At 71.0% G+C, this 56,641-nt stretch carries 54 protein-coding genes and 2 pseudogenes (1 of these 56 cut by a window edge); 34 read left to right on the top strand and 22 right to left on the bottom strand.

The window, feature by feature from the left end; translation table 11 throughout:
• The 3 genes in view from ABZ464_RS10445 to ABZ464_RS10435 are tightly spaced (at most 54 nt apart) and all read right to left on the bottom strand, a layout consistent with a single transcriptional unit that may run on beyond the window.
• Positions 1–1,003: the 5' portion of a hypothetical protein gene (locus tag ABZ464_RS10445; RefSeq protein WP_359273825.1), read on the bottom strand. The gene continues 119 nt to the left of window position 1, outside the view; the window shows 1,003 of its 1,122 coding nt (coding positions 1–1,003); the start codon lies at positions 1,001–1,003; its stop codon lies beyond the left edge, outside the window.
• A 2-nt stretch (positions 1,004–1,005) separates the two neighbouring features.
• A complete protein-coding gene (locus ABZ464_RS10440; protein ID WP_359273822.1) occupies positions 1,006–1,260 on the bottom strand; it encodes a MoaD/ThiS family protein in 255 nt (84 codons plus the stop codon).
• Between the two features lie 54 nt (positions 1,261–1,314).
• Positions 1,315–2,151: an alpha/beta fold hydrolase gene (locus ABZ464_RS10435; RefSeq protein ID WP_359273819.1), complete on the bottom strand. Its 837-nt coding sequence runs from the start codon at positions 2,149–2,151 to the stop codon at positions 1,315–1,317.
• A 183-nt stretch (positions 2,152–2,334) separates the two neighbouring features.
• Between ABZ464_RS10435 and ABZ464_RS10430 the strand changes: the two genes are divergently transcribed.
• From ABZ464_RS10430 to ABZ464_RS10395, 8 genes are all read left to right on the top strand, one after another.
• A complete protein-coding gene (locus ABZ464_RS10430; protein WP_359273816.1) occupies positions 2,335–3,114 on the top strand; it encodes a response regulator transcription factor in 780 nt (259 codons plus the stop codon).
• Positions 3,115–3,240: 126 nt separating this feature from the next.
• Positions 3,241–4,263, top strand: coding sequence for a LacI family DNA-binding transcriptional regulator (locus ABZ464_RS10425; protein ID WP_359273814.1), 1,023 nt, complete (start codon positions 3,241–3,243; stop codon positions 4,261–4,263).
• Between the two features lie 143 nt (positions 4,264–4,406).
• On the top strand, positions 4,407–5,585 hold the full coding sequence (locus ABZ464_RS10420; RefSeq protein ID WP_359273811.1) for a trypsin-like peptidase domain-containing protein: 1,179 nt from the start codon (positions 4,407–4,409) through the stop codon (positions 5,583–5,585).
• A gap of 38 nt (positions 5,586–5,623) precedes the next feature.
• Positions 5,624–5,839 (top strand): hypothetical protein, encoded by a 216-nt coding sequence (locus tag ABZ464_RS10415; protein ID WP_359273808.1) that lies wholly within the window; start codon positions 5,624–5,626, stop codon positions 5,837–5,839.
• Between the two features lie 97 nt (positions 5,840–5,936).
• Positions 5,937–6,674 carry a response regulator transcription factor gene (locus ABZ464_RS10410; protein WP_359273806.1) on the top strand — a complete coding sequence of 246 codons (738 nt, stop codon included), beginning with the start codon at positions 5,937–5,939 and terminating at the stop codon, positions 6,672–6,674.
• On the top strand, positions 6,671–8,125 hold the full coding sequence (locus ABZ464_RS10405) for a HAMP domain-containing sensor histidine kinase (protein WP_359273804.1): 1,455 nt from the start codon (positions 6,671–6,673) through the stop codon (positions 8,123–8,125). The genes ABZ464_RS10410 and ABZ464_RS10405 overlap by 4 nt, the downstream gene beginning before the upstream one ends.
• Before the next feature lie 136 nt (positions 8,126–8,261).
• The gene (locus tag ABZ464_RS10400) at positions 8,262–10,361 is read left to right on the top strand and encodes a pectinesterase family protein (RefSeq protein ID WP_359273801.1); all 2,100 of its coding nucleotides are present in this window, start codon (positions 8,262–8,264) and stop codon (positions 10,359–10,361) included.
• A gap of 76 nt (positions 10,362–10,437) precedes the next feature.
• The gene (locus tag ABZ464_RS10395; protein WP_359273798.1) at positions 10,438–11,178 is read left to right on the top strand and encodes a response regulator transcription factor; all 741 of its coding nucleotides are present in this window, start codon (positions 10,438–10,440) and stop codon (positions 11,176–11,178) included.
• Positions 11,179–11,279: 101 nt separating this feature from the next.
• Here the strand turns inward: ABZ464_RS10395 and ABZ464_RS10390 are convergent, their stop codons facing one another.
• The 4 genes from ABZ464_RS10390 to ABZ464_RS10375 all read right to left on the bottom strand — a co-directional run bounded on the left by ABZ464_RS10390 (position 11,280) and on the right by ABZ464_RS10375 (position 15,552).
• Positions 11,280–13,064: an ABC transporter ATP-binding protein gene (locus ABZ464_RS10390; RefSeq protein WP_359273795.1), complete on the bottom strand. Its 1,785-nt coding sequence runs from the start codon at positions 13,062–13,064 to the stop codon at positions 11,280–11,282.
• A 66-nt stretch (positions 13,065–13,130) separates the two neighbouring features.
• Positions 13,131–13,271: a hypothetical protein gene (locus ABZ464_RS10385; protein ID WP_359273792.1), complete on the bottom strand. Its 141-nt coding sequence runs from the start codon at positions 13,269–13,271 to the stop codon at positions 13,131–13,133.
• A 79-nt stretch (positions 13,272–13,350) separates the two neighbouring features.
• Complete coding sequence (locus tag ABZ464_RS10380; protein ID WP_359273790.1) at positions 13,351–13,485, bottom strand: hypothetical protein; 135 nt, start codon at positions 13,483–13,485, stop codon at positions 13,351–13,353.
• 264 nt (positions 13,486–13,749) lie between these two features.
• Positions 13,750–15,552: a bifunctional metallophosphatase/5'-nucleotidase gene (locus ABZ464_RS10375; protein WP_359273787.1), complete on the bottom strand. Its 1,803-nt coding sequence runs from the start codon at positions 15,550–15,552 to the stop codon at positions 13,750–13,752.
• A 156-nt stretch (positions 15,553–15,708) separates the two neighbouring features.
• On the opposite strand from ABZ464_RS10375, the gene mshD reads away from it, so the two are divergent.
• A complete protein-coding gene (gene mshD, locus ABZ464_RS10370) occupies positions 15,709–16,635 on the top strand; it encodes a mycothiol synthase (RefSeq protein WP_359273784.1) in 927 nt (308 codons plus the stop codon).
• 71 nt (positions 16,636–16,706) lie between these two features.
• On the opposite strand, the gene ABZ464_RS10365 is transcribed toward mshD, so the two are convergent.
• The 6 genes from ABZ464_RS10365 to ABZ464_RS10340 form a co-directional block, all read right to left on the bottom strand.
• Positions 16,707–17,441 (bottom strand): ABC transporter, encoded by a 735-nt coding sequence (locus ABZ464_RS10365; RefSeq protein WP_359273781.1) that lies wholly within the window; start codon positions 17,439–17,441, stop codon positions 16,707–16,709.
• Positions 17,429–19,027: an ABC transporter permease gene (locus tag ABZ464_RS10360; protein ID WP_359273778.1), complete on the bottom strand. Its 1,599-nt coding sequence runs from the start codon at positions 19,025–19,027 to the stop codon at positions 17,429–17,431. Before ABZ464_RS10360 ends, ABZ464_RS10365 begins: the two co-directional genes overlap by 13 nt.
• On the bottom strand, positions 19,024–19,905 hold the full coding sequence (locus ABZ464_RS10355; protein WP_359273775.1) for an ABC transporter ATP-binding protein: 882 nt from the start codon (positions 19,903–19,905) through the stop codon (positions 19,024–19,026). Before ABZ464_RS10355 ends, ABZ464_RS10360 begins: the two co-directional genes overlap by 4 nt.
• A 133-nt stretch (positions 19,906–20,038) precedes the next feature.
• Positions 20,039–20,881 (bottom strand): zf-HC2 domain-containing protein, encoded by an 843-nt coding sequence (locus tag ABZ464_RS10350; protein ID WP_359273772.1) that lies wholly within the window; start codon positions 20,879–20,881, stop codon positions 20,039–20,041.
• Positions 20,882–20,898: 17 nt separating this feature from the next.
• Positions 20,899–21,270, bottom strand: coding sequence for a hypothetical protein (locus ABZ464_RS10345; protein WP_359273770.1), 372 nt, complete (start codon positions 21,268–21,270; stop codon positions 20,899–20,901).
• Entirely contained in the window at positions 21,267–21,809 is a 543-nt protein-coding gene (locus ABZ464_RS10340) for an RNA polymerase sigma factor (protein ID WP_359273767.1), read from the bottom strand. Before ABZ464_RS10340 ends, ABZ464_RS10345 begins: the two co-directional genes overlap by 4 nt.
• A gap of 243 nt (positions 21,810–22,052) precedes the next feature.
• On the opposite strand from ABZ464_RS10340, the pseudogene ABZ464_RS10335 reads away from it, so the two are divergent.
• From ABZ464_RS10335 to pstB, 11 genes and pseudogenes are all read left to right on the top strand, one after another.
• A pseudogene (locus ABZ464_RS10335) lies at positions 22,053–22,421 on the top strand (GntR family transcriptional regulator); the annotation flags it as partial.
• 197 nt (positions 22,422–22,618) lie between these two features.
• Positions 22,619–23,521 carry an ABC transporter ATP-binding protein gene (locus ABZ464_RS10330; RefSeq protein ID WP_359274364.1) on the top strand — a complete coding sequence of 301 codons (903 nt, stop codon included), beginning with the start codon at positions 22,619–22,621 and terminating at the stop codon, positions 23,519–23,521.
• Complete coding sequence (locus ABZ464_RS10325) at positions 23,518–23,832, top strand: hypothetical protein (protein ID WP_359273765.1); 315 nt, start codon at positions 23,518–23,520, stop codon at positions 23,830–23,832. Before ABZ464_RS10330 ends, ABZ464_RS10325 begins: the two co-directional genes overlap by 4 nt.
• Positions 23,829–24,839, top strand: coding sequence for a hypothetical protein (locus ABZ464_RS10320; protein ID WP_359273762.1), 1,011 nt, complete (start codon positions 23,829–23,831; stop codon positions 24,837–24,839). The genes ABZ464_RS10325 and ABZ464_RS10320 overlap by 4 nt, the downstream gene beginning before the upstream one ends.
• A gap of 379 nt (positions 24,840–25,218) precedes the next feature.
• Positions 25,219–27,579: an RNA degradosome polyphosphate kinase gene (locus tag ABZ464_RS10315; protein ID WP_359273759.1), complete on the top strand. Its 2,361-nt coding sequence runs from the start codon at positions 25,219–25,221 to the stop codon at positions 27,577–27,579.
• Positions 27,560–28,747 carry a CHAD domain-containing protein gene (locus ABZ464_RS10310; protein WP_359273757.1) on the top strand — a complete coding sequence of 396 codons (1,188 nt, stop codon included), beginning with the start codon at positions 27,560–27,562 and terminating at the stop codon, positions 28,745–28,747. Before ABZ464_RS10315 ends, ABZ464_RS10310 begins: the two co-directional genes overlap by 20 nt.
• 140 nt (positions 28,748–28,887) lie before the next feature.
• On the top strand, positions 28,888–29,322 hold the full coding sequence (locus ABZ464_RS10305; protein ID WP_359273753.1) for an NUDIX hydrolase: 435 nt from the start codon (positions 28,888–28,890) through the stop codon (positions 29,320–29,322).
• A 224-nt stretch (positions 29,323–29,546) separates the two neighbouring features.
• Entirely contained in the window at positions 29,547–30,680 is a 1,134-nt protein-coding gene (pstS, locus tag ABZ464_RS10300; RefSeq protein WP_359274362.1) for a phosphate ABC transporter substrate-binding protein PstS, read from the top strand.
• Positions 30,681–30,817: 137 nt separating this feature from the next.
• Positions 30,818–31,849 carry a phosphate ABC transporter permease subunit PstC gene (gene pstC / locus ABZ464_RS10295; protein ID WP_359273750.1) on the top strand — a complete coding sequence of 344 codons (1,032 nt, stop codon included), beginning with the start codon at positions 30,818–30,820 and terminating at the stop codon, positions 31,847–31,849.
• Positions 31,846–32,910 carry a phosphate ABC transporter permease PstA gene (gene pstA, locus ABZ464_RS10290; protein ID WP_359273747.1) on the top strand — a complete coding sequence of 355 codons (1,065 nt, stop codon included), beginning with the start codon at positions 31,846–31,848 and terminating at the stop codon, positions 32,908–32,910. Before pstC ends, pstA begins: the two co-directional genes overlap by 4 nt.
• Before the next feature lie 46 nt (positions 32,911–32,956).
• On the top strand, positions 32,957–33,733 hold the full coding sequence (gene pstB / locus ABZ464_RS10285; RefSeq protein WP_359273744.1) for a phosphate ABC transporter ATP-binding protein PstB: 777 nt from the start codon (positions 32,957–32,959) through the stop codon (positions 33,731–33,733).
• Between the two features lie 561 nt (positions 33,734–34,294).
• Here pstB and ABZ464_RS10280 read toward each other — a convergent pair.
• Together ABZ464_RS10280 and ABZ464_RS10275 are read right to left on the bottom strand one after the other, a co-directional pair.
• Positions 34,295–35,293, bottom strand: coding sequence for an inorganic phosphate transporter (locus ABZ464_RS10280; protein WP_359273741.1), 999 nt, complete (start codon positions 35,291–35,293; stop codon positions 34,295–34,297).
• A gap of 7 nt (positions 35,294–35,300) precedes the next feature.
• Positions 35,301–35,921, bottom strand: coding sequence for a DUF47 family protein (locus ABZ464_RS10275; protein ID WP_055638981.1), 621 nt, complete (start codon positions 35,919–35,921; stop codon positions 35,301–35,303).
• Between the two features lie 203 nt (positions 35,922–36,124).
• Between ABZ464_RS10275 and ABZ464_RS10270 the strand changes: the two genes are divergently transcribed.
• On the top strand, positions 36,125–36,469 hold the full coding sequence (locus ABZ464_RS10270) for a metal-sensitive transcriptional regulator (RefSeq protein ID WP_359273738.1): 345 nt from the start codon (positions 36,125–36,127) through the stop codon (positions 36,467–36,469).
• Here ABZ464_RS10270 and ABZ464_RS10265 read toward each other — a convergent pair.
• Both ABZ464_RS10265 and ABZ464_RS10260 read right to left on the bottom strand, forming a co-directional pair.
• A complete protein-coding gene (locus ABZ464_RS10265; RefSeq protein WP_359273736.1) occupies positions 36,455–36,640 on the bottom strand; it encodes a hypothetical protein in 186 nt (61 codons plus the stop codon). The two genes, ABZ464_RS10270 and ABZ464_RS10265, sit on opposite strands and share 15 nt — an antisense overlap.
• A 97-nt stretch (positions 36,641–36,737) precedes the next feature.
• Positions 36,738–37,601: a hypothetical protein gene (locus tag ABZ464_RS10260; protein WP_359273733.1), complete on the bottom strand. Its 864-nt coding sequence runs from the start codon at positions 37,599–37,601 to the stop codon at positions 36,738–36,740.
• Positions 37,602–37,775: 174 nt separating this feature from the next.
• Here ABZ464_RS10260 and ABZ464_RS10255 point away from each other — a divergent pair, with 174 nt between their 5' ends.
• Both ABZ464_RS10255 and ABZ464_RS10250 read left to right on the top strand, forming a co-directional pair.
• Positions 37,776–37,946 (top strand): hypothetical protein, encoded by a 171-nt coding sequence (locus ABZ464_RS10255; protein WP_169809752.1) that lies wholly within the window; start codon positions 37,776–37,778, stop codon positions 37,944–37,946.
• A 173-nt stretch (positions 37,947–38,119) separates the two neighbouring features.
• The gene (locus ABZ464_RS10250) at positions 38,120–39,679 is read left to right on the top strand and encodes an FAD-binding oxidoreductase (RefSeq protein ID WP_359273729.1); all 1,560 of its coding nucleotides are present in this window, start codon (positions 38,120–38,122) and stop codon (positions 39,677–39,679) included.
• A 2-nt stretch (positions 39,680–39,681) separates the two neighbouring features.
• On the opposite strand, the gene ABZ464_RS10245 is transcribed toward ABZ464_RS10250, so the two are convergent.
• On the bottom strand, positions 39,682–40,392 hold the full coding sequence (locus tag ABZ464_RS10245) for a phosphatase PAP2 family protein (protein WP_359273727.1): 711 nt from the start codon (positions 40,390–40,392) through the stop codon (positions 39,682–39,684).
• A gap of 168 nt (positions 40,393–40,560) precedes the next feature.
• A complete protein-coding gene (locus ABZ464_RS10240; RefSeq protein ID WP_359273724.1) occupies positions 40,561–41,568 on the bottom strand; it encodes a bifunctional lytic transglycosylase/C40 family peptidase in 1,008 nt (335 codons plus the stop codon).
• 195 nt (positions 41,569–41,763) lie between these two features.
• Here ABZ464_RS10240 and ABZ464_RS10235 point away from each other — a divergent pair, with 195 nt between their 5' ends.
• Positions 41,764–42,507 carry a carbonic anhydrase gene (locus ABZ464_RS10235; protein WP_359273721.1) on the top strand — a complete coding sequence of 248 codons (744 nt, stop codon included), beginning with the start codon at positions 41,764–41,766 and terminating at the stop codon, positions 42,505–42,507.
• Positions 42,508–42,513: 6 nt separating this feature from the next.
• Here ABZ464_RS10235 and ABZ464_RS10230 read toward each other — a convergent pair whose 3' ends face one another.
• Entirely contained in the window at positions 42,514–43,263 is a 750-nt protein-coding gene (locus tag ABZ464_RS10230; RefSeq protein ID WP_359273719.1) for a trypsin-like peptidase domain-containing protein, read from the bottom strand.
• A 140-nt stretch (positions 43,264–43,403) separates the two neighbouring features.
• On the opposite strand from ABZ464_RS10230, the gene ABZ464_RS10225 reads away from it, so the two are divergent.
• Complete coding sequence (locus ABZ464_RS10225; RefSeq protein WP_359273717.1) at positions 43,404–43,703, top strand: DUF397 domain-containing protein; 300 nt, start codon at positions 43,404–43,406, stop codon at positions 43,701–43,703.
• Between the two features lie 42 nt (positions 43,704–43,745).
• On the top strand, positions 43,746–44,858 hold the full coding sequence (locus ABZ464_RS10220) for a hypothetical protein (RefSeq protein WP_359273714.1): 1,113 nt from the start codon (positions 43,746–43,748) through the stop codon (positions 44,856–44,858).
• A gap of 116 nt (positions 44,859–44,974) precedes the next feature.
• Here the strand turns inward: ABZ464_RS10220 and ABZ464_RS10215 are convergent, their stop codons facing one another.
• The gene (locus ABZ464_RS10215; RefSeq protein ID WP_359273711.1) at positions 44,975–45,880 is read right to left on the bottom strand and encodes an oxidoreductase; all 906 of its coding nucleotides are present in this window, start codon (positions 45,878–45,880) and stop codon (positions 44,975–44,977) included.
• A 72-nt stretch (positions 45,881–45,952) separates the two neighbouring features.
• Between ABZ464_RS10215 and ABZ464_RS10210 the strand changes: the two are divergent.
• From ABZ464_RS10210 to ABZ464_RS10175, 8 genes and pseudogenes are all read left to right on the top strand, one after another.
• Positions 45,953–46,321 (top strand): annotated as a pseudogene (locus ABZ464_RS10210) (helix-turn-helix domain-containing protein); the annotation flags it as partial.
• Positions 46,322–46,995: 674 nt separating this feature from the next.
• The gene (locus ABZ464_RS10205; protein WP_359273709.1) at positions 46,996–48,363 is read left to right on the top strand and encodes a S53 family peptidase; all 1,368 of its coding nucleotides are present in this window, start codon (positions 46,996–46,998) and stop codon (positions 48,361–48,363) included.
• A gap of 395 nt (positions 48,364–48,758) precedes the next feature.
• Entirely contained in the window at positions 48,759–49,067 is a 309-nt protein-coding gene (locus ABZ464_RS10200; RefSeq protein ID WP_014673544.1) for a hypothetical protein, read from the top strand.
• A 183-nt stretch (positions 49,068–49,250) separates the two neighbouring features.
• Positions 49,251–50,069 (top strand): hypothetical protein, encoded by an 819-nt coding sequence (locus tag ABZ464_RS10195; RefSeq protein WP_359273707.1) that lies wholly within the window; start codon positions 49,251–49,253, stop codon positions 50,067–50,069.
• The gene (locus ABZ464_RS10190; RefSeq protein WP_359273704.1) at positions 50,059–51,414 is read left to right on the top strand and encodes a hypothetical protein; all 1,356 of its coding nucleotides are present in this window, start codon (positions 50,059–50,061) and stop codon (positions 51,412–51,414) included. Before ABZ464_RS10195 ends, ABZ464_RS10190 begins: the two co-directional genes overlap by 11 nt.
• Positions 51,411–52,979: an SCO6880 family protein gene (locus tag ABZ464_RS10185; RefSeq protein ID WP_359273701.1), complete on the top strand. Its 1,569-nt coding sequence runs from the start codon at positions 51,411–51,413 to the stop codon at positions 52,977–52,979. Before ABZ464_RS10190 ends, ABZ464_RS10185 begins: the two co-directional genes overlap by 4 nt.
• A 9-nt stretch (positions 52,980–52,988) precedes the next feature.
• On the top strand, positions 52,989–54,416 hold the full coding sequence (locus ABZ464_RS10180; RefSeq protein WP_359273698.1) for an ATP-binding protein: 1,428 nt from the start codon (positions 52,989–52,991) through the stop codon (positions 54,414–54,416).
• A gap of 16 nt (positions 54,417–54,432) precedes the next feature.
• Entirely contained in the window at positions 54,433–55,968 is a 1,536-nt protein-coding gene (locus tag ABZ464_RS10175) for a type VI secretion protein (RefSeq protein ID WP_359273695.1), read from the top strand.
• A 7-nt stretch (positions 55,969–55,975) separates the two neighbouring features.
• Here ABZ464_RS10175 and ABZ464_RS10170 read toward each other — a convergent pair whose 3' ends face one another.
• Positions 55,976–56,536, bottom strand: coding sequence for a GNAT family N-acetyltransferase (locus tag ABZ464_RS10170; protein WP_359273692.1), 561 nt, complete (start codon positions 56,534–56,536; stop codon positions 55,976–55,978).
• Positions 56,537–56,641: the final 105 nt, after the last annotated feature.

The following is a 56,641-nucleotide window of genomic DNA, read 5'->3' as shown; positions in this document are numbered from 1 at the left end:
CGATCAGCGCGCACACCGCGGCACCCGCGCCGAGCAGCGCGCCCTGCGCGCCCATCCCGGTCGTCCCGCCGACGGCGACGCCCGCGCCGGCGGCGGCGAGCAGCGCCACGACGACGGAGGCCGGGGTCGGCAGCGGCAGCGCGCGGGCCAGGACGGCCACCGCGACGGCCGCGGTCCCCACGGTCACGGCCTCGGGGTCCGCGCCGAGGTGCCCGGTGGCGAGGATCGCCAGCGCGGCGGAGGCGACGGTCGCCATCAGGCCGTACATCCGCTCGTCGGGGTCGGCGTGCGAGCGCAGCTGGAGGACCAGGCAGAGCAGCACCCACACGCCCAGGGTGCCGAGGATCGCGGCGGGCGCGTTCTCGCGGCCGGCGACGAGCAGCGCCACGTCCGAGACCAGCGCGCCGAGGAAGGCGAGCGCGATGCCCTGCCGGGCCGGCCACATGCCGTTCAGCCGGAACCAGCCCGCCGCCGTCACGGCCTGCAGCACGACGAGCGGCACGAGCAGGGCGTACGTCCCCACGGCCGCGGCACCGGACAGCAGCAGCCCCAGCAGCGCGGTGAGCGCGGCGGGCTGCATCCCGGGCTCGATGACCGGCGAACGCCCTTCGAGCCGGGCCCGCTGGGCGTCGGTGACACGGGAGTTGCCGGCGAGGGTGGCGGGGCCGTAGGCCGTGGCCGCCTCGCCGCCCGGGGCGGGGGCACCGCCCTGTGCCGGGTACCCACCGGGGTCCACGGCGGGCGCGGCGCCCTGTGCCGGGTACCCGGGGTCCACGGGGGGCCCGCCGGCCGGAGGCGCCGGGTATCCGCCCTCGTAGGACTGCGCGGGCGTGTACGCCGACTCCGCGGTGACCGGCGGCTGGACGCTGGTCTCCCAGGTCTGCCCCTGCCACTGCTGCGTGTACTGAAGGTGCGCCTGCGGGTCGTCGTACCCCTGCTGCTGCGCGGGCCAGTTCTGCTGGTCGTACCCCGGGTACTGCTGGTACGGCTGCTGGTCGGTCATCCTCACCCTCCTGCGAACGGCGGGAGCACCTCGACCGTGCCGCCGTCGGCCAGCCGTACCGTCTCATGTGCGCGGGTGCCCACGGGGTCACCGTCGATCAGGAACGAGCATCGCCGCAGCACACGCGTGAGGTCGCCGGGGTGTCGCGCACGCGCGGCGTCGAGGGCCTCGGCGAGGGTGTCCGCGTCGTACGGCTCCTCGTCGACCCCGGCCGCGGCCTTCGCGGCCGCCCAGTAGCGCACCGTGACCTTGGGCATCGCGTTCCTTCTCGGATCGGTTCGTCTGTCGTCGGTTCCCCGACAGGGTTCAGGCTAGCCCGCCCTGGCCGCCGCCCAGTCCCCGATCCGGGCCAGCAGGGCGTCGTCGGCCGCGTGCTCGGCGTGGCCCATACCGGGTTCCAGCCAGAGTTCGCCGTACTCGCCCGCCGCCGCGGCGAGCATCCGGGGGTGGTCGAGGGGGAAGTAGCCGTCGCGGTCGCCGTGGACGATCAGCAGCGGGGCGGGCGCGATCTGCGGGACCGCCTCGGCCGGGGAGAGGGGTATGGGGTCCCAGTCGCGGTCGTGGATACGGGTGCGGAAGCCCCAGCGGCCGAGGAGGCGGCCCTCCGGGCGGGTAATCAGCCAGTGCACCCGGCGCATCGGGACGGTGCCCCGGTAGTACCAGCGGGCGGGCGCGCTGACCGAGACGACGGCGTCCACCCCCCGGTGCAGGGCCGCGTGCCGGAGCACGACCGAGCCGCCCATCGAGAAGCCGACGGTCACCACGCGCGTGTGGCCGAGCGAGCGGGCCCACGCGACGGCGGCCTCCAGGTCGAGGACCTCCTTGTCGCCGACCGTCGAGCGCCCGCCGGACCGTCCGTGGCCCCGGAAGGAGAAGGTGACGACGGCCCCGTACCGCGCGAAGGCGTCCGCGACCCGGCGTACCTGGGGGCGGTCGGCGTCACCGGTGAACCCGTGCGCGATCACGAACACGGGGTGAACGGTGGATGGCGGCGAGCCGTTGTATACGACCGCACCCGGGTCGTATACGGAATCGATCGGAATCCCGTCGACGGTGGGCAGAAACGTCCGCAATGGTGTGCGCGTGCCCGTCTCGGAGTCCGGACGAACGGTGGAACGCACCACATGACCTGCCCGACTGTTGCTCATGTGGGCTATTCTGCTGGGCAGAGGACTCGGGCAGCGTAGCCCCCGGGTCCTTTTGTGCTTTCGGAAGCGTTGTATACGAAGCGGGAAACTCCAGGTGACCGCGGGTGTACGGGGCCTTCGGGATCGCAGAGCAGTGCCGCATCGCACAGACGTCCTCGCAGGGACCGAGGAGGAACCAGACGTATGAGTTCTCTGCTGCTGCTGACCAATGCCCTCCAGCCGTCGACCGAGGTGCTGCCCGCCCTCGGCCTGCTGCTGCACAACGTGCGCGTGGCTCCTGCGGAGGGACCCGCGCTCGTCGACACCCCCGGCGCCGACGTCATCCTGATCGACGGCCGGCGCGACCTCCCGCAGGTGCGCAGCCTGTGCCAGCTGCTGCGCTCGACCGGACCCGGCTGTCCGCTGATCCTGGTCGTCACCGAGGGCGGCCTCGCCGCCGTCACCGCCGACTGGGGCATCGACGACGTCCTCCTCGACACCGCCGGCCCGGCGGAGGTGGAGGCCCGGCTGCGGCTCGCCATGGGCCGGCAGCAGATCGTCGCCGACGACTCCCCGATGGAGATCCGCAACGGCGATCTGTCGGTCGACGAGGCGACGTACAGCGCGAAACTGAAGGGGCGGGTCCTCGACCTCACCTTCAAGGAGTTCGAGCTGCTGAAGTACCTGGCCCAGCACCCCGGCCGGGTGTTCACCCGCGCCCAGCTCCTCCAGGAGGTGTGGGGCTACGACTACTTCGGCGGCACCCGCACGGTCGATGTGCACGTACGGCGGCTGCGCGCCAAGCTCGGCCCGGAGCACGAGTCGCTGATCGGCACCGTCCGGAACGTGGGTTATCGATTCGTTACGCCTGAGAAGGCTGAGCGCGGAAGTGACGACGCGAAGGCCAAGGCCGGGCGGGTAAACGCGGAGGATTCGGACAACGCGGACGCCGTGGGTGCCGAAGAGGTCGCGGCGGACGTCTAGTACTCGCCGGTACCCCTCGGTTACCCACCGGTACCGGCCGGGATCCGCTCGGCGGAGGCATCGCTTCCGCACAGGGACGTGACGTACGCCCTGCCCAGAGCGGGTCCATCCGCGTAGACTCCGCGCGTGGCCAAGGTGACTCGGGACGACGTCGCACGACTGGCGGGGACCTCCACCGCCGTCGTCAGCTACGTCATCAACAACGGACCCCGGCCGGTCGCCCCGGCCACGCGCGAGCGCGTCCTCGCCGCGATCAAGGAACTGGGGTACCGGCCCGACCGGGTCGCCCAGGCGATGGCGTCCCGGCGCACGGACCTCATAGGCCTGATCATCCCGGACGCCCGCCAGCCCTTCTTCGGCGAGATGGCACACGCGGTCGAGCAGGCCGCCTCCGAGCGCGGAAAGATGGTCCTCGTCGGCAACACCGACTACGTGGCCGAGCGCGAGGTCCACTATCTGCGGGCGTTCCTCGGGATGCGGGTCTCCGGCCTGATCCTCGTCAGCCACGCGCTCAACGACCTGGCCGCCGCCGAGATCGAGGCCTGGGACGCCCGGGTGGTGCTGCTGCACGAGCGGCCCGAGGCCATCGACGACGTCGCAGTCGTCACCGACGACCTGGGCGGCGCCCGGGTCGCCGTCCGCCACCTCCTGGAGCACGGCTGCGCGTATGTCGCCTGTATGGGCGGCACCGCCGAGACCCCCTCCGTCGGCGACCCGGTCTCCGACCACGTCGAGGGCTGGCGCCAGGCCATGGCCGAGGCGGGCCTCAGCACCGAGGGCCGGCTCTTCGAGGCGCCGTACAACCGCTACGACGCCTATCGCGTCGCCCTCGACCTGCTCTCCGGCCCCGACCGGCCGCCCGCGATCTTCTGCTCCACCGACGACCAGGCGATCGGCCTGCTGCGCGCGGCCCGCGAGCTGCGCATCGACGTACCGGGCGAGCTGGCCGTCATCGGCTTCGACGACATCAAGGAAGCCGCCCTCGCTGACCCGCCCATGACAACGATCGCATCGGACCGTTCGGCGATGGCCCGCGCGGCGGTGGACCTGGTCCTGGACGACGGGGTCCGGATCGCGGGCTCCCGCCGGGAACGCCTGAAGCAGTTCCCGTCCCGCTTGGTGATACGGCGTTCCTGCGGCTGCGCCTGAGCGTTCGACCCGCCCGTATGAGAGGCCTCTGAGAGACCCGCGCCGGGTGCCTGTTCCCGCTTTATTTCGGGCATACGAGGTTCTGGCGGCGTTCTCAGGGAGCACTCAGGGAGCTCTCATGGTCACGGGACAAGCTTCTTTCCATGACCGAGAGCTTCCGCCGCAGCGGCGAGTACGAGAACTTCGACACCCCTTACCAGGGCGCCCAGCAGCACGCTTCCTCCCCCGTCAACCCGGAGTGGCCGCCCCCGCCGGCGTACGAGCCGGTGCGGCAGCCCCTGCCTCAGGGTGCGCACCAGCAGCCGGTGGTCGAGCCCACCGCGGTGTGGCAGACGCCGGCGCAGACACCGGCCTCGGCCGTCGGCGGGGACGGCAACGGCGGCGGAACCGCTCTCCTCACCCCCGTGGCGGCCGAGCCCGCGCCCGGCGCCCCGGAGCCCAGGAAGAAGCGCACCCGCGGCCCCCTGGCCCTGCTCGCCGCCGTGGCGATCGTCGCCGCGGCCATCGGAGGCGGCACGGCGTACGGCATACAGGAGCTGACCGGCAAGGACCAGGTCGTCTCCTCCTCCACCACGACCAGCGTGGTGCCGTCCAGCAAGACCGGTGACGTCGCCTCGATCGCCGCCGCGGTCAGCCCGAGCGTCGTCGAGATCAACGCCACCCTCAGCAACGGCTCCTCCACCGGCTCCGGTGTGATCATCACCAGCGACGGCGAGATCGTCACCAACAACCACGTCATCTCGGGCGCCTCCTCGATCAAGGTGACGACCAGCGACGGCAAGAGCTACACCGCGAAGGTCGTCGGCACCGACAGCAAGAAGGACCTCGCGCTGATCAAGCTGGAGAACGCCTCCGGTCTGAAGGCGGCGACCCTCGGCGACTCCGACGGCATCCAGGTCGGCGACGAGGTCGTCGCGATCGGCTCCCCCGAGGGCCTGACCGGCACGGTGACCAGCGGCATCGTCTCCGCCCTCAACCGTGACGTGACCGTCTCCACCGACGAGAGCCAGGGCCAGCAGCAGCAACAGCAGGGCAGCGGCGGGTGGCCCTTCGAGTTCGGCGGCCAGCAGTTCAACGGCGACACCGGCACCTCGACCACCACCTACAAGGCGCTCCAGACGGACGCCTCCCTCAACCCCGGCAACTCCGGCGGCGCGCTCATCGACGCCAACGGCAACATCATCGGCATCAACTCCGCGATGTACTCGGCGGCCTCGTCCTCCTCCTCGGACGCCGGCAGCGTCGGCCTCGGCTTCGCCATCCCGATCAACACCGTCAAGTCCGACCTGGCGAGCCTGCGGGCCGGCGGATCCGACAGCTGACCATCCACCGCGACAGTCGCACCAGTAGGGAGTACGTCATGATCAAGCAGGTTTCGCACACGGTGACCGGCGTCGGCGCGGCCGACCTCGCTCTGGCCCTCGACGTGGCGTACGAGCTGCACGAGCCGGTGAAGCAGATGCTCGTACGAGCCCCGGAGGTGGCGGCCCCGCAGCTGATGGGCCTGCGCACCCCCGCCACCCGCCCGCACCGCCGCAAGGTCCCGCTGAACCGCCTCACGGCGATGCGCGGCTGATCTCCCGCAGCACCACTCTCTACGCGCGGACCGGGAAGCATGCGAGGCTGAAGGCCTCGTCCCCCGTCCGTCCCACCGCACCCGAGGATCCACGCCCATGAGCCCCGCCGAAGGCGACCGTGACACCCAGCGCATCCTGATCGTCGACGACGAGCCGGCCGTGCGTGAAGCACTCCAGCGCAGTCTCGCCTTCGAGGGCTACGACACGGAGGTCGCCGTCGACGGCGCCGACGCCCTGGACAAGGCGACGGCCTACCACCCCGACCTGGTCGTCCTCGACATCCAGATGCCCCGCATGGACGGCCTCACCGCCGCCCGCCGTATCCGCGGGGCCGGCGACACCACCCCCATCCTCATGCTGACCGCCCGCGACACGGTCGGCGACCGCGTCACCGGCCTCGACGCGGGCGCCGACGACTACCTGGTCAAGCCGTTCGAACTGGACGAGCTGTTCGCCCGCGTCCGCGCGCTGCTGCGGCGCAGCTCCTACGCTGCGGCGGCCGGCGCGGCCGTCGTGGAGGAGGACGAGGCGCTCACCTTCGCCGACCTGCGCATGGACCTCGCGACCCGTGAGGTCACCCGGGGCGGCCGGCCCGTCGAACTGACCCGCACGGAGTTCACGCTCCTGGAGATGTTCATGGCGCACCCGCGTCAGGTCCTCACGCGTGAGCAGATCCTGAAGGCGGTGTGGGGCTTCGACTTCGAGCCGTCCTCCAACTCCCTGGACGTGTACGTGATGTACCTGCGCCGCAAGACCGAGGCGGCCGGCGAGCCGCGCCTCGTGCACACCGTGCGGGGTGTCGGGTACGTCCTGCGCCAAGGCGGCGCGGAGTGAACAAGCTGGTACGGCGCTTCCGGACCCTCCCGATCCGGGCCCGCCTGTCGATGCTGGTCGCTGCCGCTGTGGCGTTCGCGGTGGCGGCGGTGTCGGTGACGTGCTGGTTCATCGTGCAGGGGAAGCTGTACGAGCAGGTGAACGATGACCTGGAACAGGCGGCCCGGATGAAGCCCGGGAACTGGGTGCAGATGCAGAACGCGCTCACCAACTGCACGAAGACCCCTGAGAGTCCGAGGCCGTTCCGCAACCTGTACACCCAGGTGGTCACCTCGGACGGCACCGCCTGTGTGACTGACGACTCCCTCGGCGCGATCAAGGTCACCCAGGCGGACAAGGAAGTGATCAAGAACGGCGCTTCCAACCGAGGCGTCATCCGCAACGGCACAGCTGACGACGGTACGCCGGTCCGAGTCATGACCGTTCCGCAGCCCGCCCAGGACCCCGGCACGGGAGAGCAGTCCTACGTCGCCATCAGCATCGCCGTGTCGCTGGAAGGCACCAAGTCCACCCTCAACGACCTTGCTCTGATCCTCCTCCTCGTCTCCGGCGTAGGCGTCGTCGGCGCAGGCGCAGCCGGTCTCGCCGTAGCCCGCGCAGGCCTCCGCCCGGTCGACAAGCTCACCGAGGCCGTCGAACACGTGGCCCGCACCGACGACCTGAGCACCCGCATCCCCGTAGAGGACGACGCCGAGGACGAGATCGCCCGGCTCTCCCGTTCCTTCAACTCGATGACCGCCTCGCTCGCCAACTCCCGCGAGCTCCAGCAGCAGCTGATCGCGGACGCCGGGCATGAGCTCCGTACCCCCCTCACCTCCCTCCGGACGAACATCGAGCTCCTCACCCGCAGCGAGGAGACCGGCCGCCCCATCCCCGCCGCCGACCGCAAGGCACTCCTCGCGAGTGTGAAGGCGCAGATGACCGAGCTCGCCTCCCTCATCGGCGACCTCCAGGAGCTCTCCCGCTCGGAGGGCCAGCGCGGCGAACGCGTGCAGGTGGTCGCCCTGGAGGACACGATCGAGGCGGCCCTTCGCCGCGCCCGGCTCCGCGGCCCCGAGCTGACGATCAACGCCCACCTGGAGCCCTGGTTCACCCGGGCGGAGCCCTCCGCGCTGGAGCGCGCGGTGGTCAACATCCTGGACAACGCGGTGAAGTTCAGCCCCGACGGCGGCACGATCGACGTCCAGCTGACGCACGGCACACTGACCGTCCGCGACCACGGCCCCGGCATCCCCGAGGACGAACTCCCGCACGTCTTCGACCGCTTCTGGCGCTCCCCCAGCGCCCGCGCCCTCCCCGGCTCCGGCCTCGGCCTGTCCATCGTGGCCCGCACGGTCGAACAGGCCGGCGGCAACGTCACCCTGGCCCGCGCCCACGGCGGCGGCACGGTGGCGACCGTACGACTGCCGGGCGCACCGACGCCTCCCCCCGAGGCGCCCGAGGCTCCGTAGCGCCACGCAGCCGGAGCCCCGTACGGCCCGTTCTCATGAATTTCCGTGAGTTCGGCAACCTTTCCGTCCCAGGCGGCGACCAACCCGCGACCGACACCCCCCACGGGTGGTCCCCTCCTGGAAACGGAACCCGCAGATGAGCGAAGCCCGCCGCGCGCACAGCACCGGCTCCCGCCCCCGGCACCGCAGGCGCCGGACCGCACTCGCCGCAGGCATCCCCCTCGCGCTGACCGCCGCCGGCACCCTCGCGTACGGCACGGACCTGGGCCTGTTCGGCGCCGATGCGCAGACGAAGGCCTCGGCGGCCACCGCCGCGCCCGCGTGGGCCACCGCCTCCGCCGACGGCTTCGCCTCGGTCGACGCGCTGGGCCAGAACGGGACGTACGGCGGCCGGGACGGCAAGACGGTCACCGTGAAGACCCTCGCCGATCTGGAGAAGTACGCGACGGCCACCGAGCCGTACGTCATCGTCGTCGCCGCGACGATCAACATGGACCCGGTCGGCAAGGAGATCAAGGTCCAGTCGAACAAGACGATCATCGGATCCGGGACGTCCGGGCAGATCGTCGGCGGCGGCTTCTTCCTCGGCCAGGGCGTCCACAACGTGATCATCCGGAATCTGACGATCCGGGACGCGTACCAGGGCGTCTGGAACGACAAGGAGCACGACTACGACGGCATCCAGATGGACGGCGCCCACCACGTCTGGATCGACCACAACGACATCCGGCACATGGCCGACGGCCTGATCGACAGCCGCAAGGACACCACCTACCTCACCGTCTCCTGGAACAAGCTCAGCCAGGAGAACAAGGCCTTCGGCATCGGCTGGACCGACAACGTCACCGCGGACATCACGATCCACCACAACTGGATCCGCGAGACCGAGCAGCGCAACCCCTCCACGGACAACGTCGCCCACGCACACCTCTACAACAACTTCCTGGAGGACGTGGCGGGCACGGAGATCAAGTCGTCGTACGGCAACTACGCGCGCGGCAGGACCAACATGGTCCTGGAGAACTCGTACTTCCAGGGCCTGACCAACCCCGTCGTCCGCGACACCACCGCCACCCTCGTCCAGCGCGGCAACGTGTTCTCCGGGACGACCGGCAAGAACGAGAGCGGCGGTTCGGGCGCGGCCTGGGACCCGAAGAAGTACTACGCGTACACCCTGGACAAGACGGCCGATGTGCCGTCGCTCCTCAAGTCCGGGGCGGGCCCGCGCAGTTCCCTCGGCACGACCGCGTCCACGGGCACGAACACCACCAAGGCGGCCACCACGACCCTGATCGTCGCCGCCGACGGCACCGGCCAGTACAGGACGGTCCAGGCCGCCGTGGACGCCGTGCCCGCGAACAACACCGCCCGGGTCGTCATCTCCGTGAAGCCGGGGACGTACCGCGAGGTCGTGAAGATCCCCGCGAACAAGCCGCACGTCACCATCCAGGGCAGCGGCTCCAGCCGCAAGGACACCACGATCGTCTACGGCAACGCGGCGGGCATGACCAAGCCCGACGGTTCCGGGACGTACGGGACGCCCGGCAGCGCCACCGTCTCCGTCTTCTCGGACGACTCCCAGGTCCGCAACCTCACCGTCACCAACGACTTCGACGAGTCCAAGCACCAGGACATCGCCAACCAGGCGGTGGCGCTGCTGACGCAGGCCGACCGGATCGTGCTCGACGGGGTCATCGTCAACGGCGACCAGGACACCCTGGAGATGGAGACCGCCGCCAAGGACAAGCTCGGCCGGGTCTACATCAGCAACTCCTACATCACCGGCAACGTCGACTTCATCTTCGGCCGGGCCACCGCCGTCATCGACAAGTCCGTCATCACGCTGAAGAAGCGCTGGAACGGCACGAGCGCCGGCTATGTCACCGCCCCCAGCACCCCCGCGGGCCGCAAGGGCATCCTGATCAACCGCTCGACGGTCAACGGGGACGTCACCTCGGCCTCCTTCTTCCTGGGCCGCAACTGGCACCCGGGCGGCGACACGACCGTCGACCCGCAGACCACGGTCCGCGACAGCTCCCTCAGCGCGGCGATCAAGTCGACCCCCTGGTCCGACATGGGCGGCTTCTCCTGGAAGGACGACCGCTTCGCCGAGTACAAGAACACCGGCGCCGGCTCGGGAGCCGCGAGCAGCAACCGCCCGCAGCTGACCGACGCCCAGGCCGCCGGCCAGGAGGTCGCGGACTGGCTCGGCGACTGGACGCCCTCGGCCTCCTGATCCCAGCCCAGCCACACCCCTCTGCCAGCTCAGCCACAGCCCTCCGCCCCACCGTGAAGGAATGGTGAATCAAACGGTGAGGGGAACGGAAACGGGCACCACGACGAACGCGGCGGGCAGGATCCTGCTCGCCGACGACGACGCGGACATAAGGGAAGGCATCGGCAGACTGCTCAGGTTCGAGGGCTACGAGACCGTCCTCGCGGACGACGGACGGCTCGCCCTCGACCTGATCGCGGCCCCCGGCAGCGCACCCGACCTGGTCCTGATGGACGTCACCATGCCGGGCCTCGACGGCCTGGCCGCCACCCGCCGCATCCGCGCCTCCGGCTCCACGGTCCCGATCCTCATGATCACCGGCCGGGGCGCGGTCGGCGACCGTATCGTCGCCCTGGACAACGGCGCCGACGACTACCTGATGAAACCCTTCGCCGTCGAGGAACTCCTGGCCCGGGTCCGCGCCCTGCTGCGCCGCGCCACCCGCCGCACCCCCGCGCCCCCACGCCCCTCGGCCCCCGACACCCTCAGCTTCCTCGACGTCGTCATGACCCACTCCACCCGCACGGTCACCCGAGCGGGCCACCCGGTCGACCTCACCCGCACGGAGTACACCCTCCTCGAGTACCTCCTGCGCCACCCCGCGAAGGTCCTCAGCCGCTCCCAGATCCTCCACGACGTCTGGGGCTTCGACTTCGAGCCGACCTCCAACACCCTCGACGTCTACGTCATGTACCTCCGCCGGAAACTGGAGATCGGCGGCCTCCCCCGACTGATCCAGACGGTACGGGGGCTGGGGTACATGCTGCGGGAGGGCTGAGCGGCCCCGGTTCCCACAGCCTCGGTCCCCGGTTCCCACAGCCTCGGTCCCCGGTTCCCACAGCATCGGTCCCCGGTTCCCACAGCATCGGTCCCCGGTTCCTACAGCCTCAGGACCAGGGTGTCCTCCGCCAAGTGATGCCTGGTGGCGGGGATGGTGGGCCACGGCTCGGTGAGGCGGGCATAGGGCGGGCAGTGGGTGATCAGGTCGTCGTGGGTGCCGGCGGCCAGCAGACGGCCCTCGTCGATCACGAGGATGCGGTCGGCCTCGGGGGCGAGGCTGAGGTCGTGGGTGATCATGATCGTCGTACGGCCGGACATCAGACGGCGCAGGGGCTGGACGATCCGGCGGGCGGCCACCGAGTCGAGGCCGGCGGTGGGTTCGTCGAGGACGAGGACCGGGGCCGCGCGGAGCATGGCGCGGGCGATGGCGATGCGCTGCAGTTGGCCGCCGGAGAGGGCGGCCGTGCCGGGGGCGATGGGGGTGGCGTAGCCGTCGGGGAGGGCGGTGATGAAGGCGTGGGCCGCCGCCGCCCGGGCCGCGTCCTCGATCTCCTGGTCGGTCGCGCCCGGCCGGCCGCAGGCGATGTTCTCGTGGATGGTGCCGTTGAGGACGAGGGTCTGCTGGGGGAGCAGGGCCACGTTCTCGCGGAGGAACTCCAGGGGTACGTCGGTGAGGGGGACGCCGTCCAGCGTGATCACGCCCGCGTCGGGGTCGTAGAAGCGGGTGAGGAGCTTGGCGAGGGTGGACTTGCCGGCTCCGCTCGCGCCCGTGACGAGGATCAGTTCGCCGGGGGAGGCGGTGAAGGTCACGTCCGTGAGGGAGGGGCGGGGGGTTTCGGGATAGGTGAAGTCCACACCGTGGAAGGCGAGGTGGCCGTGGACCGGCCAGGTGGGGACCGGGGTGGCCGGGTCCTCGACGGCCGGGCGCGCGTCCAGGATCTCGGCGATGCGGTCCGCGCCCGCCGTGGCCGCGGTGACCGTCAGACCGAGTTGGCCGAGGCTGCGGACCGGCGGGTAGAGGTAGCCGATGAAGGCGGCGAAGGCGAGGAGGGTGCCGAGAGTCATCCGGCCGGCGGAGATCTCCCAGACGCCCAGGCCGATCACCGCGAGGACGCAGAGGGTCTCGACGACCTCGACGAACTGCTCGTACATCTCGCTCAGCCGCGCCCCGCGCACGCTCGCCCGCATCCAGGCGCGAGCCTCGCGGTCCAGGCGCCGCTCCTCGTCGGCACGGCGGTTGTACGCCTGGGTCAGCACGACGTTCCCGAGGGACTCCTCCACCACCGAGGTGATCGCGCCGTCCGCAGCCCGTTCGTCGCGCGAGGTCTGCTTGATGCGGCTGGAGAAACGGCGGGCGGCCAGGAGGAAGAGGGGGGCGAGGAGGAAGGTGGCCAGGGCCAGGTCCCAGCGCATGTACAGGGCGGCGGCCGAGTAGAAGAGGGCGGAGAAGGCCGCGGAGACCGTGCCCACCACGCCCGACACCACCAGTTGCTCGATCGCCTCCACGTCTCCCGTCAGGCGTTCCACCAGGTCGCCCTGGCGGTGCTGCTGGAAGAAGTGCGGTGGCAGGCCCTGGACATGGGCGAACGTGCGGGCGCGCAGACGCAGGACGAAGCGTTCCGCCGTCCAGGTGGCGAGCGAGTTGCCCAGGTAGCCGACGAGCGCGCCCAGCACGGCGACGCCCAGCCAGGCGCCGGCCGGTTCCCAGAACGCGGCGAGCGAGCCCTCCTTCAGAGCGTTGTCGGTGAGCTGGGCGAACAGCAGGATGGAGGCGGTCTCGGCGAGCGCGGAGACCACCACGCAGGCCACGATCACCAGCATCCAGCCGCGGTCGCCGCGGGTCAGCGGCCAGAAGCGGCGGAAGGCCGCACGGGCTTCCCTCATCGTCGGATCCTTCCGTGCATGACGGAGGCGGGGCCACCGGTGGTGACCCCGCCTCATGGCGTCCCGTCAGCCCTGGTGCGCGACCGGGCGGCGCTTCGGCGCGGGCTGGGCGGCAGCCTTCTTCTTGGCGGCGGGCTTGCAGTCCTTCTTCGCGGCCTTCGCCGCCTTGGTGCCCTTCGCGATCGGGGCGATCTTGTGGAAGCTCATGGGAATTACCTCTCGTTCTGCCAGGCGTGGATTACATGGTTTTTATTTGTCGCAGGTTTGCAACAGTTTCTGTTGCAACTCAGTTCTTATGGGAGATGGGGCGGCGCTTCTGGGCCGGCTTCGGCGCCTCCTTCTTCTTGGCGGCAGGCTTCGGCGCGGGGGCCGGGGTGGTCTTGCGGGCCTTCTTGACCGGGGCGATCTTGTGGAAGCTCATGACGTTCTCCATTCGTAGTGTTCGCGCTCTTCGCTTTCGCGTCGTTCGCTTTCGACATGGAAAACATTACGGGACGCCCGGCGCGGAAAAAGCCAATTCCGCTGAGACCTCGATGAATTACGGCTGAGACAAGTTTTCAGGCGGATACGGGAACCAATCCGGGACTCACACAGGTTTTAAACACAGGTCCGGAAACACAGGTCCGGAAACACGACGAGGCCGCCGCGTCGATGACGCGGCGGCCTCGTCGAACGAGAAAGCGGGCTACCGCACGATCGTGATCCGGTTCGCCACCGGCGGCGCGATCGGGCTGGTCGCCGAGGAGTTGGCGGTCAGGTACTGCTCCAGGGCCGCGAGGTCGTCCGTGCCGACCAGGTCGTTCGTGCCCTGGCCGAGGGTGGTGAAGCCGTCGCCGCCGCCCGCGAGGAAGCTGTTGGTGGCGACGCGGTAGGTGGCCGCGGGGTCGACGGCCGCGCCGTTCAGCCTGATGGAGTCGGTGACGACCCGGTCGGCGCCGGTCTTCGTCAGGTCCAGGGTGTACGTCAGGTTCGCGGACGGCTGGAGGATCTTCGGCGCGCTCGCGTTCGTCCCGCTGACCTGCTCCTTGAGGACCTGGATCAGCTGGGCGCCGGTGAAGTCCTGCAGGTTCACGGTGTTGGAGAACGGCTGGACCGTGAAGCCCTCGGCGTACGTCACCACACCGTCGCCCTCGCTGCCCTTGGCCGCGTAGGTGAGGCCGGCCCGGACACCGCCCGGGTTCATCAGCGCGAGGTCGGTCCCGGCGTCGAGGCCCTTGCCGTACGCCAGCTGCGCGTCCGCGATCAGGTCACCCATCGGGGACTCGGTGCCCGTGCTGGGCACGTCGGCCGAGATGTAGCCGATGGCGCGGTTGCCGATCGGGGCGGCGAGCGTGTTCCACTTGCTGATCAGCTCGGTCATGTCCGGCGCCTTGGCGACGGTCCGGGTGACCACGTGGTTCGCCGACTTCACGGACGTCCGCGCGATGTCACCGGTGAAGCGGTCGTACGTCAGCGTGGTGTCCGTGTAGAGACGGCCGAAGGACGCGGCCGAGGTGACCATGCGCGGGTTGCCCGCCGGGTCCGGGATGGTGCACACGTACGCGGCGTGGGTGTGACCCGTCACCAGCGCGTCCACCGACGGGGAGATGTTCTTCGCGATGTCCACGATCGGGCCGGAGATGCCGGCACCGGCGCCCGAGGAGTCACAGTTGTAGTTGTACGCGCCCGACGCCGGCAGCCCACCCTCGTGGATCAGCGCCACGATCGACTTCACGCCCTGGCGCTGCAGCACCTTGGCGTACTTGTTGATCGTCTCGACCTCGTCCTTGAACTTCAGGCCCTTGACGCCCTCGGCGGACACGACACCCGGCGTGTCCTCCAGGGTCACCCCGATGAAGCCGATCTTGACGTCCTTCTTCTTCCACACCCAGTACGGCGCGAGGACCGGCTTGCCGGTCTTCTCGCTGAGCACGTTGGCCGCGAGGTACGGGAAGTCGGCGCCCTTGAACTTCTTGTCCGTGTAGCAGCCGGCCGTCGGGTGACAGCCGCCGTACTGGAGCCGGGCCAGTTCCTTCGCGCCCTCGTCGAACTCGTGGTTGCCGACCGAGGTGACGTCCAGGTCCAGCTTGTTGAGCGCCTCGATGGTGGGCTCGTCGTGGAACAGGCCCGAGATCAGCGGGGAGGCGCCGACCATGTCACCGCCGGCCGCGGTGATGGAGTACGCGTTGTTCTTGCGGGCCTCGCGCAGATGGGTGGCGAGGTACTCGACACCGCCCGCGTCGATGGTCTTCGTCGTGCCGTCCGCCTGAAGCTCCGTCACCCGGCCGGACGAGCCCGACGGCGGCTCCAGGTTGCCGTGCAGATCGTTGAACGACAGCAGCTGCACGTCCTGGTAGCGGCTCGGCAGCGGCTTGCCGTGGTGCGCGTCGTGGGCGTCCGCCGGGAGAGCGGCGGCCAGCGCACCCGTGGTGGCGAGCGTGGCGGCGGCCGCGAGCAGACGGTACGTACGACGTCTGCGACTCGGGTCCGGCTGGGATGTGGCTGGCATGCGCCCCCCTGTGAATCGGCTGAGGTAGGTGGCCCGTCCGGCGCAGCCTAGAGTCAACGCGCGTAGCGCGACAGGGGGTTCCGGGTTACAGCCTGGTTTCCCTTTGCCCTTCCCTTTGCCCCCACTTTGCGGCGCCCTCCCTTTACCCTCGTACGCATGACCAGCGACGACATCGCACGGCCCCACGGCTCCCGATCCATCGAGACCCTCACCGAGCTCTCCCCCGAACAGACCGATGCCGTCCTCGACCTGCTCGCGGAGGCCGCCCACGCGGACGGCCAGCAGGCGGTGTCCGAGCAGGGCCGACTCCAACTGCGCGGGGGTCCCCGCGACGGCGTCTCCCATCTGGTCCTGACCGTCGGCGGCGAACTCGTCGGCTACGCCCAGCTGGAGGACACCGACCCGATCGAGGCGCCGGCCGCCGAACTGGTCGTCCACCCCTCCCACCGCGGCCACGGGCACGGCCGCGCCCTCGGCGCCGCCCTGCTCGCCGCCTCCGGCAAGCGGCTGCGGGTGTGGGCCCACGGCGGCCACTCCGCCGCCCGCCATCTCGCCCAGGTCCTCGGGCTGACCCTGTTCCGCGAACTGCGCCAGCTGCGGCGGTCGTTGACCGACCTCTCGCTGCCCGAACCGGTGCTGCCCGAGGGGGTCACCGTGCGCACCTTCGAGCCCGGCCGGGACGACGCCGCCTGGCTCGCCGTCAACTCCGCTTCCTTCGCCCACCACCCCGAGCAGGGATCCCTGGTGCAGCGCGACCTCGACGACCGCAAGGCCCAGCCCTGGTTCGACCCCGCCGGCTTCTTCCTCGCCTTCCGGGGCGAGGAACTCATCGGCTTCCACTGGACCAAGGTCCACGCCGAGGAACAGCTCGGCGAGGTGTACGTCCTCGGTGTCGCCCCCGGCGCCCAGGGCGGCGGCCTCGGCAAGTCCCTCACCACGATCGGCCTGCGGCACCTCGCGGGACAGGGACTGCCCACGGCGATGCTCTACGTCGACGCCGACAACAAGGCGGCGGTGGCGGTGTACGAGGGTCTGGGGTTCGTCACCCACGAGACCGACCTGATGTACCGGACGGAGACGTGAGGCGGGTCCGGTGACCTGCGTCGGCGCTTGACCGGCGTCAGTGCTTGACCGGCGTCGGTGCTTGTCCGGCGTCAGTGCTTGACCGGTGTCTGCCGCCTGAACACCGCTCCCGGTCCGAGCGGCTCCCGGGTCCACAGCGCGCACACCGCCAGCGTCACCCCCAGGACCGCCGCCCATCTCAGCTGGGTCGGCTCCCACCAGGGGTCGGCCGGTGTGGCCAGCAGTCCCCAGCGGTTGGGGGTCAGGACGGCCACCGCGCTCGCCGTGAGCAGGCATATCGCCGTGCTCCTGCCCACCTCGGGGGAGTCCGTGAGACGGACGGCGACCGTGGCCAGGGCCAGGGCGGCCGTGGTCATCGCCGCTGCCTGCAGGGTGACCGGGAGAAGCGGGGGGCGGGTCGACGACGGTACGAGGAGGAGGGCCGTCGCCCACCACAGGGCGGTCAGGGGCAGCACCATCGCCAGGCGCAGGACCGTCCGGAACGGGCGGGCCGTCGGGGTGGTCGCGCTGGTGTTGCGGGCCGGGTCGTCAAGGAGGAAGGCCAGGCCCAGAGCGCCGGAGAGCGCCGTGAGCCGCAGGACGAACAGGCCCAGCTCGGTGCCCGGCGCGTGGTCGGGGAGGCGGGTGGTCGCCGCGAGCAGCAGCCCCACCGCGCCGGCGGTCGTCAGGGCCCGCCGGGGCAGGGTGCGCCAGACCGGCACCAGCAGCGAGCGGAGCAGCACCGCCGTGTCTCTCCTCCCCGCCACCGCTCCCGCGGCTTCGGCTCCCGCGGCTTCGGCTCCCGCGGTCTTCCCTACTTCTCGCACTTCTCCGCCTCCTTCGGTACCGGGACGCCCAGCAGCTTCGCGGCCTGGGCCGTGGTCGTCGACGGGGATGTCAGTTCCGTCCAGTGGGTCTTGACCCGCTCGGTGATCTCGGCTCGGGGGCGGTCCAGGAGCTCCCGGACGACCTTCGTCTGCGCCGCCGACAGAACGAACCCGTTGGTGGGGGCGAGGATCACGTCGGAGCCCTCGATGCTGTCGTTCAGCCGGACGTCCTGGAAGGTGGCCAGCGGGGTGGGGTCGGCGCCCAGGGCCAGCCACATGATCGTCACCGCGCGGGCTTCGTCGCAGAGTTCCTCGGTGGTCGCCTCCTCGGTGCCCGTCACCAGGACGGTGGCGACTCCGACCGCGAATTCGGGGACGCGGTTGCCGCCCCAGTGCGTGCCGACCGTGACCTCGCCGGGCGTGGACAGCGCGGTGAGGGAGGTGTCCTGCTCCACACCGCCGGTGACGTCGATGCGCTGGCGGATCGTCAGCGGCCTCGTCGACGCCGTGCCGCCCGCCAGGGACCGCACGCGCCGGACCACGCCGGACCAGTCGTCCCGTGTGCCGTTCCACTCGGGGAACGAGCAGTACGTCGAGCCGTCGTCCTTCGTGCAGGACTGGACCTTCAGCGGAGTCTCGGACGCCACCTTGCGGGCCGTCTCCAGAGCCGCCGTGTGGGGCACCTGGCCGATCACGCCGGCCACGGTGGTCGCGAGGGCGAGCGCCGTGGCCGCCTTGACGGCGCGGGTGCGACCGCCGGTCAGGAGCAGGCCCGCGCAGGCCACCGCGGCGCACAGACCGAGCAGATAGAGGGCGTGCCAGCCGGCGGGGCGGCCGAGCAGGTCGGAGGGGACCGGTTCGCCGCTGGGCAGGGAGTTCAGGGTGATCGGGCTGAGCCATTGCCAGGCCCAGCCCTTGCCCTGGGTGGCGAGCTCGGAGGCGACGACCATGACCAGGTAGAAGGCGATGACGAACAGTATGGGAGCGAAGGACGACGGGAGCACACGGGCCAGCAGCACGCCCACGATCCCGGCCAGCAGGACCGTGAGGGGGCCCACCGCCAGTTCGCCGAGCGAACCATGGCCGATCGCGCCGGGCTTGAGCGCCTCCCGGGTGTACTGCACGAGGACGAGGACCGCCGTGAGCGCCGCGAAGGGCACCACGGACAGGATGTGGGCGAGGGTGCGCCGCCACGGGTCCATGGCCAGGACGTCGAACTGCTGGACCGTACCGTGCTTCCGGGACCGCAGCGCGGCCGCGTTCACGCAGACGAGAACGGCGAGGGCGAACAGCGGGGGCACCGCCTGGGTGTCCCGGTCGGCCATGTTGAGGATCGGGTAGTCGTCCATGCCCTCCTGCCGCACCATCTGCAGGATGACGAGGAAGAGGTAGAGGACGAAGAAGAAGAGGATCTGGATCTGCGTCAGCAGATCGCGCGTCTCGAAGCGGGCCAGGGCGAGGACCGCCCGGAAGCGGTTGCCCTCGCCCGGCTGCCCCAGGTCGGTGGCGGGCGGCTCGTCGAGCGGGGTGGCCGGGGGGCCGGCCGGCGTGGCCGGGGCAGCGGGGGTCGCCGGGGTGCGGCTCATGCCGTCACCTCCGCGCTCTCGCCGTCCAGGGCGAGCAGATAGCCGTCCTCCAGGGTGGGTTCGAGCAGGTCGGCGCCGGCGGGCGGGTCCCCGATGTTGCGGAAGGTGCCCATACCGGTGCGCCAGCCCGCCAGCGCGCCCGGCGCGCGTTCCCCGCTGCTCCAGACCCGGCCCGCCGCGCGGGCGGTCAGCTCGGCGGGGGTGCCCTCGAAGCGGATCCGGCCACCGGCCAGGACGACGACACGGTGGCAGAGCATCGCCACGTCCTCGGTCTGGTGCGTGGACAGCAGGACCGTGCGGCCCTCGCCGGCCTGGGCGATCAACTCCCGGAACCGCATGCGCTGCTCGGGGTCGAGGCCGACGGTCGGCTCGTCCAGGACGAGGAAGCCGGGGTCGCCGACCAGCGCGGCCGCCAGCGCGACGCGCTGCCGCATACCGCCGGAGAGCCGCTTGAGCCGCTTGCCGCGCACGTCGGAGAGGTCGACGGCGTCCAGGACACGGCGTACCTCGCGGTGGCGGGCTCCCCGGTCGGTCAGCTCCTTGAGGATCGCCACGTAGTCGACGAACTCGAAGGCCGTGAAGTCCGGGTGGAAGCCGGGGGTCTGGGGCAGGTAGCCGAGATCGCGGCGCAGGGCGAGGCGGCCGGCGGTGGTGCGGGGGTCGTGCCCGAGGGCGGTGAACCGGCCGTCGTCGGCCGGTACGGCCGTGGCCAGCACCCGCAGCAGGGTGGTCTTCCCGGCGCCGTTGGGACCGAGCAGCCCGGTGACGCCGCGTGTCAGCCTCAGGGAGACGCCGTCGAGGGCGCGGGTGCCGCCGAAGCGCAGGGCCAGCCCGTCGGCCCGCAGCGTGCTGGGCTCGGTGAGGGGGTCGATGGTCACGCGGGGCTCCTGAAGGTCCTGAAAGTCCTGGAAGGGCGAGAAGACGGGGAGGCGAGCGGGGCGGAAAAAGGCGAGGAGGGAAGGGAAGGGGCCGGGGAAGGTGCCGGCGAAGAGGGTGCGGGGCGGGGCGGTCTCATGCCGTGCCGCCGGCCGCGAAGCCGCCCATCGGGCGGGCGTCGAAGCGGTCCCGGGCCTGGTAGAGCAGCAGGGCGGCGACGACCGTCACCCCGGCGGCGGCGGACTGGCCGAGCACGGTGAAGGGGGCGAGCGTGCCCGCCGTGTGCGCCTGGGTCTGCAACACGACCAGCAGGGTCAGCCAGGCGCCGCCGACCAGGGCGGGCGCGAGGACCGGGCCCAGCCGGGCGGAGAGCGCGAGGCCCGTGGTGGTGAGGGCGAGGGCGGGCAGCAGCCAGGCCAGAGCCATCAGTCCGTACCCCGGGAGGGCCAGGGTCGCCATACCGTTGAGCGCGAGGCCCGCGGTGAGGACCGCGACCGTACGGATCATCAGCAGGCGGAAGCCGTGCAGCGGGGCGACGACCGCCATCTCGTACGTCGGGTCGAGGGCGGGGCCGTAGGACAGGGCGACACCGGCCAGCGGGAGCAGCGGGGCGAGCGCGAGGAACAGCGAGGGCACGTCCGCGACGCGCACCGCCAGTACCGTCATGACCAGCAGGAACAGCACCGACAGCAGCCAGGAGCGGCGCAGCACCGGCGTCGCCGTCAGCAGCCGCGCGGTGTGGTCGGCCACGCCCATCCGCACCAGCAGCCGCTCCGTCAGGCTCGGCCGGGGGGCGTCCAGTTCGGCGTCCAGCCGCTCCCAGCCGGCGTCCAGCGCGACGGGGTCGGCGGCTGCCGTGAGCCGGGCCCGGCACTGCGCGCACCGGGTGAGGTGGGTGTCCGCGGACCACAGCAGGGGCGGCGCCAACTCGCCGAGGGCGTAGGCCCGCAGATCGTCCTCCGCCACATGCCATGTCATACCTGTGCCTCCCTCGGTCATGCCTGTGTCTCCCTCGGCTGGTGCCGGTCGGTACCCGCGCCCGGTCGGGCGCCGGCCGCTGCTTCGTACGGGCCGTCGTGCGAGTGGCCGTGCGGGCCGTCGTGCGAGTGGTCGTACGGGCCGTCGTGCGAGTGGTCGGACGAGCCGTCGTGCGAGTGGTCGGACGAGCCGTCGCACGAGGCCGGGTGGTCGGCCGGGTGGTCGGCCCGGTGGTCGGCCCGGTGGTCGGCCCGGTGCCATCTCGCGTGTTCTCCCGCGCGGGCCGCGGCCTCCGCCTGCGCGTACCAGCGCAGGGCGGTGTCGCCCGTGCGGCCGGTGCGTCGCAGGGGCGGTCGGCTGCCGCGCGCCCCGTCCACGATCCGCGTCATGCCAGCGCCTCCCGCAGTTGCTTGCGGGCGCGCAGGGCCCGCGTCTTGACCGTGCCGGGCGGGATGCCGAGCAGAACCGCGGCCTCCCTGGTGGTGAGCCCGTCGATGACGGTCGCCTGCAGGACGGCCCGCAGCTCCGGCGAGAGGCGGGTGAGTGCCCCGGCGAGATCCCCGTGCTCCACCCCCGCGAGCACGCGTTCCTCCGCCGAGACCTCGTCGCGGTGGCGCAGGCGGGACAGGGTCTGGCGCAAGCGGCCGCGCGCGCCGTCGCCGCGCAGGGCGTCGACCAGCCGGCGCGCGGCGATGCGCCACAGCCAGCCCGCCACGTCGCCGTCCTCGCGATAGCGGGCGCTGCCCCGCCACACCGCGAGGAACGTCTCCTGTACGACGTCGTCGACTATCCCGGCGTCGGCGCAGCGGCCGCGCATCCGCGCGGTCAGCCACGGCGCGAACCGCCGGTACAGCTCCTCGAAGGCGTGACGGTCCGCGTCTGCCGCGATGGCCCGCAGCAGCTCCCCGTCGCTTCTCGTTTCGCTCACAACCCCTCATCGGTCCGGCCACGCCGATCGGTTCACGATCCGGCCCAAGAATTTTCCGCGAACCGCACCGCCCTCGGCCCCACCCCCTCGACCTGGCCTTTCGCCCCGATGCCCGTCCGCCTCAGGGCAGTTGCACCGCCGACGGGGCACATCCCGATCCGACGTCCGGGCTTCTCGATCTTGACTTCCCGCCCCCACTTCCACCACCCTTTCACTACTCAATTAGTGAAAGGGTGGTGCCGAGTGGTCGAGTACCGCATCGACCGGCACAGCGGCGTGGCCACCTACGTCCAGATCGTCCAGCAGACCAAGCAGGCCCTGCGGCTGGGCGTGCTGCGGCCCGGGGACAAGCTGCCCACCGCCCGCGAGGTCGTCGAGGCGACCGCCATCAACCCGAACACCGTGCTGAAGGCGTACCGCGAGCTGGAGCGCGAGGGGCTGGTGGAGGCGCGGCGCGGGCTCGGCACGTTCGTGCGGCGCGGACTGAGCACCGCCCCGGCCGACTCGCCCCTGCGCACCGAGCTGGACGCCTGGGCCGTACGGGCCCGGGACACCGGCCTGGACCGCGAGGACGTGGCCGCGCTCTTCACCGCCGTACTCGAAGAACACTTCGCCCCACCGGACGAGGGTCCGGGCACACCGCACGAGCGACCCGACCCGCCGGGCGAGGGACCGAGCACGCCGGCCACCCGCACCACCCGCACCACCCCCGACGGCTTCGCCGCCCCCACCGCCGTCGTCGCCCCCCAGTCCCCCGCTCACCCGAAGCGCCCGCACCCCAAGGGAGACCCCTCATGACCGATCTCGCCATGACCGATCTCGCCATGGCGGCCACCGCGCTCGGCAAGCGATTCGGCCGGCGTGGGGGCTGGGCGCTGCGGGACTGCACGTTCCGGCTGCCCGCCGGGCGGGTCTGCGCCGTCGTCGGACCGAACGGGGCCGGGAAATCCACGCTCCTCTCCCTCGCCGCCGGGCTGCTGGCCCCCACCGAGGGCACCGTCGCCGTCCTCGGCACGGACCCCGCGTCCGCACGCGCGCGTGTCGGCTACGTCGCCCAGGACAAGCCGCTGCACCCGCAGCTCACGATCGCCGAGACGCTGCGCATGGGCGCACATCTCAACCCTGGCCGGTGGGAGGCCTCGGCCGCCGAGCGGATCGTTTCCGCTGGGAATCTCGACCCCAAGCGCAAGGTCCGCGCGCTCTCCGGCGGCCAGCGCACCCGGGTCGCCCTCGCGCTCGCCCTCGCCAAGCGGCCCGAGCTGCTGCTCCTGGACGAGCCGATGGCCGACCTGGACCCGCTCGCCCGGCACGAACTGATGGGCGTCCTCATGTCCCAGGCGGCGCAGCACGGGACGACGATCGTGATGTCGTCACACGTGGTCGCCGAGCTGGAGAACTCCTGCGACCATCTGCTGCTGGTCGGCGGCGGCCGGGTCCGGCTGGCCGGGGACATCGACGACCTGCTGGCCGCGCACGCGCGCGTGAGCGCAACCGCCGAATCGGCTGACGGGCTCCCCGACCTCTCCGCGCACACGGTCGTCGAGTCCCGGGTCACCGGCCGCCAGCTCACCGCGCTGATCCGTCCGGCCGGCCGCCTCGCCGACGAGTGGCGCACCTCGGCCCCGTCCCTGGAGGAACTCGTCCTCGCCTACCTGCGCAACCCCCAGGCCGCCTCCCTCACCCCCACCGCACCCGAGGAGGCCCTGACGTGACCCCGGCCTCCGCCACCACCGGCCCGCTCAGACACCCCCTCCCCTCCGCCCTCATCCCTTCCGTCCCTGTCCCTTCCGTCCTCGTCCCTTCCGTCCTCGTCCCTTCCGTCCTCGTCCCCTCCGCCCTCGTCCCTTCCGTCCTCGTCCCCTCCGCCCTCATCCCCTCCGCCCTCGTCCCATCCGCCCCCATCCCCTCCGCCCTCGCCCCTTCCGCCCCCTCCTCTTCCGCCCCCTCCCCGTCCGCCCCCTCCCCGTCCGCCCCCTCCCCGTCCGCCCCCTCCCCGTCCGCCGCTCAGGAGGCCGCCGTATGACCGCCGTCGCCAACCCGCGAACCGGCGCCCCGCAGGAGTCCGCCGCCGAGGCCCTGGCCCCTGGGGCCTCCTGGGGCACCGCCCGTACGGTGCTGCGGCTGCACCGCACCGCGCTCGTCCTCTGGACGCTCGTCGTCATCGGCCTGAGCGGCTTCCTGGTGTGGCTCGGCACGGTCGCCGCCGACGACGAGCGCGCGGCGATGGAGGCCTGCGACCGCGCGGGCCAGGACCTCTGCGACACGACGTTCAGCGGCTGGTCCGGCTTCGCGAGCGGCATGGGTCTGATCGGCCTGTTCCTCACCTACTCCTTCATCGCCGTGGCCGCCTTCGCCGGCGGCGCGCTGATCGGCCGCGAGCTGGAGAACGGCACCGCGCACCTCGCCTGGACCCAGGGCATCAGCCCCGTCCGCTGGCTCACCGCCAAGCTCGCGGTCCCCGCACTCGTCCTGACCACGAGCACCACCGCCCTGGTCCTCCTGCACCGCTGGGTCTGGGACGGCAACAGAGATCTCCTGTACGACGACTGGATGGGCGAGGCGTTCCCCACCCGCGGCCCGGCCGCCGTCGCGTACGTCCTGTGCGCCCTCGCGGTCGGCGCGCTCAGCGGGTTCCTGCTGCGCCGCCCGCTGCCCGCCCTCGCCGTCGCCACCGGCGCGACCTGGGCGCTCTCCTTCGTTCTGGCGCTGTACCGCGGCAGCCTGTGGCCCACGGTGACCAGCACCTCGACGACGGACGGGGAGCCCTACCTCCCCGACTCCGCCTGGCAGATGGCGAGCGGCGCCCTGGTCCACGGCCGGCCCGCGAACGTCGAGTACTGGCGGTGCGAGGGCGGTGACGCCGAGATGCGGCGCTGCCTCGACGATCTCGGCGTCACCGGCTACTACACCTCCTACCACCCCGAATCCCACTACTGGCCGCTCCAGCTCATGGAGACCGGGATCGTCCTCGCCGTCGCCGCCCTGGCCACCGCCGCCGCCTACTGGCTGGTGCGCCGCCGCACGGCCTGAACCGGGGGCAGCCGGGGTAAGCCAGGGGTGCGTACGTCCCTCCGCGGGGGAGACGGCCGTACGCACCCCCGGCACGCCCGCGGCACGCCCCGAACGCTCCCCGGCACACCCGCGGCGCTCCCCCGCCACGCCCGCGGCGCTCCCCGGGCACTCCCCCGCCACGCCCGCGGCGCTCCCCGGGCACTCCCCCGCCACGCCCGCGGCGCTCCCCGGGCACTCCCCGGCACGCCCCCGGCACGCCCCCGCCACGCCCCCGCCACACCCCGGGCGCTCCCCCCAACACGGCGTCCCGGCACCGACCCCCGCGAGCCGCCCCGCGATATCCCGCACGCCATGTCTCCGTAACCACCGGTTAAGACGACCTTGCGACGCTCGGCGAATGAAGCCCGCCGTGCCCGAGGCCTCGCCGCCCTCCGAGGGGAACGACCCCGACGGGCAGCCCGCCATGCTCCCGCCTGCACGTTCTGACGCGCCCGTATCGCTGCTGGCGCGGAAGAATGGGTACATGAGCCAGTCACATGCCCCCCAGGCCGATGTCCAGCACGCGCAGCCCTCCGTGGGCTCCATAGCCGCGCACCGCCCGCACACCGTCGCGGCCGCGGTCTCCGATCTGGAACCCGACATCGACGCCGACCTCGACGCGTACGAGGAATCGCAGGCCGACGGGGTCCGGCTCCCCCAGGGCCGCTTCCTCGACCGGGAGCGCAGCTGGCTCGCGTTCAACGAGCGGGTGCTCGAACTCGCCGAGGACCCGAACACACCGCTGCTCGAACGGGCGAACTTCCTCGCCATCTTCGCGAGCAACCTGGACGAGTTCTTCATGGTCCGGGTGGCCGGATTGAAGCGCCGTATCGCGACGGGCGTGGCGACCCGCTCCGCCTCCGGGCTGCAGCCCCGCGAGGTGCTGGAGATGATCTGGGCCCGCTCCCGCGAGCTCATGGCCCGGCACGCCGCGACCTACCACGAGGACATCGCCCCCGCGCTCGCGGAGGAGGGCATCCACCTGGTCCGCTGGAGCGAGCTGACGGAGAAGGAGCAGGCCCGCCTCTTCACGCTCTTCCGGCACCAGATCTTCCCCGTCCTCACCCCGCTGGCCGTCGACCCCGCGCACCCCTTCCCGTACATCTCGGGTCTCTCGCTGAACCTCGCGGTCGTCGTACGCAACCCGGTGAGCGGCCACGACCACTTCGCGCGCGTCAAGGTGCCGCCGCTGCTGTCCCGCTTCCTGGAGGCCTCCCCGGGCCGGTACGTCCCCATCGAGGACGTCATCGGCGCCCACCTGGAGGAGCTGTTCCCGGGCATGGAGGTGCTGGAGCACCACGCCTTCCGGCTCACCCGGAACGAGGACCTCGAGGTCGAGGAGGACGACGCCGAGAACCTCCTCCAGGCCCTGGAGAAGGAGCTCATGCGGCGTCGGTTCGGCCCGCCGGTGCGCCTGGAGGTCGAGGAGTCCATCGACCGCAAGGTGCTCGACCTGCTGGTGCGCGAGCTGAAGATCTCCGAGGCGGAGGTCTACCCGCTGCCCGGCCCGCTCGACCTCACCGGTCTCTTCCGCATCCACGGCCTGGACCGGCCCGAGCTGAAGTACAAGAAGTTCATCGCCGGCACGCACCGCGACCTCGCCGAGGTGGAGTCGGCCTCCCCGCCGGACATCTTCGGCGCGCTGCGCAGCCGCGACGTGCTGCTGCACCACCCGTACGACAGCTTCTCCACCTCGGTCCAGGCCTTCCTGGAGCAGGCGGCCGCCGACCCGGACGTCCTCGCGATCAAGCAGACCCTGTACCGGACCTCCGGCGACTCGCCGATCGTGGACGCGCTGATCGACGCGGCCGAGTCCGGCAAGCAGGTCCTCGTGCTGGTCGAGATCAAGGCCCGCTTCGACGAGCACGCCAACATCAAGTGGGCGCGCAAGCTGGAGGAGGCCGGCTGCCATGTCGTCTACGGCCTCGTCGGTCTGAAGACGCACTGCAAGCTGTCCCTGGTGGTCCGTCAGGAGGGCGAGACGCTCCGGCGTTACAGCCACGTCGGCACCGGCAACTACCACCCGAAGACGGCCCGGCTCTACGAGGACCTCGGGCTGCTCACCGCGGACCCGCAGGTCGGCGCGGACCTCTCCGACCTGTTCAACCGGCTCTCCGGCTACTCGCGCCGCGAGACCTACCGCCGTCTCCTCGTCGCCCCCAAGTCGCTGCGGGACGGACTGATCTCCCGGGTGGAGAAGGAGATCCAGCACCACCGCGCGGGGCGTCCGGCGTACGTCCGCATCAAGGTCAACTCGATCGTCGACGAAGCCCTGATCGACTCCCTCTACCGGGCCTCCCAGGCGGGCGTGCCCGTCGACGTCTGGGTGCGCGGCATCTGCGCGGTGCGCCCCGGGGTGCCCGGCCTGTCGGAGAACGTCAAGGTCCGCTCGATACTCGGCCGCTTCCTGGAGCACTCCCGGGTCTTCTCCTTCGGCAACGGCGGCGAGCCCGAGGTGTGGTTCGGCAGCGCCGACATGATGCACCGCAACCTCGACCGCCGTATCGAGGCCATGGTCAGGGTCGTGGACCCGGCCCACCGGGCCGCACTGAACCGGCTGCTGGAGACCGGCATGTCCGACGCCACCTCCTCCTGGCACCTCGGCGCGGACGGCGAGTGGATCCGGCACGCGACCGACCCGGACGGCCAGCCCCTGCGCAACGTCCAGGAGATGCTCATAGACGCCCGGAGGCGCCGGCGTGGCACAGCAACACCATGACCTGACGGACCCCGCGGCCGGGCCCGGTGTCGTCGCCGGGCCCGTGACCGGGGACGCCCTGGCGGGCTATCTGCGGGCCCAGGCCACGGACTTCCTCCGCGCGCTGCGGCTGCACCGGGAGACGGGAGGCGGTACGGCGGCGGGCGGAGCGGCGGCGGCCGGCCCCGCCGCGTCCCCCGGTGCGCCGGGCGGCGCGCAGGACGCCGTCGACGCGGCGCGCGCCCTGCGCCGTACGGCCCGCCGGATCAGCGGCAGCCTGCACACCTTCCGTCCGCTCCTCGACCCCGAGTGGTCGGAGCAGATCCGCCCGGAACTGGCCTGGCTCTCGGGCACGCTCGCCCTTGAACACGCGTACGAGGCCCGCCTGGAGCGCCTGCTCCTCGCGCTCCACCGTCTGTCGGGGTCCACGGCGGTCCCCACCCAGACACCGGGCGCCCCTGACACCGGCGTGGCCGCGGGCGGTCGTACCGCCGGGGCGGCGCCCGTCCCGCACCGAGCGGCATCCGCCACCGGCGGCACCCGCACCACGGCTCCCCCCGACCGCGGCAATCTCACCGTCGGCGCCGCGAAGGCGGGCGCCCTCCTGGACCGCCAGCTCACCCTGGCCCGCACCCGCGCCCACAGCACCGCCCTCCAGGCTCTCGGCTCCTCCCGCTTCCACGCGGTCGCCGACCAGGTCGCGGTCCTCGCCAGCGAGGTCCCCCTCACCCCCGCCGCGCCCGGCACCGACCTGCACCCCCTCGCCGCGGCCGCCGAGGAACGCCTCGCGGACGCCGTCGCCGCCCTCCCGCTCCTCACCGCGGGCAGCCCGTACAACGCGGAGGCCCTGATCCACGGCCTCTCCCCCGACCCGGCCCCGCACCCCCAGGACGCCCCCTGGCACCAGGTCCGCCTGCTGCTGCGGCTGCACCGCTACGCCTGCGAGGTCCTGCACGGCCCCGGCGCGCCCCTGGACGTGCGGCTGCTCACCGCGGGCCAGGCCCTCGACCGGCACCGGGACGCCTCGGAGGCGTCGGCCGCCGCGGCCCAGGCGGCCCGTACACCCCGGATCGCGCCGGCCACCGCGTACGCGCTCGGCGTGCTGCACGCGGACCAGCGGCATGAGGTGGAGGCGGCGCGGTACGCGTTCCAGCACTGCTGGCAGAAGCAGACCGTCGGCAGGCCGTAGCCCCGCCGCGCGGCGGGTCGCACTCGGTGGACACCTCGCCGTAAGCCACAGGACAACACCGCGTCAACAGGAGGACGGGCGACCGGGAAGACATCAGGACAGGACGTCGGAAGTCGGATGAGCCAGGCGGTGAGGACGAAGTGAGTTCCCCGAACCGGACCCCCTTGCAGACCCCCGTGCAGGCCGCGGGCTGCGTCCTGTGGCGCCGTTCGCAAAGTGGCGGTCAACTGGAGGTGTGCCTCGTCCACCGACCGAAGTACGACGACTGGTCACACCCGAAGGGCAAGCTCAAGCGGGGGGAGGACCCGCTGGAAGGCGCCCTGCGCGAGGTCGAGGAGGAGACGGGGTACCGGGCCGCTCCCGGAGCGGTGCTGCCGAGCGTGAGCTACTACGCGAACGGCCGGCCCAAGCAGGTCCGCTACTGGGCGGCGGAGGCCGTCTCCGGCGTTTTCAGCCCGAACGACGAGGTAGACCGCCTCCTTTGGCTGCCGCCGACGGCGGCCCGCAGCCGCCTCACCCAGCCCCGGGACCGCGAGCTGGTGGACGCCCTCATCAGCACCTTGCGCCACACCTGACCCGGGACCCCGCTGTGTCCCCAACGTAAGCGTTCCGTGACCTAACCGGGCCTTCCCCATGGGTTCACCCGCCGTTCACTCGCGCCCGTAGGCGCCTTCACCTGATCTGCCTAATTTCGGCCTTACCCGGTGCGGTGCGCGGTCCGACGACCACGCCCATGCCACCCATGGCTTTCGCACGCCGCCGAATTCAGGACGGCGGCTACTGGAAGGATCTCCCTCAAGTGAAGCTTCAGCGCATGAACCGGCGGGCCCTCACCCTCGGTGCTCTCGCCGTCTCCGGCGCCCTGGCCCTCACGGCGTGCGGCTCCGACGACACGGGCTCGAGCGGCAACAGCAGCAGCAGCTCCTCCGCGACCGCCGCCGCCGGTTCGATCAAGTGTGACGACGCCAAGGGCCAGCTCCTGGCCGACGGCTCCTCCGCGCAGAAGAACGCGATCGACGCCTGGGTGAAGAACTTCACGCAGGCCTGCTCGGGTGTCCAGGTGAACTACAAGGGCTCCGGCTCGGGCGCGGGCGTCACCGCGTTCACCCAGGGCCAGGTCGCCTTCGCCGGCTCGGACTCCGCGCTGAAGCCCGAAGAGGTCACCGCCTCCAAGTCGGTCTGCTCCGGCGGCCAGGGCATCGACCTGCCGATGGTCGCGGGCCCGATCGCCGTCGCGTACAACGTCGCCGGCGTGGACGACCTGGTGCTCGACGCCTCGACGATCGCCAAGATCTTCGACGGCAAGATCACCAACTGGAACGACGCCGCGATCAAGAAGCTGAACCCCAGCGCGAAGCTTCCCGACCTGAAGATCCAGCCGTACCACCGCTCGGACGAGTCGGGTACGACGGACAACTTCACCAAGTACCTGATCGCCGCCGCCCCGAGCGACTGGAAGTACTCCGGTGGCAAGGCCTGGCAGGCCAAGGGCGGTCAGTCCGCCTCCGGTTCCTCCGGTGTCGCCCAGGGCGTGAAGCAGACCAGCGGCGCGATCGGCTACATGGAGCTGTCGTACGCCAAGGACGGCCTGGGTGTCGTCTCGATCAACACCGGCGCCTCCGCCCCGGTCAAGGCCTCCTCCGAGGGCGCGACCAAGGCCGTCGCCGCCGCTCAGGTCGTCGGCACCGGCAGCGACCTGTCGCTGAAGCTCGACTACACCACCAAGGCCGACGGCGCCTACCCGATCACCCTGGTGACGTACGAGATCGTCTGCGACAAGGGCAACAAGGCCGCCACCCTGCCCGCCACGAAGGCGTTCCTGACCTACATCGCCTCCACCGAGGGCCAGGGCATCCTCTCGGGCATCGACTACGCGCCGATCCCCGACGCGATCATCTCCAAGGTCCGTACCACGATCGACGGCCTGAGCTGATCTGAAGGTGCGGTCCGGCACCGGGGAGACCCGGACCGGACCGCACCCGTCCGGTGCACCGCCGCCAGGGGCCGCCCGAAGGCCGGCCCCGCCGGAGCCGCCCACACCCGCAGCGGCTCCGCAGACCGGAGATCCCGATGGACATATCAACGCAGAAGACAGGCGCCGACGGTGCGCCCCCGCCCCACGACAACGTTCCCCCCACGACCTCCGCCAACGGCCCCCACAAGCGCGCGGCCCGCGGCGCCACCCGACCCGGCGACCGGATCTTCCTCGGTCTTTCCCGCGGGTCGGGCATCCTGCTGCTGGTGATCATGGCGGCGATCGCGGTCTTCCTGGCCTACCGCGCCTACCTCGCCATCAGCAAGGACGAAGCCAACTTCCTCACCGCCTTCGAGTGGAACACCAACCTCGTTCCGCCGAAGTTCGGCATCGCGGTCCTCGCCTTCGGCACGATCGTGTCGTCGATCATCGCCATGGCGATCGCGGTCCCGGTCGCCGTGGCGATCGCGCTGTTCATCACGCACTACGCCCCGCGCCGCATGAGCGGCCCCATCGCGTACGTGGTCGACCTGCTCGCCGCCGTCCCCTCCATCGTGTACGGCCTCTGGGGCGCCCTCATCCTCGTCCCGCACATGGACGGCCTGTTCGGCTGGCTCAACGACTACCTCGGCTGGACCGGCATCTTCTCCTGGGACCAGGGCGCGCCGCGCTCCATGCTGACGGTCGGCATCCTCCTGGCGATCATGATCCTGCCGATCATCACCAACGTGAGCCGCGAGGTCTTCCGCCAGGTCCCGCAGATGCACGAGGAGGCGGCCCTGGCGCTCGGCGCCACCCGCTGGGAGGTCATCCGCATGGCGGTGATCCCCTTCGGCCGCTCCGGCGTCATCTCGGCCTCCATGCTCGGCCTCGGCCGCGCGCTCGGCGAGACGATGGCCGTCGCCACGGTCCTCTCCCCCGACTTCGACATCCACGCCAGCCTGCTGAACCCCGGCGGCGGCACCTTCGCCCAGAACATCGCCAGCAAGTTCAACGAGGCGACGGAATACGGCCGTGACGCGCTGATCGCCTCCGGTCTCGTCCTCTTCGTCATCACCCTGCTGGTCAACGGCGCGGCCCGCATGATCATCGCCCGCCGCAAGGAGTACTCGGGGGCCAACGCATGAGCCACGCAACAGCAGTCGCCGACAAGCGCCCCAGCACGCTGCGCGGCGCGAGCCTCCCGAACTGGTCCCCTTGGGCGATCGCCGCCGGGTCGATCGTCGTCGCCGTCGGGATCGGCCTGGCCGCCGGCCTCGACAGCAAGGTCCAGTGGGGCCTGCTCGCGGGCATCTTCTTCCTCCTCGGCACGTACGGCATCGCCGCCAAGGTCGAGGGCCGCCGCCAGGCGAAGGACCGCATCGCGACCTCCCTGGTCTGGGTGGCGTTCATCCTGGCCGTCGTCCCGCTGGTCTCCCTCCTGTGGACCACCATCGCGCGCGGCGTGAAGGTCCTGGACATCTACTTCCTGACCCACTCCATGGGCGTCGTCGCCGACTCCGAGCCGGGCGGCGGTATCTACCACGCCATCATCGGCACCCTGGAGCAGGTCGGCCTCGCCACCCTGATCGGCGCCCCGATCGGCATCCTGACGGCGATCTACCTGGTCGAGTACGGCCGCGGCGGCCTGGCGAAGGCGGTCACGTTCTTCGTCGACGTCATGACGGGCATCCCGTCGATCGTCGCGGGCCTGTTCATCCTCAGCCTCATGCTGATGTTCGACATGCAGCCCTTCGGCTTCGCGGGCTCCCTCGCGCTGGCGATCCTGATGATGCCGGTGGTGGTGCGCTCGACCGAGGAGATGCTGAAGCTCGTCCCGAACGAACTGCGTGAGGCGAGCCTGGCGCTGGGCGTCCCGAAGTGGCGCACCATTCTGAAGGTGGTCGTCCCGACCTCGATCGGCGGCATCATCACCGGCATCATGCTGGCGATCGCCCGTATCGCGGGTGAGACGGCCCCGGTCCTCCTGTTGGTCTTCGGCAACCCGTTCATCAACAACAACCCCTTCGAGGGTGCGCAGGCGTCTCTGCCGCTGTACATCTACCAGCAGTACTCGCAGAGCGCCGGTTCCACGGCGGCGTACGACCGTGCCTGGGCGGCCTCGCTCACGCTGATCGCCTTCGTGATGATCCTCAACCTCGTGGCCCGGGCCATCGCCCGCTGGAAGGCCCCGAAGACCGGTCGCTGACGCGGCCCCTCAGCTCAGCGACCGAGACGGAAGTGAAGTAGTAACCATGTCCAAGCGAATCGATGTAAGCGGGCTCACCGCCTACTACGGCACCCACAAGGCGATCGAGGACATCTCGATGACGGTCGAGCCGCGCACGGTGACGGCCTTCATCGGCCCTTCGGGCTGCGGCAAGTCGACGTTCCTGCGCACGCTGAACCGTATGCACGAGGTGACGTCGGGCGGCCGGGTCGAGGGCAAGGTCCTGCTGGACGACGAGGACCTCTACGGCGCGGGCGTCGACCCCGTGGCCGTCCGCCGCGAGATCGGCATGGTCTTCCAGCGCCCGAACCCGTTCCCCACGATGTCCATCTTCGACAACGTGGCCGCGGGCCTGCGCCTCAACGGCAACTACAAGAAGTCGCAGCTCTCGGACGTCGTCGAGAAGTCCCTCAAGGGCGCGAACCTCTGGAACGAGGTGAAGGACCGCCTGAACAAGCCGGGTTCCGGCCTCTCGGGCGGCCAGCAGCAGCGTCTGTGCATCGCCCGCGCCATCGCGGTCGAACCGAAGGTCCTCCTGATGGACGAGCCCTGCTCCGCCCTGGACCCCATCTCCACCCTCGCCATCGAGGACCTGATCGGCGAGCTGAAGGAACGCTTCACGATCGTCATCGTGACGCACAACATGCAGCAGGCGGCCCGCGTCTCCGACCGCACGGCCTTCTTCAACCTCGCCGCCGTCGGCCAGCCCGGCAAGCTGATCGAGATCGACGACACGGAGCGCATCTTCTCCAACCCGTCCGTCCAGGCCACCGAGGACTACATCTCGGGCCGCTTCGGCTGACAGCCTCGGCGGCCTCACCCCATCGAGGCCGCCACCGGACCCCTCGCGGTGCTGCATGGCGGTGCCACCGCGAGGCCACAAAGGGCCCGCCCCCCGACTGCCTCGGGGGGCGGGCCCACATGGTTTTCCGAAAGGGGCTGCCCTGGCAGAGGCGAAGTGAGCGGGGCCTGCACAGGGACGGGGGCACGGAGAAGAGGCGAACCTGGGGATCGGAGGGGCGGAGGAGGGGCAAGCCCAGGGACCAGAGCGGCGGAGGGAAGACGAGCCCAGGAAGCAAAGCGGCAGAGGCGGGACGAGCCCGGGGACCAGAGCGGCAAAGGCGGGACGAGCCCAGGCACCAGAACCCGGCAGAGGCGGGACGAGCCCGGAAATCAGAACAGGTAGTTGGGTCCAACGTGCCCCCCAACACAACGCCCACCCCTCAACAAAGCGAGACGGGTGGGCGGGTGGGCGAGGGGGGTGCAGGGGCGGAGCCCCGCCGGGGTCCGGGGCGGAGCCCCGGGACGACGCCCGCCTCTCGGCCGACCGAGACGGGCGGGCGGGTGGGCAAAAACCCCGCGCCTACAGAAACGCCAGATTCACCACCCAAAACGCCCCCGCAGCAACAAGCGCAGCAGCCGGCATCGTAATGAACCACCCCAACACGATGTTCTTCGCCACACCCCACCGCACCGCATTGACCCGCTTGGTAGCCCCCACCCCCATGATCGCCGAAGTAATCACATGCGTCGTGGAAATAGGCGCCTTGAACAGAAACGCCGTCGTGAACATGATCGACGCCCCGGTCGTCTCCGCAGCGAACCCCTGCGGCGGATCCAACTCAATGATCTTCCGCCCGAGCGTCCGCATGATGCGCCACCCACCCGCATACGTCCCCAGCGACAACATCACCGCACAAGCGACCTTCACCCACACCGGAATCGGATCATCGGCCCCCTGCACATCCCCGATGACCAGCGCCATCACCACGATGCCCATCGTCTTCTGCGCATCCTGCAGACCGTGCCCCAGCGCCATCCCCGCCGCGGAGACCGTCTGCGCTATCCGGAACCCCCGCTTGGCCTTGTGCGGATTGGCCCGCCGGAAGATCCACAAGATCAGACACATCACGAGATAGCCGCCAACGAGCCCCACCACCGGCGACAGGAACATCGGAATCACGACCTTGTCGAGCACCCCGGACCAGATGACATCCGTCCCGCCGGCCAGCGCCGCCCCCACCATGCCGCCGAACAGCGCGTGGGACGAGGACGAGGGCAGCCCGAAGTACCAGGTCACCAGATTCCAGACGATCGCCCCCACCAGCGCGGCGAAGAGGATCCCCATCCCCGTCGACCCCTCGGGCGTCTCGATGAGCCCACTGCTGACGGTGTGAGCGACCCCACTCCCCAGAAAGGCCCCGGCGAGATTCATCACCGCGGCCATCGCCAGCGCGGCCCGCGGGGTGAGCGCCCGCGTCGACACCGACGTCGCGATCGCGTTCGCCGAGTCGTGGAAACCGTTCGTATAAGTGAAACCGAGCGCGACACAAATGGTCACGACCAGAGCAAAGGTGTCCATGAAGAGCTCAGGACTCCTTGACGGCGATGGTCTCCACCGTGTTCGCCACATGCTCGAACGCGTCGGCAGCTTCCTCCAGCACGTCCACGATCTGCTTGAGCTTCAGCACCTCGATCGCGTCGTACTTGCCGTTGAAGAGATGGGCCAGCAGCTTCCGGTGGATCTGGTCGGCCTGGTTCTCCAGCCGGTTGACCTCGATCCAGTACTCGGTGAGGTTCTCCATCGTCCGCAGGTTGGGCATGGCCTCCGCCGTCAGCTCGGCCGCCCGCGCCAGCACCTCGATCTGCTGCTCGACCCCCTTGGGCAGATCCTCGACGTTGTAGAGGACGACCAGGTCGACGGCCTCCTCCATGAAGTCCATGATGTCGTCGAGGGAGGACGCGAGGGAGTAGATGTCCTCACGGTCGAACGGCGTGATGAACGAGGAGTTCAGCTGGTGGAAGATCGCGTGTGTCGCGTCGTCACCGGCGTGTTCCGCGGCCCGCATACGCTCTGCGATCTCGGCCCGGCCGGCGGTGTCCGCCCCGAGCAGTTCCATCAGGAGTTTCGAGCCCGTGACAATGTTGTCCGCGGACGCGGCGAACATGTCGTAGAAGCTCGTCTCCCTGGGGGTCAGACGAAAGCGCACTTGGGGTCCTCGGGATGCATCGGTTTCGGTCAGCCGGTGGCCAGGGTGATGCTAAGCGCACCATCCGGACATGGCTATCGGGCCGTCCCCCAGTGTCACCCATCGGACAACGTGATCAGCACGGGGGCTTCAAGGGTCCTGTACCCGGCAAAGTTCGTTACGATATACCCGGCAGGGGTATATGTCCGTAACGGGAGGACGCGATGACGACGACACAGGCCACCGAGCCCACCGACCCGGCACCCGCCGGGGACGTGCCGCACGTCACGCACGGCTACCACAAGCAGAAGGACGAGCACCTCAAGCGCCTGCGCCGGATCGAGGGCCAGATCCGCGGCCTGCAGCGCATGGTCGACGAGGACACCTACTGCATCGACATACTCACCCAGGTGTCCGCCTCCACCAAGGCCCTGCAGTCCTTCGCCCTGCAGCTGCTGGAGGAACACCTGCGCCACTGCGTCGCCGACGCGGCCCTCAAGGGCGGCGACGAGATCGACGCGAAGGTCGAGGAAGCGACCAAGGCCATCGGCCGGCTACTGCGCACCTGACGCGGCCCCGTCCAGCTCCTCCCCCACCCGCAGCACCTGGTCGATGCTCTCCAGGCTGAGCCGTTCCTCCCCGGCCGCCGAAGCCGCGATGATCAGCTCCCCGCACAGCTCGATCTCGGCGAGGGCCACGTGGTCCTGAACTGCCGTACCGCCGACCGGAGCCACGCGCATCACCTCGTCTCTGCAGTCACCGGCTTCCTAGAGTAGGGAGCGGTGTACACGGCGCGCATGGCACGGACGGGCTAGTCCTTGCGCGGGCCCCGGGCCGTCAGTCCTCCGCGATCCGCCCCGCGTAGATGTCCCGGGCCGCCGGCAGCCGTACGTCGGCGGGGGCCCCGAAGTCGTACAACAGCGTCGTCGACGCCACCGCCACGGCCTCCGCCTGCCGCCCGTTGACGAAGCTGAACCGGTGCCTGACCTTCCGGATCCGCCCCGCGTCGTCCAGATACACGTCGAACGGCACCCGGGCCGTGGCGAACCCTTTCGCCGCCGCCGCCAGCGCCCCCCTGCTCCCCGCCGAGGCCCCCTCGGCCGCCACCGCCAGATCCGCGGTCCCCCGGTAGTGCCGCACCGCCGTACCGGCGACCTCGGTCCGCCCCAGGTACGTCGCCGTACGCGCCCCCCGCAGCACCTCCGCCGCGGCGAACGGATCCGTGGCCCCGCCGGTCACCAGGTTCCCGTCGGACAGCGTCGCCGTCTCCACCCGGACCCACTTGTCGTCCGGGACCCCGGCCCCGCGGTGCTTCATGAACAGCGCGCCCGGCGCGAGCAGTTCGGTGATCGGCCGGTGCTCGCTCGTCCCCGCCGGATCCTGCGGCAGCACCACCCTCAACCGCCCCTGCTGCCGGCGGTAGTCGTAGACCCCCTCGCCCCGGATGGTCACCCGGGTCCCACCGGTGGCCATCTCCATCGACGTACGCGCCTTCGAACTGCCCGCCTCCCGCAGCGCGTCGGCGGCCCCGCGCAGCAGCTTCACCGCGTCGCCGCCCCGCGCGTCCACATCACCGGCCGCCCCACCCGCGGCCCCCGCGCCGGAACCCCCGGCCGTGCCCACGCACCCCCCGGCCACCAGCCCGGCGGCGACGACCACCGCACCGCTCCACCCGCGCCGTCTGTACCACCGCTCCGCCATCGTCTGCCTACCCCCAACCGGTACGTCCGTCACGGGTCCCCCTGTCGTCCCGCCTAACGACAGCCGCGTGCCCCCGTCACGCGCCCCACCCCCCGCGCGACCGCCGAACGGGTCGTTCCGGTACTCCGCACCGGCCCTACGTGGTTCTTACGATTCCTGGGTAACGTTGTCTGCGTGACGCAGCAGGACGGCTCGGCCCCTCCCCGTACCGACGGGGAACACTCCACCACGACCGTCGAGCAGGGCCGGTTCTGCCTGGCCCGGTGCACCTGCGGCTGGCGCGGTCCGGCCCGCAGAGCGAGAAGCCTGGCCCGATCGGACGCCGAAGGACACGCCCGCGGCTGACGTCACCGTTCCGTCACCGCCGTCGCCCACGGGAACCCGTGGCCCCGGGGCCCCGTCTCGCACGATGAAGCCGACCGGCCGCGGGATGCCGACCGGCCGAAGCACACCCACAGGCAGGCTCAGGGTTGCCGACAGACTCGACGATGCCGACAGGCCGACGGAAGGCGCAGAACATGGAACGGCGTACGTTCATCGCGGGCGGCGCGGCCGCGGTCGCGGCGGTCACGACGGCGGCGTGCAGCACATCGAAGGGCAGCGACACGAGCGCCTCCGGCGATGACAGCGCCACCGGCCTCACCTCCCTCACCACCACCGCCGGCTCCACCCCCGCGAACTGGGCGGCGCTCGCCCGTGACCTGGACGGCACCCTGGTCCGCCCCGGCGACGCCTCCTGGACGACGGCCCGCCGGCTCTACAACACCCGCTTCGACAACCTGAAGCCGGCGGCGGTCGCGTACGTCGCCCACGCCGACGACATCCGCACGGTCCTCTCCTACGCCCGCGCCCACCGCACCAAGGTCGCGATCCGCAACGGCGGCCACTCCTACGGCGGCTGGTCCTCCGGCGACGGCCGGCTGATCGTCGACGTCTCGAAGCTGAAGACGGTCCGCGCGAGCGGAGGCTCGGCCGTCGTCGGCGCGGGCGCCAAGCTGATCGACGTCTACCGCGCCCTCGCCGCGAAGGGCGTCACGATCCCGGCCGGTTCCTGCCCGACGGTCGGCGTCTCGGGCCTGGTCCTCGGCGGCGGCCACGGCGTGGTCTCCCGCGCCTACGGCCTGACCTGCGACAGCCTCACCCAGGCCACGATCATCACGGCCGACGGCAAGCAGCTCGTCACCAGCGCCACCCAGAACAAGGACCTGTTCTGGGCGCTGCGCGGCGCGGGCAACGGCAACTTCGGCATCGTCACCGAACTCCGCTTCAAGACCCACGCCGCCCCGCAGGCCGTGACCGGCTATCTCACCTGGCCCTGGGCGAAGGCGGCCGCGGTGATCAAGGCCTGGCAGGAGTGGGGCCCGTCCCAGCCGGACGAGATCTGGTCCTCCCTGCACCTGGAGAACTCGGCGGGCGGCACCCCTCGGGTCGCCGTCGCCGCCTTCTGCATAGGCACCTACGGCCAGCTCCAGAACGCGGTCGACCGCCTCGCCGACCGGGTGGGCGCCCCCGCGTCCTCGGTGTCCCTGCGCCGCAAGGGCTACGAGGAGGCCATGGAGGCCTACGCGGGCTGCTCCTCCTTCTCCTCCGACGCCCAGTGTCATCTGCCCGGCTCCACCCCGGGCCGCTCCCCGCAGGGCAAGCTGGGCCGGGAGACGTACACGGCCCGCAGCGACTTCTTCGACCGTTCCCTGTCCTCGGCGGGCATCCAGACCCTGCTGAAGGAGATCAAGGCGGTCCAGGGCGGCGCCGGCAGCATCGCGCTGACCGCGCTGGGCGGCGCGATCAACCGCGTCTCCCCCACGGCCACGGCCTTCGTGCACCGCCGTTCCCGGATGCTGGCCCAGTACATCGTGTCCTGGCGGGCGGGTACGACGGGTTCGACGGCCCAGTCCTGGCTGAACACGGCCCACAAGGCGATGCGGCCGTACGCCTCGGGCGCCGCCTACCAGAACTACGCCGACCCCACCCTCACGAACTGGCGCAAGGCGTACTACGGCGACGCGCTCCCGCGCCTGACCCAGCTGAAGAACCAGTACGACCCCACGGGCTTCTTCACCTACCCGCAGGCCCTCTGACCTCAGGCGGCGAGATCCCGCTCCTCGGCAGGAGCCCCGGAGCGGGCTCCCGGAATGAACGCGTCCCGGGCCCGCTCCCGCGCACCCCTGCTCCGCACGACCCACCCCGCCCGGGGCGACCGCTCGACGGCCTTCATCAGCGGCGTGAGCGCCAGCGAGGCCAGCGGCGACAGCAGCAGCGCGACGGCGGTCCCGAGCGCGAACCCGCCCACCACATCGGTCGGGTAGTGCACACCCATGTAGACCCGGCAGAACCCTTCGAGCAGCGCGATCCCGATCCCGACGAGCCCGAACCGCCGGTTGGCGACGAACAGTCCGACGCCCATGGCCATGGTCAGCGTCGCGTGATCACTCACGAACGAGTAGTCGGTCTTCCCGGAGACGAGAACCTCGAGCCCTTGGTGATCGAGAAACGGCCGGGGTCTCTCCACGAATCCCCGTATGGGCACATTCACCAGCACCGCGATGGCGGCGGCGAGCGGCGCCCACACCAACGCGGCGACGGAGGAGGCGGCCTCCTCGGCCCCCTGCTCCTTCCGCCGCCCACTGGCCCAGCACCACAGAATCAGCACGACCATGGCGAGGAGCAGCCCGTACTCCCCCACGAACTCGACGATCCGGTCGAACCAGTGGGGTGCGTCCTTGGCGAGCCCGTTGATGTCATAGAGCAGGTCGACGTCGGGGTTCGACCCGGAATCGGCGAGTCCAGCCATGGTGCTGCGGCCCCTTCGTCATGTTCTGCCCAGCGCATCTCTCATGCGCACGCCTCAACAGGAACGCACGGCCCCGGTTGATACGTTCCACTCTCCACTGAATGATCACTCAGACGTTATCGAAGAGAGATACAAAGCCGCAGCTCAGGGGGATTTTCCCGGACTGTCTCAGACGTTCGCCGGGAGCGCTTTCGCGCCATCCTCGGTCACCCGGGTGGCACCAAAGTACTCAGCCGTGTCGATGGGATCAAACCGGATCACGGCACCCGTGTAAGGCGCGTCGATCATGTACCCGCCGCCCACGTACATACCCACGTGATGGATGGCCCGGGAGTTCCCGAGATCGGTCGAGAAGAACACCAGGTCCCCCGGCAGCAGTTCACTGCGCTTGGGATGCGGCCCGGCGTTGTACTGGTCGTTGGCGACCCGGGGCAAGGTGATCCCGACACTCTCGTAGGCGGCCTTGGTCAACCCGGAACAATCGAACCGTCCCCCCTGGTCAGCCGTCCCGTTACCACCCCACAAATAGGGCGTGCCAAGCTTCTTCTGAGCGAAGTAGATGGCCCCGGCGGCCTGTTCGGACGGATCGACACGGGAGACGGGCGCGGCGAACGACTCCTCGAGAGTCGTGATCGTCTTCACGTAGTTCTGGGTCTCGCTGTACGGCGGCACACCGCCGTACTTGATCACCGCGTACGCCCCCGCGTTGTAGGCGGCGAGCATGTTCTTGGTGGCGTCCCCGGGAACGTCCTTCACATACGAGGCGAGCTGGCAGTCGTACGAAGCGGCCGATGGAATCGCGTCATTCGGATCCCATACGTCGCGGTCGCCGTCGCCGTCGCCGTCGATGCCGTGCGTGGCCCACGTTCCCGGAATGAATTGCGCTATCCCCTGCGCGGCGGCGGCGCTCTGCGCGCGCGGGTTGAACCCGCTCTCCTGGTACAACTGCGCGGCGAGCAGGGCGGGATTGATGGCGGAGCAGAGATTGCCCCATTTCTGCACGATCGCGCTGTAGGCGGCCGGCACGGCCCCCTTGGCCAGCGACTTGCTGCTGCCCCCCACGCCGTTCACCATGTTCCCGGCGACGATGTACACACCGACGACGAGCACCATCATGAAGGCGGCACCGGCACCGACTGCAGCGGTCGCCACGATCCATGCCTTACGCACCGTCAACCGCCCTTCGCCGCCCGGGAGTCCACCCCGGCCAGTGTAGAGGCGGGCCCGCCTCTCGTGGTGATCATGTGCAGGGCGGACTCCGATAAACCCATCGTCAAGCCCACCCCAACAGCCACCCTTGTCCTCCCCATCCACGGCCATGATTCGGCAACGTCGGCACCGCGTACCGGACTCGGACATACGTTCCAAGCCGTGAACGCTGACCACACCCCCCACAGAACCGCGACCGCCCGCCGTTCCCTGTTGCGCGGTCTCGCCGGTGCCGTGACCCTGGGCGGCGGGCTCGCTCTCGGAGCGGCCCCCGCCTCCGCCGCATCGCACGGTGCCAAGGCCCCGACCAGCCCTCGTCCCACGACCGCCGACGAGGCCCTGCGCGAGCTGGCCGCGGGCAACCGCCGTTGGCGCAGCTACTGCGAGCGGCATCCCGACGAAACCCCGGCCGTCCGCCAGAGCCTGACGACCGGCCAGCACCCCTTCGCCGTGATCCTCGGCTGCATCGACTCCCGGGTCCCGCCCGAGCTGGTCTTCGACCAGGGCCTCGGCGACCTGATGACCGTCCGGACCGCCGGCGAGGTGCTCGACGAGGCGGTCCTCGGCAGCGTCGCCTACGGCGTGCTCGAACTGGGCATCCCGCTGGTCATGGTGCTCGGCCACCAGTCCTGCGGCGCCGTGAAGGCGGCCGTCCAGGCGGACCTGTCCGGTGAGCCGCTTCCCGCCCACATCCAGTACCTGGCCGACCAGATCGCCCCGAACATCGACCGCACGAAGGAGGGCGACGCCCGCGTCGACTCGACCATCGACGCCAACATACGAGCCGTCCGCTCCCGCCTCGCCGCCGAACCCGACCTCGCCGCGAAGATCTCCACCGGCGCACTGACCGTCGTGGGCGCCCGCTACGAGCTGACCACGCAGCTGGTCCACCGGGTCGACCGGTAGCAGCCCCTACGGGTCGGAGGCCGCGTCCCCGTACAGCTCCACGGCCTCCGACCCCAGCACCACGCTGTACGAGATGTCCGCGGTCGCCCCGCCCTGCTCGTGCCCGCCGAGGACGCCCACGATCTGCCCGTCCCCGTTCACCCACGGGCTGCCGCTGGTCCCGCCCGTGAAGTCGGGGCATTCGATGCGCTGTTGGGTGGAGCTGTGGGCGACGGGCCGGTTGACGCAACGGATCGGGACCTCGCGGGAGGTGGGGTACCCGGTGACCGTCACGGCGGTCGCACCGGTGGTCGTACGGGCGGCGAGCCGGTTGCCCCCCACGACGTCCTCGATCCCCTTGCCGTCCGCCCGCGCATGCACCGTCGCGAACGCCACATCACTGTCCTCGTCCTGGCCCTTCGCCCACCCGTCGGGCAGGAACACCCGGGCGACCTGCCAGACGCCGTACGGCGCCTTGCCGTCCCGATACCCCGGTACGAAGACCATCTCGCCGCCCCCGCCGAGGCAGTGCGCGGCCGTGACGAGGAGGTTGCGGTGGGGGGAGTGGACCACGGAGGCCGTACAGAAGTGGGCGCCGGTCGGACGGCCGGCGTCCGCCGCGGCGAACAGCGCGCCGACCCGCGCCGCATCGGCCGTCGCCGCGGCCACGGTGGTCACCCCCAGGGGCCCCGGCCCACCGTCGGCGGCCGCCTCGGAGGCGGAGGTGACGGCCACGGCGAGCAGCACGACCGTACCGAGCAGAGCGTTTCGCTTCACCGGCTTCACCGGACCCACTGTGTCCCACAAAGGTGAGAGAAGCATCAGGTGCTTTCCCTGTGGCCTTTCCCTGTGGCCTTTCCCTGTGCCCGACACTAGGGGCGTTCCCTGGCCCGTATTTCCCACAACGGAAGCCCACCATGCCTGACATCCCCGAGGTCCCCGAGGTCCCCGAGCGCCCCGAGCGCCCCGTCATCCCCGTCGACCTCACCTGGATCCGCGCCGCCCCGCCGGAGGCGACCGGGCCCGGTCCCTGGATCGAGATCGCCTTCGGCGAGCGGGACGGGGACGACGACGGCGAGGCGCCCGTCTACCTCCGTGAGACCAGCGCCCCGGACAACGTGGTCACCACCAACCGCCGCAAGTGGGACGCCTTCGTCCTCGGCGTCCAGGCAGGGGAGTTCGACCACTTCGTGGAGGGCGTCGAGCTCGGCGAGTGACCGGGCGGGGCGTTGTCAGTGGGGTGCCGTACGGTTCGAGACATGACCCGAACCGCCCGCCTGGTCGCCACCCTCGACGCCCCGCTCCCGGACCCGGACGCCGCCACCGTGGAGCTGGTCCGGCTGCGCGGAGGGCGTACGGCGCTCGTGCAGCGCGGCGACGACGAGGTGGTCGTACAGCCGCTGGACGACGCCTTCCAACCGCTGGAGCTCATACGGTTCCCGGCCCCGTGGACCCAGCGCTTCGGCACCTGCGCCGTCTCCCCCGACGCCGACGTCGTCGTCTTCGCGGGCACACACGCCCTGCGCGCGGTGGCCCCGAGCGGCGCCACCCTGTGGGAGATACGGCACGGCTGCTGGGGCTGCCCCGCATCGCACGACGCGTTCGAGGAGTACGCGACCGACGGCCGGCACACGTACCCCGAGGGCGGCTCCGCCGGCTTCTCCCCGGACGGCTCGCTGCTGTGGGCCCACATACGCGGCCCGCTCGCCGAGGGCGGCGAGCCGGACGCACGGCCTGTGGACGAGTGGCTGCTGCTCACCCCCGAGGACGGCCGGGTCCTGGCCCGGGTCGACGCGCGGGCGGCGGCCGCCGGCAGCGACCACGTCCCGCACCCGGACCCCCGCCAGATGGGCCTGAGCATCGGCGAGGGCCAGGACGGCGCGCCGATGCGCTGGGGCCGCTGGGACGGCGAGCGGCTGACGGTGGAGTACTTCGAGGGGCTGGATCTGGCCCTGCTGGACGTGAGCCCGTCCGGCGCGCACTTCATGACCGTCTCGCACGACCAGGACAAGCTCGCGCTGTACGAGACGGCGAGCGGGACGCGGGTCGTGGAGTGGGACGTGGAGGAGTCCGTGCCCCGGCACCCGGACGCCGAGCCGGAGAACGACGAGGTGTGGCCCGCCTGGGACTGGGCGGGCGGCTTCCTCGACGACTCGACGGTCGTCGCCGGGACCGTATGGCAGGACGAGGAGTGGGGCGAGGGCCGGCACTGGCTGGTCGCTCGGGGCTCGGCCGGTCCCGAGCCGCTCGTCTACCCGGGCCCGGGCCCGGGCCCGGTCACCAGCTCCCCGGCCACCTTGGGCGCAGGCCACTGGTACACGCACAGCGAGGACCACCGCACCCTCTCGGTGTGGACCCTCGGTCCACGCTGAGCCCCGCGCGCCCTCCCGGCCTCCGCCGCGCTTCCGCCGGGCCCCCTCCCGGCCTTCGCCGAGCCTCCGCCGGGCCCCGCCCGGCATCCGGCAGGCCCCCGCCGGGCCCCCGGCGCTCACCCCACGCCGATCCCCGACCGCACGCCGGTCAGCTCCTCCGACAGCGTCCACAGCCGCCGCGCCGCCTCCGCGTCGCTCGCCGCCGCCGAGCGTCCCACCAGCGTGGGCGCCCCGCGCATCTCGCCCAGCCCGTCCGGTCCGACATAGCTCGCGCCGGGCAGGTCCTGGGTCGCGGCGTACAGGGTGGGCAGGGCGCCCGCGTGGTCGTCCTGGGCGAACACGGCGTTGCCCACGCGCATGAAGACACGGGCCAGCGGGTTGGCCGCGTGGCTCTGCAGATTGGTCGCGGAGTACCCGGGGTGCGCGGCCAGCGCCCGTACGGCCGAGCCGGCCCCCGCGAGCCGGCGCTGGAGCTCCAGCGTGAACAACAGGTTCGCCAGCTTGGACTGGGCGTAGGCCCGCTGCGGGGTGTAGCTCGCCGTGAGGTTCGGATCGTCGAAGTCGATCACCGCGCCGCCCCACCGGTGCGCGCCCGAGGAGACGGTGACGACCCGGTCGGTGACGGCCGGCAGCAGCAGGTTGGTCAGCGCGAAGTGGCCCAGATGGTTCGTGCCGAACTGGCGCTCGAAGCCGTCCGCGGTCTCCTGCCGGGGCAGCATCATCACCCCGGCGTTGTTGATCAGGGTGTGCAGCGGGGCCCCGGCCCAGTCCGCCGCGAACTCCCGCACGGACGCCAGATCGGCCAGGTCGAGCCGCCGGACCTCGGTGCTGCCGCTCACCCGCGCGGCGGCGGCCCGCCCGCGCTCGGGGTCCCGTACCGCGAGGACGACATGCGCCCCCGCCCGGGCCAGCGCCTCGGTCGCGGTGAACCCGATGCCGCTGTTGGCGCCCGTGACGATCACCGTGTGCCCGGTGAGGTCGGGCAGATCCTTGGAACTCCACGCCTTCTTCTCAGCTGCCATACCGCCCAATGTAGGCGTCGACAACAATGCTGTCAACGACAACAATGCTGACGCCGTCAACACCGGGATACGATGGTCCGCATGCCGTCGTCGCCCACCGAGAGCCGCCCCTACCACCACGGCGACCTCCGCTCCGCCCTCCTCGCCACCGCCGAACGCACCCTGCGCGACAAGGGCGCCACCGCCCTCTCCCTGCGTGAACTGGCCCGCGAGATCGGCGTGAGCCATGCCGCGCCCGGCCGGCACTTCAAGGACAAGCAGTCCCTGCTCGACGCGCTCGCGGTGACCGGGTTCGACCGCATGGCCGAGACCCTGGAGGCCGCCGACGACCCGGCCCTCCCCCTGGAACCCCGGCTCACCGCGCTCGCCCGCGCCTACCTGGGCTTCGCCCTCGACAACGCCGCGCTCCTGGAACTGATGTACGCCCGCAAGCACGCCCCCAGAACCCCGGACACCACCGGCACCCCCAGAACCCCGGACACCACCGAAACCCGCAGAACCCCCGACACCACCGAAACCCGCAGAACCCCCGACACCCGCAGAACCCCCGACACCACCGACACCGCCGAAACCACCGGCGCCCCCAGCGCCACCCCCGGCCTCTCGGACGCCGACAGGATCGCCGCCGGCCTCGACCGCACGATCGGCGCGCTGGAGCGGCTGATCGCCGACGGACAGCGGCGCGGCGAGATCGTCGAGGGCGACCCGGCCCGGCTGACCCTGTTCCTGGGCTCCACCCTGCACGGGTACGCCTCGTTCGCGGCGAACGAGATGCTCACCCCCGAGGCGGTCCTCGCGGGCGTGGCCGACCTGGTCCACCACACCCTGCACGGCCTGATCCGCCACTGACCGCCAGGCCCCGCACCCCTGTGACCCGCCTGTGAGCCGAGTCAAGACCGAACCACCCGCCGCCCATCCCCCCACCATCGACGGGCAATCCCCCCACCCCGCCGAGTAAGGCGGAAGTCAGAACTCCGCAACCCTTCTTGTTGTCGCGTACTCAACAAGCGCACAGTCGTCGCGGGCCGCCGCCCGCCGCCGGGGACCACGCACCGGCGGCAACGCATCACCCCCCACCCGCACCGCCCCTGTCACCCACATTCAGGAGCTGTCCGTTGCGTACGACGACTTCCCCCAACCCCCCTGCCTCCGCGGGCAGATGGCGCCGCGTCGGCGCCTCCGTCCTCGGCACCGCGGCCCTCGTGCTCGCCGGCCTCGGCACCGCGGCCCACGCGAACGCCGCCCCCACGACCACCACCGCAGCCGCCACCGCGACCGCGACCGTCGGCACCAGCGCGAAGGTCACCTGGGCGGCCACCCCCTGCGCCACCCCCAAGCACCGGGGCGAACTCGCCTGTGACTCCTTCCGCGTCACCGGCGGCACCACCGCCTTCCAGAAGGCGCAGGCCAAGCAGACCGGCGACACCGCGCAGGTCACCCCCAAGGCCGCCGCAGCCAGCCCCACCGGCTACGGCCCCTCCGACCTCCAGGACGCCTACGGCCTGACCGACGCCGCCGCGAGCAACGGCGACGGCGAGACCATCGCGATCGTCGACGCCTACGACGACCCGAACGCCGAGGCCGACCTCGCCAAGTACCGCTCCTACTACGGCCTCTCCGCCTGCACCACCGCCAACGGCTGCTTCGAGAAGGTCAGCCAGACCGGCTCCACCACCTCCCTCCCCTCCGCCGACAGCGGCTGGGCCGAGGAGATCTCCCTCGACCTCGACATGGCCAGCGCGGTCTGCCCGAACTGCAACATCCTGCTCGTCGAGGCCAAGTCCGCCACCATGGCCAACCTCGGCACCGCGGTGAACCGGGCCGTCACCCTCGGCGCGAAGTACGTCTCCAACAGCTACGGCGGCTCCGAGTCCTCCTCGGACACCTCCTACGACTCCTCGTACTTCAACCACGCGGGCGTCGCCATCACCGTCAGCGCCGGCGACGAGGGCTACGGCGCCGAATACCCGGCAGCGTCCAGGTACGTGACGTCGGTGGGCGGCACCGCCCTGTCGTCCGCGTCCTCCACCACCCGCGGCTGGACCGAGAAGGTCTGGAACACGTCGAGCACCGAGGGCACCGGCTCCGGCTGCTCCTCCTACGACGCCAAGCCCAGTTGGCAGACCGACACCGGCTGCTCCAAGCGCACCATCTCCGACGTCTCGGCCGTCGCCGACCCCGCCACCGGCGTCTCCGTCTACGACTCCTACGGCGTCACCGCCGGCTGGTACACCTTCGGCGGCACCAGCGCCTCCGCGCCCATCATCGCCGCGGTCTACGCCCTCGCCGGCACCCCCGGCAGCAGCGACTACCCGGCCTCGTACCCCTACGCCTACCTCGGCACCTCGTCCCTGAACGACGTCACCAGCGGCAGCAACGGCACCTGCTCCTCCAGCGCGAGCTACCTGTGCACCGCCAAGTCCGGCTACGACGGCCCCACCGGCGTCGGCACCCCGGAGGGCATCGACGCCTTCACCGGCTGACATCCCCTCACCACCCCGAAGGACAGCCGCAGTGGACCGTGGGGGCCACCGTGGCAAGGGCGAACGGGCCGCGGCATCCAGCCGCGGCCCGTTCGCCATGCGCCCCAGCCGGACATGAGACCATCGAAACGTGCACTCACCCGACCAGCCGTCAGAAACTGCACGGTGCCGTGAAGTGGGTCAACGACGGAACCACACCCAGGTTCCGTTCCGGCCTCATTGCCCGGCGTGACCTGCCGTGATACACAGAGTGACCGTACCAACCATTCATACGAATCCCACCCGTCAATGACGCCAAGTCGACATACGGCGGCGGCATCGTCGGCGACAATGAGTCCTGACCTCTGCACTCCGCAGGGGGCACGCGGAACTACCCACCAGGGGCGGTGACTTACATGCTGTTCGCGGCCGACAAGGGCGACATCAACACCATCATCGGCGGGATCGCTCCGGACTGGGGGCCCTTCGGCAGCCTGGGCAACGAGGCGAAGGTGATGATCGAGGTCGTGATGGCGGTGGCCATCCTCCTCTGCCTCGGCATCGCCGTCTGGGGTGCGGCCAAACAGCGCATCGGCGCCACGGCCCTGAGGGACACCTTCAGTGCGGAACAGGGCAAGGGCCTCATCATCGCCGGACTCACCGGCGTCTTCATCATCGGCTCCCTCGGCACACTGTTCACAATCGTGTACGGCATGGCCGTATAGCCACCCGAACCGGCCCCGTCCCGGCCCCATCCGGCCCGTCCTTCCCCGCCCACCCGTCGTGCCCACCGGCTGAGGTTGCGTTTCCCTGATGTCGAGTCACCACACCGCGCCCGCGCGGGAACCAGCACGGCTACCGTCGTACTTCTACGCTTTTCAGTACGGCAGCGAGGGGGCGAACGCGGCATGACTCCCGGCGACGAACACGACTACGGCGAGCCCGCGGGCACCCGCGTCCGCCTGCCCGAGACCGACCCCTACGGCGGCGCCCGCCGCCCCACCCGCTCCTCCTCCCGCAGCCTGGTCACCGTGGTCGGCATCGTCGTCCTCCTCATCGCGGCCATCGCCTTCGCGAACCGCGGAGGCGACGACTCCACCACCTCGGAAGCCACCCCCGACGGCAACAAGCCGAAAACAACATCAACAGCAGCCACCGGGACGAAGCCGGTGGACACGAAGAGCGGCGGGATCCCCTCGGGCTTCGCGCACACCGAGCAGGGCGCCCAGTCCGCCGGCGCCAACTACGCCGTGGCACTGGGCTCGACCGGCATGTTCCAGAAGGACACCAGACACACCCTCGTCGACACCGTCTACACCAAGAGCGCCGCAGCCAAACTGCAGAGCGCCATGGACCAGGCCTACTCGGCGGACTTCCTCGCCAAGATGGGCCTCGACGCGGACGGCAACGCCCCCAAGGGCAACACCTTCGTCTCCCGCGTGGTCCCCGTCGGCACGACCGTCAAGAACTACTCCGACACCACCACCCAGGTCGCCGTCTGGTACCTGGGCCTGATCGGCATGTCCGGCACGGACTCGACCGACCCCGTCACCTCGTCGTGGAAGACCTGGACCTTCGACCTGACCTGGGCCGACGGCGACTGGAAGATCAGCACCGACAGCCAGAAGGACGGCCCCGCCCCGGTCCCCGGCGATGACACGGCCGCCACGTCCGACGAGATCAGCAAGGCCATCGAGGAGTACGGAGGGTTCACGTATGCCCGGTAACCCGCACCGCCTGCTCAGGCTCGCCGGAGTCGTGACGACCGTTCAGACGAGCGCCGTCCTGCTGGCCACCCGTGCCTTCGCGGCCCCGACACCCGACCCCTCGCCCACCCCGTCGGGCTCGGCGTCCCCCTCGCCCAGCGGCTCCCTCGACTGCAGCCTCATCTCCGGCGAGGCCAAGAAGTACTGCGAACGCGGCAACAACTCCTCCGGCAGCACCACCACCAACCCCGGCGTCTCCGACACCCTCGACCCCCTCTCCTCCCTCGCCAAGGGCTGTGCCGACGCCGCCTCCTGGACCGTCGACAAGCTCAGCGAAGCCGTGAAGGAGACCGCCAACGTCGACTTCACCAACACCAAGTTCCTCCAGCAGTACGCCGTCGTCTTCGCCGCCTCCACCGTCCTCACCCTCGTCCTGTGGCTCCTGGCCGTCGCCAAGCGAGCCGTCCGAGGCGTCCCCCTCACCACCGCCATCGGCGAAGCCGTCGGCTTCCTCTGGCTCACCGTCCTCGCCTCCGCCTTCACCCCCCTGATCCTCTACACGGTCGTCTCGGCCACGGACGGCATCACCGAAGTCCTCGCGAAGACCACCGGCGACCAGACCGACACCTTCTTCGGCACCTTCTCCGCCGCCCTCGCCAAGGGCGAGAACATCGGCGGCGGCCCGATCATGCTGATCGTCGTCTCCCTCGTCTCCATCCTCGCCGCCGGCGTCCTCTGGCTGGAGCTCGTCATCCGGGCCGCCCTCCTCTACGTCGGCGCCCTCCTCGGCACCGTCGTCTACGCCGGCCTCGTCGACAAGAACCTGTGGAGCCACGTCCGCCGCTGGGCCGGCATCATGATCGCCGTCATCCTGGTCAAACCGGTCATCGTGATCGTCCTCGGCCTCGCCGGCGCCCTCTCCTCCGACAACGGCCCCGACGCCTTCTCCGCCGTCGTCTCCGGCCTCGCCATCATCCTGCTCGCCATCTTCGCCAGCGCGATGATCTACCGCTTCGTCCCCGGCTTCGGCGACGAGATCGCGGGCTCCCGCAACAACCGCATCATGCAGGGCGCCGAAGGCAAGGCCGCCGCCGTCATCAGCTCCCCCGCGACCCTCGTCGCCCAGGGCATCAAGACCCACAGCACCCGCGCCGACAACAACGGCGGCGGAGGCGGCCAGTCCTCGTCCGCCCCCCGCCCCTCGAACCCCGCCTCCGGCGGCGTCGCCGCACACAGCTCGCGCCCCTCGAACGGAGGCGGCGGATCTGTCCCCTCCGCCGCACCCGCCCCCCGCTCGAGCAGCCCGATGAACACCCCGCACACCGGCAACACCCGCAACAACCGCACGGGAGGTGAAGGGCGTTGACGACGGATTCCCATCTGGCCCACGTGTCCCACGTGGTCTCGCCCCGCCGCACATATCTCATCGGCCGCGCCCGGCCGAACGCCATCGTCGGCCGCAACCGCGAAACCGGCGAGATCGCGCTGATCGTCGTCGGCGCGTTCCTCGGCATGATGTGCGGACTCCTCGTCCCCCTCCTCCCCCTGCGCATCGTGCTGCTCGCCGGCTTCCCGGTGATCGCGCTCGCCGCGGTCTACGTGCCGTACAAGCACCGCACGTTCTACAAGTGGTTCGAGATCAACCGCAGCTACAAGCGCACCCTCCGCCAGGGCACGACCTACCGCTCCGGCGCCATGGAGGCCGGCACCCGCATCGACGGCCAGGAGGTCGAGGTCGGCCCGCCCCCGGGCATCGGCCGCATCAGCTGGCTGGCCGCCCCCTTCGGCCCCGACGAGATCGCCGTACTCCTGCACGCGGACCGCCGTACCGTCACCGCCGCCATCGAGATCGAGGGCCCCGGCGTCGGCCTGCGCGACAGCGAGGACCAGGAAGCCCTCGTCGACCGCTTCGGCACCCTCCTCAAGCACGTGGCCAACGGCGACGGCTTCGTCACCCGCCTGCAGATGCTCGCCCGCACCCTCCCCGCCGACCCCGACGCCCACGCCAAGGACGTCACCCAGCGCGGGGACGACAAGGCACCGGGCTGGCTGGCCCAGTCCTACGACCAACTCCAGTCCATGGTCTCCACCAGCAGCGAGCAGCACCGCGCCTACCTCGTCGCCTGTATGCACTACACCCGCGAGCTGGCCGCCGAGGCGCACGCCATGGCCCGCGCCGCCCGCCCCCAGTCCGGCCGCAAGCTCGACCGCGACGCCGGACTCGCCGTCGTCATGGCCCGCGAGCTCACCGACATCTGCTCCCGCCTCCAGGAGGCGGACATCCGCGTCCGCCAGCCCCTCGGCCAGGGCCGGCTGTCCTCCCTGATCCACTCCATGTACGACCCGGACCACCCCATCGACCACATCCAGGCGATGACCCGGCGCAACGCCTGGCCGGCCGAGCTGGACGCCATGGAACCCACGTTCCTCCAGGCCAAGACCCGCGAGTCGACCACCCGCGCCCCCTGGTGCCACGCCACCGCCTGGGTCAAGGAATGGCCGATGACCCCCGTGGGCGTCAACTTCCTCGCGCCGCTCCTGGTCCACACCCCGGACGTCATCCGCACCGTCGCCGTCACGATGGACCTCGAACCCACCGAGATCGCCATCGAACGCATGCTCACCGAGAAGACCAACGACGAGGCCGAGGCCAGCCGCGCCGCCAAAATGAACCGAACCGTCGACCCCCGCGACGTCGCCGCCCACTCCCGCCTCGACCAGCGCGGCGAGGACCTCGCCTCCGGCGCCGCCGGCGTCAACCTGGTCGGCTACATCACCGTCTCCTCCCGCACCCCCGAGGCCCTCGCCCGCGACAAGCGCACGATAAGGGCGTCCGCAGGCAAGTCGTACCTGAAGCTGGAGTGGTGCGACCGCGAGCACCACCGCGCGTTCGTGAACACGCTCCCGTTCGCCACCGGCATCCGAAGGTAGGGGCATCACATGCGGGACCCGCTGTCCGTCCTCACCGACGCCTTCACGTCCTTCCTCTTCGGCAAGGTCGAGACCACCCGCCTGCCCGTCCGCACCTCCACCGGCCAGGCCCAGGCGGTCTACCTCCCGACAGCCGCCCCCGGCCTGGGCGACTCCGGCGTCATCATCGGCCGCGAGGTCTACTCCGGGAAGGGCTACATCTACGACCCCTTCCAGCTGTACGGCCAGCAGCTCCCCGCCCCGCACTGGCTGGTCCTCGGCGAGTCCGGCAACGGCAAGTCGGCGCTGGAGAAGACCTACGTCCTGCGCCAGCTCCGCTTCCGCGACCGCCAGGTCGTCGTCCTGGACGCCCAGGGCGAGGACGGCGTCGGCGAATGGAACCTCATCGCCCAGGCCCTCGGCATAACTCCCATCCGCCTGGACCCGACGGCCGCCCTGAACGACGGCATCCGGCTGAACCCCCTGGACCCGTCGATCACCACGACGGGCCAGCTGGCGCTGCTCCGCACCATCATCGAAGTGGCGATGGGCCACGGCCTCGACGAACGCTCCGGCTTCGCCCTCAAGGTCGCCCACGCCTACGTCAACGAGACCATCGTCGAACGCCAGCCGGTGCTGATGGACATCGTCGAACAACTCCGCCACCCCGAGCCCGAATCGGCCGAGGCGATGAACGTCGCCATAGACGACGTCCGCGCCTGGGGCCTGGACGTGGCCCTCGTCCTGGACCGCCTGGTCGACGGCGACCTCCGAGGCATGTTCGACGGCCCCACAACGGTGGGCATCGACCTCGACGCCCCCCTGATCGTCTTCGACCTCTCCCACATCGACCGCAACTCCATCGCCATGCCCATCCTCATGGCCATCGTGGGCGTCTGGCTGGAACACACCTGGATCCGCCCCGACCGGAAGAAGCGCATCTTCCTGGTCGAGGAGGCCTGGCACATCATCAACAGCCCCTTCGTGGCCCAGCTCTTCCAGCGGCTGCTGAAGTTCGGCCGCCGCCTCGGCCTGTCCTTCGTCGCGGTGGTCCACCACCTGTCCGACGTCGTCGACGGCGCGGCGGCGAAGGAAGCCGCAGCCATCCTCAAGATGGCGTCGACCAGGACGATCTACGCCCAGAAGGCCGACGAGGCAAGGGCGACCGGCCGGGTCCTGGGCCTCCCCCGCTGGGCGGTGGAGATCATCCCCACCCTCACCCCCGGTATCGCCGTCTGGGACGTCAACGGCAATGTCCAGGTGGTCAAACACCTGGTCACGGAGACGGAACGCCCCCTGGTCTTCACCGACCGGGCGATGACGGAGTCCTCCACGGACCACCTGACCGCCGAGGACGCCCTGCACGCCGCCGAACTCGAACAGGAACGGCGAGCGACGGCCTTCATGGAACAGCACCTGGCCGACTTGGACGACTCGTCCGAGTCGACGGTGGCCTAGCGGCGGGGGGGTTGCCATGAGACCCGGTGACGAGCACGCCCCCGCCCGCGCAGGCGGCCAGGCCGGCGGCATCCCCGACGGCCTCCTGGTGGGCCTGCTCGCCTTCCTCCTCGGCATGACCCTCCTGGTCTGGACGGCCACAGGCCTGGCAGCCCTCTTCACCCACGGCTCCTGGCCCACCGGCGTCACCTTCACCCGGACCCCCCTGGCCATGCGCCACCTCATCGCCCAGCCCCACGACATCCCCGGCGCCTGGCCCGACGCCACCCCCACCGCCCTCTCCGGCTACGGCCTCTTCTGGGGCCTCTTCATCGGCCAACTGATGATCCTCTTCGTCCTCACGGTGTTCGCCATAGGGACGGTGGCCCGCTGGCGAGCGGTGCGAGCCCGTAGAAAGGCAGGCCCCGAGCCCGAGGCCCAGCCGTACGAGGTACCGACCCCCAGACCCGAGGCTCAGCCGTACGAGGTACCGACCCCCAGAACCGCACACGAGCCGCAGCGAGCACGGACCACGGAAGCGGAGCCGGCGCGAGACCCTGCTCCTGTAGTCGAACGGGAGCCTCAGGCCCCCTTGCCCGCTTCTCTGTCCCACGGTGAACGGGTGGGCGGGTGGGAAACCACTCGCGCCGAAGGCGCGGTCCTCTACGCCCCACCGGACACTCGCAGAGCCACCGCCACCCAGGCCATCCGAGACGCCGAGGGCGCAGCCCTCATCCTCACCTCCAACCCCACGCTCTGGCAGGACACCAAGGACGCCAGAGCCAAACTGGGCCCGGTCCATCTCTACGACCCCACTCACCTCTGCGACACCCCCGCCCGCCTCCACTGGTCCCCCACCACCGGCTGCGAGGACAAGGCGACAGCGGCCCACCGAGCCACCGCCCTCCTCACCCCCGTACGCCCCACCGCACGCCTCGACCAAGCAGTCGCCGACACCGCCGAAACCCTCCTCCGCAGCTACCTCCACGCCGCCGCCATCGACGGCCGCACCATCCGCCATGTCCACCGCTGGTCCCAGGGCACCGGCATCCAGGACGCGGTCCGCACGCTCCGTACGAACCCGAAGGCCGCCCCCGGCTCCGCGGGCGAACTGGAAGCCGCCCTCACCGCCCACCCCGAACGCCGCGACATCGCCCAGGAACTCACCTCCCGCGCCCTCTCCGCCCTCTCCACGATCAACATCCGCGAGGCATGCACTCCCAACCGAACTGATGCTCTCGCCTTGGATTCCTTCGTGGACGAAGGGGGAACGCTTTATGTGGTCGGCGAATCCCTCGAGGACCCCAGGACAAACCCAGGCGCCATGCCTCTCCTCACGGCCCTCGTCTCCAGCGTGGTCGAGCGCGGCCGGCGCATGGCCGAACGGTCATCCTCCGGTCGCCTCGACCCACCACTGACCCTGATCCTGGACGACATCGCCGCTGTAGCACCTCTCCCCCAACTCCCGGACCTCCTGTCGACCGGCGCGGACCGCGGGCTCCCCACCCTGGCTCTCCTGCGCTCCCGCGAACAGGCGAGAGCCCGCTGGCCCCACCACGAACTACCGGTCTGAGAGAGATCTACCCGCGCTCGCGCACGAACTCGATCTCGACCTGCCCCGAGAAGTCCCCGAATCCGTCCCCTACGGGTGCCGCGATCCCGCTCGGCGCGAACCCCACCTTCCGATAGGCCTGCTGCGCCCGCAGATTCTCCTCGTGCACCAGCAACCGCACCCGCTCCACGCCAACCCCCCAGGCCCACTCCACCCCGGCCTCGAACAACTCCCGGGTCACCGCACCCCCACGCCACTCGGGCCGCACATACACGCCGACCACATGGCCCTGCCGCCGCTCAACGGGCAGCCCGGCCCAGTCGACGCTCCCGGCCTCCTCCACCAGCACGGTGACGCTCCCGACCCACTCCCCACCGGCCGCTTCCGCGACGAACTGCCGCGCCCCGCCGGCCCCTTCACCGCTCCCCAGGGCCCGCTCCTGCCAGAAGGAGTCCGGCAGCGCCACGGCATGCTCGTACGTCTCGAGAAAGGCGATGGCCGCTGCGGAATCCTTGAGCGCCTCCAACCGCAACGCCTTGACCAGACCCCACTCTTCCGCCCGTATACCCCGCACAACAAAGTCATTCATGAGGTCACCTTAAACGCAGAAAACCCCCGCACCATACGGTGCGGGGGTTTCCCGGAATGATTGTTCGGCGGTGTCCTACTCTCCCACAGGGTCCCCCCTGCAGTA

The sequence above is a fragment of the Streptomyces sp. NPDC005820 genome (assembly GCF_040630255.1).
Classification (GTDB): Bacteria; Actinomycetota; Actinomycetes; order Streptomycetales; family Streptomycetaceae; genus Streptomyces.
The sequence above is the reverse complement of the archived record's forward strand: the minus strand, read 5'-3'. Positions and strand labels throughout refer to the sequence as shown.

Excerpts from the sequence above, each read along its gene's own strand:
- ABZ464_RS10440 (WP_359273822.1), bottom strand. The coding sequence starts at position 1,260 with ATGCCCAAGGTCACGGTGCGCTACTGGGCGGCCGCGAAGGCCGCGGCC.
- ABZ464_RS10435 (WP_359273819.1), bottom strand. The coding sequence starts at position 2,151 with ATGAGCAACAGTCGGGCAGGTCATGTGGTGCGTTCCACCGTTCGTCCG.
- ABZ464_RS10430 (WP_359273816.1), top strand. The coding sequence starts at position 2,335 with ATGAGTTCTCTGCTGCTGCTGACCAATGCCCTCCAGCCGTCGACCGAG.
- ABZ464_RS10420 (WP_359273811.1), top strand. The coding sequence starts at position 4,407 with ATGACCGAGAGCTTCCGCCGCAGCGGCGAGTACGAGAACTTCGACACC.
- ABZ464_RS10415 (WP_359273808.1), top strand. The coding sequence starts at position 5,624 with ATGATCAAGCAGGTTTCGCACACGGTGACCGGCGTCGGCGCGGCCGAC.
- ABZ464_RS10410 (WP_359273806.1), top strand. The coding sequence starts at position 5,937 with ATGAGCCCCGCCGAAGGCGACCGTGACACCCAGCGCATCCTGATCGTC.
- ABZ464_RS10400 (WP_359273801.1), top strand. The coding sequence starts at position 8,262 with ATGAGCGAAGCCCGCCGCGCGCACAGCACCGGCTCCCGCCCCCGGCAC.
- ABZ464_RS10390 (WP_359273795.1), bottom strand. The coding sequence starts at position 13,064 with ATGAGGGAAGCCCGTGCGGCCTTCCGCCGCTTCTGGCCGCTGACCCGC.
- ABZ464_RS10385 (WP_359273792.1), bottom strand. The coding sequence starts at position 13,271 with ATGAGCTTCCACAAGATCGCCCCGATCGCGAAGGGCACCAAGGCGGCG.
- ABZ464_RS10380 (WP_359273790.1), bottom strand. The coding sequence starts at position 13,485 with ATGAGCTTCCACAAGATCGCCCCGGTCAAGAAGGCCCGCAAGACCACC.
- ABZ464_RS10375 (WP_359273787.1), bottom strand. The coding sequence starts at position 15,552 with ATGCCAGCCACATCCCAGCCGGACCCGAGTCGCAGACGTCGTACGTAC.
- mshD (WP_359273784.1), top strand. The coding sequence starts at position 15,709 with ATGACCAGCGACGACATCGCACGGCCCCACGGCTCCCGATCCATCGAG.
- ABZ464_RS10360 (WP_359273778.1), bottom strand. The coding sequence starts at position 19,027 with ATGAGCCGCACCCCGGCGACCCCCGCTGCCCCGGCCACGCCGGCCGGC.
- ABZ464_RS10350 (WP_359273772.1), bottom strand. The coding sequence starts at position 20,881 with ATGACATGGCATGTGGCGGAGGACGATCTGCGGGCCTACGCCCTCGGC.
- ABZ464_RS10345 (WP_359273770.1), bottom strand. The coding sequence starts at position 21,270 with ATGACGCGGATCGTGGACGGGGCGCGCGGCAGCCGACCGCCCCTGCGA.
- ABZ464_RS10330 (WP_359274364.1), top strand. The coding sequence starts at position 22,619 with ATGACCGATCTCGCCATGGCGGCCACCGCGCTCGGCAAGCGATTCGGC.
- ABZ464_RS10320 (WP_359273762.1), top strand. The coding sequence starts at position 23,829 with ATGACCGCCGTCGCCAACCCGCGAACCGGCGCCCCGCAGGAGTCCGCC.
- ABZ464_RS10315 (WP_359273759.1), top strand. The coding sequence starts at position 25,219 with ATGAAGCCCGCCGTGCCCGAGGCCTCGCCGCCCTCCGAGGGGAACGAC.
- pstC (WP_359273750.1), top strand. The coding sequence starts at position 30,818 with ATGGACATATCAACGCAGAAGACAGGCGCCGACGGTGCGCCCCCGCCC.
- pstA (WP_359273747.1), top strand. The coding sequence starts at position 31,846 with ATGAGCCACGCAACAGCAGTCGCCGACAAGCGCCCCAGCACGCTGCGC.
- pstB (WP_359273744.1), top strand. The coding sequence starts at position 32,957 with ATGTCCAAGCGAATCGATGTAAGCGGGCTCACCGCCTACTACGGCACC.
- ABZ464_RS10280 (WP_359273741.1), bottom strand. The coding sequence starts at position 35,293 with ATGGACACCTTTGCTCTGGTCGTGACCATTTGTGTCGCGCTCGGTTTC.
- ABZ464_RS10270 (WP_359273738.1), top strand. The coding sequence starts at position 36,125 with ATGACGACGACACAGGCCACCGAGCCCACCGACCCGGCACCCGCCGGG.
- ABZ464_RS10265 (WP_359273736.1), bottom strand. The coding sequence starts at position 36,640 with ATGCGCGTGGCTCCGGTCGGCGGTACGGCAGTTCAGGACCACGTGGCC.
- ABZ464_RS10260 (WP_359273733.1), bottom strand. The coding sequence starts at position 37,601 with ATGGCGGAGCGGTGGTACAGACGGCGCGGGTGGAGCGGTGCGGTGGTC.
- ABZ464_RS10250 (WP_359273729.1), top strand. The coding sequence starts at position 38,120 with ATGGAACGGCGTACGTTCATCGCGGGCGGCGCGGCCGCGGTCGCGGCG.
- ABZ464_RS10245 (WP_359273727.1), bottom strand. The coding sequence starts at position 40,392 with ATGGCTGGACTCGCCGATTCCGGGTCGAACCCCGACGTCGACCTGCTC.
- ABZ464_RS10225 (WP_359273717.1), top strand. The coding sequence starts at position 43,404 with ATGCCTGACATCCCCGAGGTCCCCGAGGTCCCCGAGCGCCCCGAGCGC.
- ABZ464_RS10220 (WP_359273714.1), top strand. The coding sequence starts at position 43,746 with ATGACCCGAACCGCCCGCCTGGTCGCCACCCTCGACGCCCCGCTCCCG.
- ABZ464_RS10215 (WP_359273711.1), bottom strand. The coding sequence starts at position 45,880 with ATGGCAGCTGAGAAGAAGGCGTGGAGTTCCAAGGATCTGCCCGACCTC.
- ABZ464_RS10200 (WP_014673544.1), top strand. The coding sequence starts at position 48,759 with ATGCTGTTCGCGGCCGACAAGGGCGACATCAACACCATCATCGGCGGG.
- ABZ464_RS10195 (WP_359273707.1), top strand. The coding sequence starts at position 49,251 with ATGACTCCCGGCGACGAACACGACTACGGCGAGCCCGCGGGCACCCGC.
- ABZ464_RS10190 (WP_359273704.1), top strand. The coding sequence starts at position 50,059 with ATGCCCGGTAACCCGCACCGCCTGCTCAGGCTCGCCGGAGTCGTGACG.
- ABZ464_RS10180 (WP_359273698.1), top strand. The coding sequence starts at position 52,989 with ATGCGGGACCCGCTGTCCGTCCTCACCGACGCCTTCACGTCCTTCCTC.
- ABZ464_RS10175 (WP_359273695.1), top strand. The coding sequence starts at position 54,433 with ATGAGACCCGGTGACGAGCACGCCCCCGCCCGCGCAGGCGGCCAGGCC.
- ABZ464_RS10170 (WP_359273692.1), bottom strand. The coding sequence starts at position 56,536 with ATGAATGACTTTGTTGTGCGGGGTATACGGGCGGAAGAGTGGGGTCTG.